Annotated in this window: 42 protein-coding genes (1 of these 42 running past the window's edge); 15 read left to right on the top strand and 27 right to left on the bottom strand. The window is 41.3% G+C overall.

All coding sequences use genetic code 11. The annotated features are described in order from the left end of the window. Positions 1-321 precede the first annotated feature (321 nt). Genes C9J42_RS17415 through C9J42_RS17390 form a run of 6 tightly spaced genes read right to left on the bottom strand, consistent with a single transcriptional unit; the run spans position 322 to position 7902 of the window. Positions 322-2148, bottom strand: coding sequence for an extracellular solute-binding protein (locus C9J42_RS17415; protein ID WP_107207689.1), 1827 nt, complete (start codon positions 2146-2148; stop codon positions 322-324). A gap of 52 nt (positions 2149-2200) precedes the next feature. Then, entirely contained in the window at positions 2201-3037 is an 837-nt protein-coding gene (locus tag C9J42_RS17410) for an ABC transporter ATP-binding protein (RefSeq protein ID WP_107207690.1), read from the bottom strand. Positions 3038-3071: 34 nt separating this feature from the next. Beyond that, positions 3072-3938: an ABC transporter ATP-binding protein gene (locus C9J42_RS17405; protein ID WP_107207691.1), complete on the bottom strand. Its 867-nt coding sequence runs from the start codon at positions 3936-3938 to the stop codon at positions 3072-3074. Between the two features lie 14 nt (positions 3939-3952). Further along, positions 3953-5806 (bottom strand): extracellular solute-binding protein, encoded by a 1854-nt coding sequence (locus C9J42_RS17400; protein WP_107207692.1) that lies wholly within the window; start codon positions 5804-5806, stop codon positions 3953-3955. 25 nt (positions 5807-5831) lie between these two features. Continuing rightward, positions 5832-6875, bottom strand: coding sequence for an ABC transporter permease (locus tag C9J42_RS17395; RefSeq protein WP_107207693.1), 1044 nt, complete (start codon positions 6873-6875; stop codon positions 5832-5834). 1 nt (position 6876) lies between these two features. Beyond that, positions 6877-7902, bottom strand: coding sequence for an ABC transporter permease subunit (locus tag C9J42_RS17390; protein WP_107207694.1), 1026 nt, complete (start codon positions 7900-7902; stop codon positions 6877-6879). Positions 7903-8695: 793 nt separating this feature from the next. Here C9J42_RS17390 and C9J42_RS17385 point away from each other — a divergent pair. From C9J42_RS17385 to C9J42_RS17355, 7 genes are all read left to right on the top strand, one after another. Further along, positions 8696-11326, top strand: a complete 2631-nt coding sequence (locus tag C9J42_RS17385) for a TonB-dependent receptor (protein ID WP_107207695.1) — start codon at positions 8696-8698, stop codon at positions 11324-11326. A 103-nt stretch (positions 11327-11429) separates the two neighbouring features. After that, positions 11430-12197 carry a DUF3450 domain-containing protein gene (locus C9J42_RS17380; protein ID WP_107207696.1) on the top strand — a complete coding sequence of 256 codons (768 nt, stop codon included), beginning with the start codon at positions 11430-11432 and terminating at the stop codon, positions 12195-12197. Continuing rightward, entirely contained in the window at positions 12197-13558 is a 1362-nt protein-coding gene (locus tag C9J42_RS17375; RefSeq protein WP_107207697.1) for a MotA/TolQ/ExbB proton channel family protein, read from the top strand. The genes C9J42_RS17380 and C9J42_RS17375 overlap by 1 nt, the downstream gene beginning before the upstream one ends. Positions 13559-13567: 9 nt before the next feature. Then, positions 13568-14095, top strand: coding sequence for a MotA/TolQ/ExbB proton channel family protein (locus tag C9J42_RS17370; protein ID WP_107207698.1), 528 nt, complete (start codon positions 13568-13570; stop codon positions 14093-14095). A gap of 26 nt (positions 14096-14121) precedes the next feature. Then, positions 14122-14529 (top strand): biopolymer transporter ExbD, encoded by a 408-nt coding sequence (locus tag C9J42_RS17365; protein WP_107207699.1) that lies wholly within the window; start codon positions 14122-14124, stop codon positions 14527-14529. Positions 14530-14533: 4 nt separating this feature from the next. Continuing rightward, positions 14534-15172 carry an energy transducer TonB gene (locus C9J42_RS17360; RefSeq protein ID WP_107207700.1) on the top strand — a complete coding sequence of 213 codons (639 nt, stop codon included), beginning with the start codon at positions 14534-14536 and terminating at the stop codon, positions 15170-15172. A 13-nt stretch (positions 15173-15185) separates the two neighbouring features. After that, positions 15186-16400, top strand: coding sequence for a lipopolysaccharide assembly protein LapB (locus tag C9J42_RS17355; RefSeq protein WP_107261076.1), 1215 nt, complete (start codon positions 15186-15188; stop codon positions 16398-16400). 66 nt (positions 16401-16466) lie between these two features. On the opposite strand, the gene C9J42_RS17350 is transcribed toward C9J42_RS17355, so the two are convergent. Both C9J42_RS17350 and gmhB read right to left on the bottom strand, forming a co-directional pair. Beyond that, positions 16467-16715, bottom strand: a complete 249-nt coding sequence (locus tag C9J42_RS17350; protein WP_107261070.1) for a hypothetical protein — start codon at positions 16713-16715, stop codon at positions 16467-16469. A 215-nt stretch (positions 16716-16930) separates the two neighbouring features. Then, complete coding sequence (gene gmhB / locus C9J42_RS17345; RefSeq protein WP_107207702.1) at positions 16931-17485, bottom strand: D-glycero-beta-D-manno-heptose 1,7-bisphosphate 7-phosphatase; 555 nt, start codon at positions 17483-17485, stop codon at positions 16931-16933. A 261-nt stretch (positions 17486-17746) separates the two neighbouring features. Between gmhB and metN the strand changes: the two genes are divergently transcribed. From metN to C9J42_RS17305, 8 genes are all read left to right on the top strand, one after another. After that, a complete protein-coding gene (metN, locus tag C9J42_RS17340; RefSeq protein ID WP_107247526.1) occupies positions 17747-18781 on the top strand; it encodes a methionine ABC transporter ATP-binding protein MetN in 1035 nt (344 codons plus the stop codon). Continuing rightward, positions 18771-19457, top strand: a complete 687-nt coding sequence (locus C9J42_RS17335; protein ID WP_107207704.1) for a methionine ABC transporter permease — start codon at positions 18771-18773, stop codon at positions 19455-19457. Before metN ends, C9J42_RS17335 begins: the two co-directional genes overlap by 11 nt. 42 nt (positions 19458-19499) lie before the next feature. Next, the gene (locus C9J42_RS17330) at positions 19500-20315 is read left to right on the top strand and encodes a MetQ/NlpA family lipoprotein (protein ID WP_107207705.1); all 816 of its coding nucleotides are present in this window, start codon (positions 19500-19502) and stop codon (positions 20313-20315) included. A 103-nt stretch (positions 20316-20418) separates the two neighbouring features. Further along, the gene (gene tsaA, locus C9J42_RS17325; RefSeq protein WP_107302212.1) at positions 20419-21120 is read left to right on the top strand and encodes a tRNA (N6-threonylcarbamoyladenosine(37)-N6)-methyltransferase TrmO; all 702 of its coding nucleotides are present in this window, start codon (positions 20419-20421) and stop codon (positions 21118-21120) included. 127 nt (positions 21121-21247) lie between these two features. Further along, positions 21248-22963: a proline--tRNA ligase gene (locus C9J42_RS17320; RefSeq protein WP_107287847.1), complete on the top strand. Its 1716-nt coding sequence runs from the start codon at positions 21248-21250 to the stop codon at positions 22961-22963. 194 nt (positions 22964-23157) lie between these two features. Then, on the top strand, positions 23158-24015 hold the full coding sequence (locus C9J42_RS17315; protein ID WP_107207708.1) for a GGDEF domain-containing protein: 858 nt from the start codon (positions 23158-23160) through the stop codon (positions 24013-24015). A gap of 133 nt (positions 24016-24148) precedes the next feature. Beyond that, positions 24149-24355 (top strand): YaeP family protein, encoded by a 207-nt coding sequence (locus C9J42_RS17310; protein ID WP_107207709.1) that lies wholly within the window; start codon positions 24149-24151, stop codon positions 24353-24355. Next, positions 24355-24543 (top strand): DUF4250 domain-containing protein, encoded by a 189-nt coding sequence (locus C9J42_RS17305; protein ID WP_107207710.1) that lies wholly within the window; start codon positions 24355-24357, stop codon positions 24541-24543. Before C9J42_RS17310 ends, C9J42_RS17305 begins: the two co-directional genes overlap by 1 nt. Before the next feature lie 51 nt (positions 24544-24594). Here C9J42_RS17305 and C9J42_RS17300 read toward each other — a convergent pair whose 3' ends face one another. From C9J42_RS17300 to rpsB, 19 genes are all read right to left on the bottom strand, one after another. Next, positions 24595-25806 (bottom strand): aromatic amino acid transport family protein, encoded by a 1212-nt coding sequence (locus C9J42_RS17300; protein ID WP_107261063.1) that lies wholly within the window; start codon positions 25804-25806, stop codon positions 24595-24597. Positions 25807-26061: 255 nt separating this feature from the next. Further along, complete coding sequence (gene tilS, locus C9J42_RS17295; RefSeq protein WP_107302211.1) at positions 26062-27378, bottom strand: tRNA lysidine(34) synthetase TilS; 1317 nt, start codon at positions 27376-27378, stop codon at positions 26062-26064. A gap of 104 nt (positions 27379-27482) precedes the next feature. After that, positions 27483-28442, bottom strand: coding sequence for an acetyl-CoA carboxylase carboxyl transferase subunit alpha (accA, locus tag C9J42_RS17290; RefSeq protein ID WP_006647122.1), 960 nt, complete (start codon positions 28440-28442; stop codon positions 27483-27485). Positions 28443-28512: 70 nt separating this feature from the next. Further along, positions 28513-31992 carry a DNA polymerase III subunit alpha gene (gene dnaE, locus C9J42_RS17285; RefSeq protein WP_107207713.1) on the bottom strand — a complete coding sequence of 1160 codons (3480 nt, stop codon included), beginning with the start codon at positions 31990-31992 and terminating at the stop codon, positions 28513-28515. 128 nt (positions 31993-32120) lie between these two features. Then, the gene (gene rnhB, locus C9J42_RS17280; protein WP_107302210.1) at positions 32121-32732 is read right to left on the bottom strand and encodes a ribonuclease HII; all 612 of its coding nucleotides are present in this window, start codon (positions 32730-32732) and stop codon (positions 32121-32123) included. 1 nt (position 32733) lies between these two features. Beyond that, positions 32734-33876: a lipid-A-disaccharide synthase gene (gene lpxB / locus C9J42_RS17275; RefSeq protein WP_107294792.1), complete on the bottom strand. Its 1143-nt coding sequence runs from the start codon at positions 33874-33876 to the stop codon at positions 32734-32736. Then, the gene (lpxA, locus tag C9J42_RS17270; RefSeq protein ID WP_107207715.1) at positions 33876-34664 is read right to left on the bottom strand and encodes an acyl-ACP--UDP-N-acetylglucosamine O-acyltransferase; all 789 of its coding nucleotides are present in this window, start codon (positions 34662-34664) and stop codon (positions 33876-33878) included. The genes lpxB and lpxA overlap by 1 nt, the downstream gene beginning before the upstream one ends. Beyond that, positions 34661-35116 carry a 3-hydroxyacyl-ACP dehydratase FabZ gene (gene fabZ / locus C9J42_RS17265; protein WP_005371673.1) on the bottom strand — a complete coding sequence of 152 codons (456 nt, stop codon included), beginning with the start codon at positions 35114-35116 and terminating at the stop codon, positions 34661-34663. The genes lpxA and fabZ overlap by 4 nt, the downstream gene beginning before the upstream one ends. Positions 35117-35209: 93 nt before the next feature. Next, positions 35210-36238 (bottom strand): UDP-3-O-(3-hydroxymyristoyl)glucosamine N-acyltransferase, encoded by a 1029-nt coding sequence (gene lpxD / locus C9J42_RS17260; RefSeq protein WP_107207716.1) that lies wholly within the window; start codon positions 36236-36238, stop codon positions 35210-35212. Positions 36239-36351: 113 nt separating this feature from the next. Then, positions 36352-36861: an OmpH family outer membrane protein gene (locus C9J42_RS17255; RefSeq protein ID WP_107207717.1), complete on the bottom strand. Its 510-nt coding sequence runs from the start codon at positions 36859-36861 to the stop codon at positions 36352-36354. 17 nt (positions 36862-36878) lie between these two features. Then, positions 36879-39305 carry an outer membrane protein assembly factor BamA gene (gene bamA, locus C9J42_RS17250; RefSeq protein WP_107207718.1) on the bottom strand — a complete coding sequence of 809 codons (2427 nt, stop codon included), beginning with the start codon at positions 39303-39305 and terminating at the stop codon, positions 36879-36881. A 35-nt stretch (positions 39306-39340) separates the two neighbouring features. Next, positions 39341-40696, bottom strand: coding sequence for a sigma E protease regulator RseP (gene rseP / locus C9J42_RS17245; protein ID WP_107207719.1), 1356 nt, complete (start codon positions 40694-40696; stop codon positions 39341-39343). Next, complete coding sequence (gene ispC / locus C9J42_RS17240) at positions 40693-41889, bottom strand: 1-deoxy-D-xylulose-5-phosphate reductoisomerase (protein ID WP_107207720.1); 1197 nt, start codon at positions 41887-41889, stop codon at positions 40693-40695. The genes rseP and ispC overlap by 4 nt, the downstream gene beginning before the upstream one ends. Before the next feature lie 58 nt (positions 41890-41947). Continuing rightward, positions 41948-42796 (bottom strand): phosphatidate cytidylyltransferase, encoded by an 849-nt coding sequence (locus C9J42_RS17235; RefSeq protein ID WP_107207721.1) that lies wholly within the window; start codon positions 42794-42796, stop codon positions 41948-41950. A gap of 100 nt (positions 42797-42896) precedes the next feature. Beyond that, complete coding sequence (locus C9J42_RS17230) at positions 42897-43658, bottom strand: isoprenyl transferase (protein WP_107207722.1); 762 nt, start codon at positions 43656-43658, stop codon at positions 42897-42899. A 75-nt stretch (positions 43659-43733) separates the two neighbouring features. After that, complete coding sequence (gene frr / locus C9J42_RS17225) at positions 43734-44291, bottom strand: ribosome recycling factor (RefSeq protein WP_107207723.1); 558 nt, start codon at positions 44289-44291, stop codon at positions 43734-43736. Between the two features lie 77 nt (positions 44292-44368). Further along, positions 44369-45097: a UMP kinase gene (gene pyrH / locus C9J42_RS17220; protein ID WP_005371658.1), complete on the bottom strand. Its 729-nt coding sequence runs from the start codon at positions 45095-45097 to the stop codon at positions 44369-44371. Between the two features lie 89 nt (positions 45098-45186). Next, complete coding sequence (tsf, locus tag C9J42_RS17215) at positions 45187-46032, bottom strand: translation elongation factor Ts (protein WP_107207724.1); 846 nt, start codon at positions 46030-46032, stop codon at positions 45187-45189. 117 nt (positions 46033-46149) lie between these two features. Next, a protein-coding gene (gene rpsB, locus C9J42_RS17210) for a 30S ribosomal protein S2 (protein WP_005371655.1) crosses the window boundary here: on the bottom strand, positions 46150-46324 show its end. It continues 554 nt past the right edge of the window; 175 of the gene's 729 nt are visible here — the last part of the coding sequence; its start codon lies off the right edge, out of view; its stop codon occupies positions 46150-46152.

The raw sequence follows: 46324 nt of genomic DNA, 5'->3' as shown, positions 1-46324 counted from the left end.
GAATTGACTGTGCTGATACTTACGTATCAATTGGTCACTAGTATCATTGATAAATCTTTCGACTTAACTTTTCAACGAGTGCCCACACAGATTGCATGGTCAAATTGTTAAAGAACAATACTGATTTGGTTGCTAGCCAATGGCTTGCTCCGTGTCAGTGAGGTCGCATTATAGGGAGATTTTATGTCCTGACAAGCCCCTGAAATAAAAAAAATACGCGAGTGGTCAACATTCAACCAAAAAAATATTAATTCGTATAAAAAACAAAAAAGCACGTAGTGTAATACGTGCTTTTATTTATCCTACGAACCTTAAATACGTTTAATTTGGCTTATATTTGTCATCGATTACGGTTTTAGAACCGAAACTATGATCTTTTTTAACTGCTGATTTCGTTTCTTTTTTTACGTCATTGTCGATCCAATACACGCCTAAATCGCGTAGGCCACCATGCGTAAATAACATTTGTGTTTTTTTCTGCATTGGCTGTTCTGGATATTTCATCCAACGCCAGTACGCTTCGCGTGTATAGGGAGCCATTAATCCAGGTATTACTACTGTTGCATCGTGAACAACGGCTTGTATCTGACGGGAGTACCTTTCTTTATCTTGAGTTGATAGCGCATTACGAAAGTTCATAATTAACTGATCCAATTCAGGAGTACTAAAATTAGTAAAGTTATTATTTTGGACTTTCCCTGCATTAGCACTATGAAAATACTCCCAATATTGAGGTTGCGGTGCTGTTCCCATTGAATGGAAAGACACATCATGTTTTTTCTCTAACGCATACTTAAATGCAGAAGAGCCATCAATTAAATTCATTTTAATTTCTAGCCCAGCTAATTTTGCTTGTTCTTTCAAATAAGCCAAACGAGGGGTTACCACTTGGTGGCTATAGGTAAAAGCAAAACTCAACCTTTGCTTTTGGTCATTGAGACGAATGCCATCAGAGCCAATAGTTGTAAACCCAGCTTTTTCAAATTCTGCGATCGCTTTGTTTGGTTCAAAAGGTAATGGTTTTAGCTCTTGATTACTAAAGTTACCCTGCCCGACCCCTAATCCATGAGGTTTACGTACAAAATCACCACGCAATACGTTTTTATTTAATCCATCAATATCTAAAGCATATGCAATACCAGTACGAACGTGGATATTATCAAGCATGGGTTTATCGGTATTTAACCAAAAACTTCCAGCCCCAAGTTCAGGCTCGCTGTATCCCCAAAATTTATGAATATAGCCATTTTTAAAAGGCTTGGTATCTGACTTTTCATGCCATAGCTCAGGACGTCCTAAATAAAATATATCTAGGTCACCTTTTTGAAAGTGCTTAAAGGCAATATCGCTATCACGAATGACTTTGATCCTGATTTTTTCTACATTATATCGGCCTTTATAATAGCGATTACCGTATCCCCACCAGTCTTCACCAACATGCTCCATGGTAATGGATTTACCTTTTTTGATCTTACCTACATGATAAGCACCCAGTGTCGGTTCCGCTTTAAAGTTAAAACGGCGCACGAAGTTATCATCAACACCATCGTTATTTTCATCTTTGGTTGGCGTATAAAAATGTTCAGGTCGAGGCTTTAAGCGATGAATACCATATAGCAGATCGGCTTCATCCTTCTCAGTAGCGAAAACAATCTCCAAAGTATGCTCATCCAGCGCAGTGATACGTTCAAAATATTCAGAATAAAATGTGTTGTACCAAGGATCGACAATATCTTTTGAAAGATAAAACGTTAGCATGTAAATATAATCAGATGCTTTGAGAGGCTTCCCATCTGACCATTTGGCTGCTGGATTTAACTTTACATAAATAGTCTTTTTGTCTTCACCAAAGGCCCAATGCGTTGCAAGATCAGGAATATATTTTTGTGTGTCAGGGTGGCGCTGAAGTAATTGCGGTTGTCCATCTAATAGCCAAACACGAAACTCACCGTTACCATCAGGTCCTACGGTTCGAAATGTTTGCGGAAAACTAGAGATATGGGTGCGCAACGTCCCTCCGAATTTTGCATCAGATGACGCAAAAAGAGGCTCGTTATTATTTGTAATCCACTCAACGTTTGAAGGTAACTCCGCCCACGATAAAGTAGGTAATAAGACTGCTGTGGCAGTTAAAATCTGTCTAATCATCGTTCATCCTTGAGCATTGCTTTCAATCACACTTTATTCGACATCATAACGATTAAGCGACGTCAGCTTTTTTTTCGTTATGCCTTTTTCTTTTCCTGTATTTTGGATGGGTGATTGGAATCGCTGATAGTAACGTTTTGGTGTAATCAGCCTGAGGATTCGCATAAATATCTTTTGCTTTCCCCATTTCAACAACTTTTCCGAAATACATCACGACAAGGTTATCTGATATATGTTTAACAACGGATAAATCGTGAGAGATAAAGATCATGGCTAGATTCATCTCTTTTTGTAACTGCAACAATAAGTTTAAAATCTGCGCCTGTACTGATACATCAAGAGCTGACACGGATTCATCACAAATGAGTAATTTAGGTTTGAGTGCTATCGCCCGTGCAATACCAATTCGTTGACGCTGACCACCAGAAAATTCATGAGGATAGCGATTAACTGAAGATTCCGGTAACCCCACTTTAATCAGCAATTCTTTAACCCACTTTTTTCGCTCTTCAGGTGTTCCTATTTTATGGATAACAAAAGGCTCTTCTAAGATCATGCCAATGGTATGGCGCTGGTTTAGTGATTCCATTGGATCTTGAAAGACAATCTGCATGTCTTTTCGAAGCGGTCTCATTGCCTTAGTAGATAGATCAGTAATGTCTTTACCTTCAAAAAAAATTCGTCCTTCTGTCGGTTCAAACAACTTGAGGATAGTTCGACCTAATGTACTTTTCCCACAACCTGACTCCCCTACAAGGCCAAGTGTTTCACCCTGTGAAACTGAAAAGGAAACGCCATCTACCGCTTTTATAGTGTAGCCTTTTTTGAAAATCCCTTTACCTGAAACAAAGTGCTGCTTGAGGTTTTCAATCCTTAAAATCTCTGACATAACATCACCTTAATATTAGACTATGAACGCTGGCTTAACCCTTAAACTCTGGAAACAAGGTGATATCAATCGGTTTGATTTCTATCGGTTGTTTGGGCTCACTATCCAGACTTGGCATCAATCCCATTAAGCGTTCGGTATAAGGGTGTTGAGGGTTATCAAATAGATCAAATATCTCGGCATATTCGACAACCTTTCCCCCATACATAACAGCAACTTCATCACAAATCTCAGCCACAACACCTAAGTCATGCGTAATAAAAATCATGGCCATACCCGTTTCTTCTTGAAGTTCATTCATTAATTCAAGAATAGACGCTTGTACCGTTACATCGAGTGCGGTTGTCGGCTCATCACAAATAAGTATGTCAGGTTTACAGGCCAGCGCCATGGCTATCATGACTCGCTGGCGCATCCCTCCAGATAAATTATGTGGATACTCGTTAAAACGTTTTTCTGGATAAGGGATCTTTACCTTATTTAGCATTTCAACTGAATAGGCAGTCCGCTGCGATTTATCGAGATCAGGACGATGCAGTTCCAACACTTCATTGAGCTGTCGTCCAATGGTATGAACAGGGTTTAACGCCGTCATTGGATCTTGAAAGATGATCGAGATTTTATTGCCACGCATGGCATACATTTCTTCTGCCGGCAAAGTGACCAAATCAGTACCACGGTACAAGATCTGGCCGTTGGTTATTTGCCCATACGGTTTGGGTAATAAACCCATTATGGACATAGAAGTGACACTTTTACCGCAACCAGATTCTCCAACTAACCCTAGCGTTCGGCCTTTATAAACATCAAAATTCACGCCATGAAGAATTTTTACCACGCCATCATCTGTCGAGAACTCAGTCTCTAAATCACGTACGCTTAAAATGATCTCATCTTGCATCATTCACTCCTACGTTATGGCTTATAGCTATCATCGATAATGACTACAGGATCAAAAGATTCCCCTTTTTTCATTGCTGTTTTGGTTTCTTTTTTCACATCAGAATTAATCCAGAATGTTCCCAATGTTAGATACCCACCATTAGAGAAAACATAATCCGTATCTTTCGTCATGACTGGCGAAGGGAATTGCATCCAACGCCAATAAGCTTCACGTGTGAAAGGAGCCATGTAGCCCGGTACTATTACATAGGCATCTGAAACCATTTTCTGAATATCATGGGAAATACTTTGTTTTTTCTTAGTATCAAATTCGGCAATAAAGGCAGCGATCTTTTTATCCATTTCAGGAGAACGATAATTAGTATGGTTATTGGTTTGAGGCTTTGCGTTTACCGAGTGTAAATATTCCCAGTAAGCAGGAATTTTACCGCCCCCCATCGTCAGATAAGCCAATTCATGTTTCTTTTCTAAGATATATTTGAATGCAGATGAACCATCAATTAGATTCAGTGTTAACTCTAACCCTGCCTGTTTTGCCTGCTCTTTTAAATATGCGAGACGAGGCGTTCGTGCTGGGCGACTATAAGTAACAGCAAACGACAAACGTTGACCTTCATCATTCATACGAATGCCATCAGCACCTACTGTTGAAAAACCGGCCTTTTCAAAGTAAATAATGGCTTTTTCTGGTTCAAACGTCGGTGGAGTTCGGGTAGGACTGTCGAAACCACCATGCCCCGTACCTAGACCATGCGGCTTACGAAGGTAATCACCACGTAATACATTTTTGATCAAACCATCATAGTCGGTTGCATAGGTAATTCCCTTACGGATATTCAAATCATCCAGTAAAGGCTTCGCAGTATTCATCCACAACCCACCAGCGCCCTGAACCGCTTCGTTGTAACCCCATAACTTATGGACGTAACCATTTTGATAAGCTTTTGTATTAGACTTTTCATGCCATAATTCAGGCTGAGCAAGAATGAATGAGTCTAAATCCCCTTTTTCGAAGTGTTTTTTAGCAATATCTTGATCGCGGATCACTTTAATACGGATCTTATCGACGTTATAACGATTTTTATAATAGCGATTGTTGTATCCCCACCACTCATCACCGACATGTTTAAAGGTAATGCTTTTCCCTTTTTTAACTTTATCAACGTAATAAGGCCCGGTTGTTGGTTCTGTCTTAAAGTTGTATTTACGAACAAAGTTATCGTCCATGCCATCATTATTTTCATCTTTTACTGATGCAAAATAATGTGCCGGACGAGGCTGTACACCATTACTTGGAAGAGACAACATGTAAAGTAATTCATCATCACTCTTCGCAACTTTTGAGGTAATAACAATGGTGTAATCATCAATTTTTTCAACATTTTCTATATGGTTGATAAAAAAATCATTATACCAAGGGTCAATGATATCTTTCGAACGGTAGTACTTAAGCATGAAGAGGTAATCCTCTGCTGTTACTTTTTTTCCGTCACTCCAACGTGCATTAGGATCTAGTTTGAAATACACCGATTTATGATCATCACCAAATGCCCATTCAGTTGCTAATTGCGGGATCCACTCACCAGTGGTCGGGTGAAGTTGGACTAACTTTGGTGCTTCATCCATAAAATATTGGCGAAGTCCTGAGTTAGCATCAGGCCCAACACTACGTAAAGTTTGAGGGAAGCTACGCATAAACGTACGGTATGTACCGCCACGCTGAGCATCTGGAGAGGCAAATAAAGGCTCATCAAGATTAGTTACCCATGTCATATCCGACGGTAACTGAGCCGCAAATGTATTGGGACTGATTGCTGCCATTGAAAGCGCTATCAAAGTAAGCGCACTGTATTTATTATTTTTCATATAACATCCTTGTTTCGCTATGCGACTAAACGTAACGAGTAAATCGTTTTGGGTCAAAAGCGGCACGAATGGCTTCGCCAATAAAGGTAACCATCACTAACACCAACACGATTGATGTTACAACTGAGGTCACAATCCATGGAGAGTCAAGGTTAGATTTTCCTTGCTGTAGTAACTCTCCCCAGCTTGGGGTTGGGGGCATTAAACCTAACCCTAAATAATCTAATGCCGTTAACGCGGTGATGTTTGCCGCAATGGTAAACGGAGCTAATGTCACGATCATTACCATCGTATTAGGTAGTATGTGGTTAAATAAAATCCTACCCGTTGAAGCGCCTAAAGCTTTAGCTGCCATAACATATTCACGTGCAGACTCTTTATAAGTCATGGTACGCATATACCAGGTCATCCCCATCCAACCAAATAAAACGTTGATGGCAACAAACAAAGTAAAGGTTGGCTGAGTGATCGAAACTAAAATCATAATCACATAAAGGAAAGGCACCATTGACCAGATTTCAATTAAACGTTGGACGAATAAATCGAACTTTCCACCAAAAAAACCCATCGCGCATCCTACTGCAGTGCCAATCGCATAAGAAATGGCCATGGTTAATAATGCAAATCCCATAGCGATACGAAAGCCGTATACCAAACGCGCTAAGATATCTCGACCAATAATGTCAGTACCTAAATAGTGTTTATTCTCGAAGTTTGGTGGGTTTGGCGGATAGTCGCCGGAAAAGTCCTGCTCATAGGCATTCCATGGTACTAAAGGCATAATGACAAAATTGTCTCCGCCCTCTTCTTCAAACGTTTTTTGAAGTAAACGGTAATCCGCCTCACTTGCTGTACCTTGACCAAAGTCCTGACCCAGTCGTACATCGGAAAACACAGGGAAACTATAATTCCCATTGTATTTCACGATCAGCGCTTTATTGTTAATGAGTAGCTCGGCAAATAATGACAGCGTGAGTAATACTGCTAAAATAATGAATGACCAATAACCTCGTTTAATCTCTTTAAAACGTTTGATCTTCTTTTGTGTTAATGGATTAATTTTCAACATATTAGGCTCCAAACTTCACGCGAGGGTCGACCAAAGCAACACAGATATCTGACAAGATATTTCCAACCAATAACATTGCAGCATTAACAGCAACAATCCCCATAACGACGGGGTAATCACGCTCCATGATCGACTCGTAGCCTAATAAACCAATACCATCAATATTGAAAATAACTTCAATAAGAAAAGATCCCGTCATAAAAAATAATAAGGAATTACCAAAGTGACTCGCAATCGGAATTAAACTGTTGCGTAAAGCATGCTTTCTTACCGCACGCTTAAAAGGTAATCCTTTCGCGATCGCTGTTCGGATATAATCTGACGACAAATTCTCCATTAGATTATTTTTCATCGTCATCGTTAACGTTGCAAAATCACCAATCAAATAACAAATTAATGGTAGAATCGCGTGCCACATGATGTCTTTAAAACGCTCGAAAAAGGTTTCATAATCTTCATAGTCATCACTAACAAAGCCCCCCATTGGTGTCCATTCCAAGTGATAACTAAATAAAGTGATGAGTAGTACACCAACAACATAACCGGGTAAGGCATAGCCGACGAAGATGAGAATAGAAGAGGAGGAATCAAACACCGAACCATGTTTCAGTGCTTTGTAGTAGCCAAGAGGAATAGAAATAAAGTAACTAATAAAGAACGTCATACCGCCATAAAATAATGAAACAGGTAATCGCTCTGCAATCATTTCAGAAACTGGTTCGTAATATCGGGTAGACTCACCTAAGTCTAACTGCACGAGGCGAAACAACCATTCTGAATACGCTTCCATCACGGGTTTATCTAGCCCATAAAACGCATTAAGTTCAGCCATTTGCTCTTCCGATAAAGCAGAATTTCCGCCAGCAGAAGACATAGCTGCACCACCATCACCTTGTGCTTGCATATTTGCCAACATACGCTCGACAGGACCTCCTGGCACAAAGCGAGTAATAGCAAAAATTAAAACCGTAATACCAAGAAAAGTAGGGATCACAAGCGCCATTCGGCGTAAAAAGTACGAAAACATGTCTTAACTGACTCCCTGTTAATTCATGCTGGTGATGATATACCAGCGATAATAATTTACATTTTAGTAACTTCACATTTAATGCACTGGTTCATCCTGAACAAGCAACATCACTCACCAACAGCATGTCTTACTATAAATATCCAACATAAATACAATGAATTACGAATAGCTTCAACCCAACGCTATAATCTTGTGCCATAAATGCCCCGAAAAGCACAAAACACAAAATGGAAACAAAAAAACAACATTTATCTGCTATTTAATCCATTTACATTCAGGATTAGGCACTTCTTCCCTTGTGAATATTACAAAAATATTGCATTTTTATGCATTTATTCTTATTCCTTAATCGGTCACATAGAGCATTAACCTAAAGAGTGGTCTAACCACAGCCCTATTATTCCGGCAACAACAGATCCTCTCGCTAAGAATCAACTAACTAACAAATGCATAAATAATCATTTAGCCAATATTGGTAACTTGTGCTACCTAAAAAATAAAAAGCAGTTCATTTAACTGGCTTTACTTGATATAGAAGGATATTGAGTCAATATTAAAATAACCACAATCAGGCAAATAAAATAGCACTAAAAGCCAGCTACTGATCTAATAATTAGAATTAAACACCAAATAAAATAAAAAATATGGATTTTATACCGTTTTGGGGTTTGGTGAATAATTCATCCTACTGGTTTGACTTCATATTTTCGCTTCGGTTATACCATTAATAACGTTAACAACCAGTTAACAGAAAAATAATTTATACCTAGGAAGATAATGGAGCGCATGGATGTATAAAAAAAATACAGCGTTGTCGGTTGCCGTCAGCCTAGCGCTAGGCTCATTGAGCGTAGCCCCTATGGTCGCCTATGCCGAAGAAGAAGTTGAAAAGCTTCAAAAAATGAAAGTAACGGGTTCACGTATTTCTCGTGTTGATATGGAAGAAGCGGAACCGGTTCAAGTACTTTCCTCTGATTATATTGAAAATACGGGATTAGTTTCACTTGGCGATGTCTTAAACCAAATACCAGGAGTTGGTGGCACAGTTCAGAGCTCTTCTGTCAACAATGGTAGTAATGGTGCAGCAACAGTTAACCTAAGAGGACTAGAAGCTAAACGTACTTTAGTTCTTGTTAACGGTCGTCGTATGGTAAATGGTGGTACAGGTGCAAATGCTTCTGTTGACCTTAATATGATCCCAACCGCGATGGTTGAACGTATCGAAGTGCTAAAAAATGGTGCATCGTCTGTTTACGGTTCTGATGCTGTTGCTGGTGTTGTTAACATTATCACTAAGCAAGACTACGAAGGCTTTGAAGTTAATGTAAAGCAAGGGGCAACCTCAAAAGGTGATGGTCAAGTCACTGATGTTAGTTTACTTGCAGGTTCTTCAAGTGATCGCGGTAATATCACTTTCTCTGCTGGCTACTCTGAAGAAAAGAAAATCATGGCGGGTGACCGAGGGTTTTCTAATACAGACATCATGCATGACGGTCTAGGTGGTACATACGTAGGTGGTAGTTCTGCTACACCATGGGGTTACTACGATGGAAAAACATTTGGTCCAGAAGGTGGCAGTTCGCTGCGTGATTTTTCTGCACCCGATGATTTATACAACTACGCGCCAGATAACTACTTAAAACGCCCATCGGAACGTATGTACCTAGCAACACAAGGAAATTACTTGGTTGCTGAAAATGACATTTTAGGTCCAGTGACGGCAAGTTTTGAAGCGCTTTATTCAAATTCAAAGTCAAACTACCTTCTTGCTGCTGAACCTATTTTTGGTGCATTCCAAGGGTATGGCCCAATCTCTGCTGACAATGAGTTTAATCCAACAGGTGCTGATATTACTGACTGGCGTCGACGTATGGTTGAAACCGGTGGTCGAAATCGCTCATTTGAATCAGATACAGCGCGCTTTGTATTCGCTTTAGACGGTGAATTTTCTAACGGTTGGATGTGGGATACTAGCTTTAACTGGGGTAAAACCAAAACTAACCAGCTTGAAAGCAACGTATTCATGAAAGATCGCGTTTCTAACGCTGTCGGCGCATCAGCAAACGGTCAATGTTTAGACAGCGATGGCACTGTTATTGCCGGCTGTGTACCGATGAATGTATTCGGTGAAGTTAGCCAAGCCGCTTTAGACTATGCGACATTCACTCGCCAAGATTCAGGGTATAACCAGCAACAAATTTTCGACTTTAATGTTACTGGCGATCTTTTTGAACACGAAATGGGTACCGTCGCCTTTGCGGCAGGTTATCAAACGCGTACTGAAAAAGGTGGCTCTCAACCAGATGCATTGGTCGTGCTTGGTAATGCTAGTGGTAACGCAGAATCGCCAACTGAAGGTTCATACAGTGTCGACTCTTTCTACGGTGAATTACTGATCCCTATCCTTTCAGATGTCACATTAGCTGATTACCTTGAAGCAAAAGTATCGGCTCGACATGATAAGTACTCATCGTTTGGTGGGGAAACAACGATGGGTTATAGCTTCTTGTACCAGCCAGTTGAAGATGTCCTGTTCCGAGGCACGTACAGTGAAGTATTTAAAGCACCGTCAATCGCTGAACTTTATGGTGGTTCAGCAGAAAGTGCGGATGTCTTAACGGATCCTACCGGTCAAGACTCAAGTGGACGATCTCAGTTCCCTGTATTCTATGGTTCTAATGAAGAGCTTAAACCAGAAGAGGGCCACACAGCTTCTCTTGGTTTAGTGTATTCACCATCATTTGTTGATGGACTATCAACCACTGTCGACTACTGGCAAATTGAGTTAGAAAACTTAATCGATAATATCGATCCTCAATTAATGCTTGATGAGTGTGCAACGTCAGGAAAGTACTGTGACAAGATCACTCGTTTTGCTAATGGTGATATTAAAGCTATCGATGCGCGTTTAACTAACGTCGGTAATTTGAAAACTGACGGTCTAGATGTAAATGTCCGTTACGCCTATGACTTTGACCCTATGGTACTGAGTCTAAACTGGGAAAATACATACGTTTTAAACTACGAACTGACTCAGTCTGATGGCACAGTTGAAGATTACAACGGTAAATTCATCAGTGATTCGATAGGTCTATTCTCAAAATTCCGTTCAACACTAAATGTTGGTCTAGCACAAGATGCATGGCGTGCTAACTGGACGACGCGTCTGATTGATGGTGTTGATTACGAACTACCAGGTACTGATAAAGAAACATATGACTTTAGCGTTCCAACCGTTGTTTACCACGATATAAGCGCTGCATATGCCTTTGATAATGGTATTACGCTATCTGGTGGTGTGAATAACTTATTTGATAAAGAGCCACCACTCATTCTAGATACCATCTCTGCTAACACAGATACAACAACCTATGATGTTGGCGGTCGATACTTCTACGCTAACCTAAACTTCAAATTTTAAAGTAACTAACTGATTAAGTTACTAATAAATTATAAATTTCCGGCACGATATATCGTGCCGGCCTTCCCCCTGACTGACAAGCCACACAAACAAGGATGTATCAATGAAATTAAAAACATTCGGTGTGAATGCCATCACCGCAGCCTTGCTCACTTTTAGTGGTGCAACTTTGGCATCAAATGCAGATGCTGTTATTTCAGCTCAAGCGAAAGCCGATAAATCAGCCCAAGTCTCGCAAAATAAAATCGATAAATATGCTGATAGTGCAGATGCGATGTTAGCCGAATACAAAGGCCTGCTTCGTCAAATTGACAGTATGACGGTCTATAACAAGCAAATTGAACGCATGGTGCTATCTCAACAAGAAGAGCTTAATTCACTCAACAATCAAATTGCTCAGATAGATCAAACAGCAACAGAGGTTGTGCCGTTGACGCTAAAAATGGTGACGGCTCTCGATGAATTTATCGCTCTAGACCTTCCATTCCAGCAAGAAAACCGTGAAAAACGCATTAATGAATTGAAGCGAATGATGGACCGCGCAGATGTCACTACATCTGAAAAGTTCCGTAAAGTGATGGAAGCATACCAAATTGAAGAAGGCTTCTCGCGCTCGATTGAGTCTTACAAAGCAAGCTTAGATCGCGATGGTGAAACCGTTACTTATGACTTTTTACGCATCGGTCGTACCGCCCTTCTTTATCAATCACCAGATGGTGGAGAAACAGGGATGTGGAATCAACAATCGGGCAAATGGGAAACTCTGCCAGAGAGTTACCGCATTGCTGTTCAACAAGGTATTCGAATTGCTAAGAAACAAGCACCACCAGCACTGATTAAGCTACCTGTATTCACTGGGGAGGATAAATAATGAAAGGATTCAAATCATTAGCAGCAGTTTTACTCGCCAGCCTTTTTATGGTCTCAAGCGCACAAGCTGAAGCACCTAAAAATCTTAATGAGCTTCTAAAAAGTGTTAAGTCTGAAAGTATTGTTGAGTCAAAAGAAAACAAAGCCCGTGAAGCTGAGTTTCTTTCAGATAAAAATAAACAGGCCGCATTATTACAACAAGCAAAAGCAAAATTACAAGCAGCAACCGAGCAAGGTGATCAATTAAAAGCCACTTTTGATGACAACGACAAACAATTAACAGAGTTAACAGAAACCCTGCGCGTGCGCTCTGGTACCTTAGGTGAAATGTTTGGTGTTGTTCGCCAATATGCGGGTGAATTTAAAGGACTCTTTCACGCGTCACAAAATGCAGTTCAGTTTCCTGAGCGCGATGCTTTACTGACAAAATTAGCTGAGAGTAAAGAGCTACCTTCAACTGAAGAGCTAGAGTCTTTTTGGCACACTATTTTACAGCAAATCATTGTATCAGGCGAAACGTCTACGACACCGGCAACCGTAGTGTATGGCGAAGGTAAAGAAGCAACGACTGACGTAACACTGCTTGGTGAGTTCAATGCTATTGCTGACGGTAAGTATGTTACATACGTACCTGAAACACAGAAATTTGAAGAGCTATCGCGCCAACCTGCTAACAATATTACGACATTAGTATCAGGTTTCGAGGCCAATAAAGACACTTACCAACCACTTTTCATTGACCCATCTCGTGGTGTCATTCTTTCACTACTGGTACAAAGCCCAACTGTTAAAGAACGAGTAGAGCAAGGTGGAATTGTTGGTTATGTCATCCTTGGTATGGGTGCGATTGGTGCATTAATTGCGCTAGTTTGTTACCTACGACTACTGATTATTGGCAACAAAATGCGTAAACAAGAAAAATCAGACACGCCGCTGAAAAATAACCCATTAGGTGAGGTGATTGAAGCCTACCAAGATCACAAAGGTGACAACCTTGAAGATCTTGAAGCCAAGTTGGATGAAATCATTCTACGAAACGCACCTCGTATCGAACGCTTTGTTGGCTCAATTAAATTGTTCGCCTCTGTCGCCCCACTACTTGGCCTACTGGGTACCGTAATGGGTATGATTGGTACTTTCCAAGCTATCACGCTATTTGGTACAGGCGATCCAAAACTGATGGCTGGCGGTATTTCTGAAGCCCTAGTAACCACAATGTTAGGTCTGGTTGTCGCAATCCCACTCCTGTTCCTATACACCTTGGTACACAGTAAGAGCCGTCGCTTGATCCAAACACTTGAAGAGCAGAGTGCAGGCTTTATCGCTCGTTACCAGGAAAAGCTACACAAAGCCCAAGATTAAGGAGGCGTTATGTGGTGGTTAATTGAAGAACTGGAGTCAATAAGACGCTTTCTAGGTATGGGTGGTGATGTCCTCATCGCCATCTTTATACTCAGTTTTATGCTTTGGATTGTTCTCCTTGAACGTTGGTTTTACTTCATCGCTGTTGCACCCAAAGCCGCGAAAAGTGCACTTAACAATTGGATGACAAGAAAAGATCACAACAGTTGGAATGCAAAAGCTATTCGTCAAGAAATTATATCGAAACAAGATATTGAAAATAAACGTGGCTTACCCGTTATCAAAGTATTGATAGCACTCTGCCCACTACTCGGTTTACTCGGGACGGTAGTTGGTATGATCCAAGTTTTTGATATTTTGGCCGTCGTTGGAACCGGGAGTCCTCGTGCTATGGCATCGGGTATTTCAAAAGCAACAATCCCAACACTTGCTGGCATGGTGGCATCGTTATCTGGACTATTTTTTAGTACCCGCCTTGATCATCAAGCAAAAATGACGACACAGAAGCTAGAAGACCAACTTAAGCATATTGCCTAAATTCAAAGGATTGAGAGGTATAGGTCATGAAAAGACGCTATAGCAGTGATAGCAGCGATGAAGCAGCTATCGATATGACACCCATGCTCGACATCGTATTTATCATGTTGATTTTCTTTATCGTTACAACATCGTTTGTAAAAGAAGCGGGTATCGAAGTCAGTCGACCAAGTGCAAATTCCGCGCAAGTGGTTAAGAAAGGTAACATCATGGTTGCCGTTGGTGCCGCAGGTGATGTTTGGGTCGATAAACGCCGTATTGAAGTTGATGCAGTGCGAGCCAATATTGAACGTCTACGTGCTGAAAGCCCTGATGGAGCGGTAGTCATTCAAGCCGATCAAGAAGCCAATGCTGGCGTGGTTGTAAAAGTCATGGATCAAATAAAAATGGCAGGTGTTGAAAATATCTCCATTGCCGCAACGAATAAGGATTAAGCCTATGCGGTATTTGGTCTCTATTGCACTGGCGCTCGTTGTCTCCCTCGGGTTGTTCTGGGGGATGGACAAGCTAGTAAATAAAGAGCGCCACGAGCTGACGTCGGATGAAGATCTTCGTATGGTTGACTTCATCCACGTTAAACAAAATGAAAAAATACAGGAGAAGAAACGCGAATTGCCAAAACCTCCGCCACCACCAAAACGCCCGCCACCGCCACCAGAAATGAAGGTAACGGCAACGGTAAAACCGGTGATGGAACAAATGCCAATGGACACGCCGCAGTTAAATTTACCCGTTAATGTAACTGGTGGTTCCGTGCTAGGGCATTACTCTCAAGGCGGTGGTGCACAAGCGGTTGGTGGTAACAATGGTCCAATTCCACTAGCAACATTTCAGCCTCAAATGCCTCGAAAGGCTGCACGTTCAGGGCTTGAAAAAGGGGTCGTGTTACTCGAGTTTGTGGTTAATGAGCGCGGCGCGGTTGAAAACGTAAAAGTTCTCAAAGAAACACCTCGTAAGCTTGGCTTAGGCAAAGCTGCGAAAAAAACTGTTTCTAAATGGACCTTTAAGCCCAAAATGGTTGATGGTAAACCAGCGAGTGCGAAGATGTCTCAAGAGATCGAGTTCTCAACCAATTAAGGAGTCAAACATGATGAAATCAATAAAACACATGCTGGCTTCTCTCACGCTTGCTGCGGGTGTGCTCTCTGCACCCGCAGTAGCCAATGAGAACCCGCAACTTTCAGATCGTACTTTTCGTACTGTGAACAAAGTTCAAGAACTCATTGCAGAGGAAAAGTACAACGAGGCCATTAGCAAACTAAATAAATCGTTAAGTAGTTCAAATAAGAAGAAGTATGACCGTGCCGTGTTATTGCAACAAATGGGATTTCTTTACTCTTTAAAAGATAATTACCCGAAGGCTGCCAAATATTTTGCTGACGCATTGAAAATGGATGCGCTACCAGTACCGGTGGCACAACAAGTTCGTTATAGCTTGGCACAGTTATATTTAGCAGAAGAGCAATACAAAAACTCGGTCAACACCATGAATACATGGTTTAAAGTTGCTAAAACGACCAAAGAAAAACCACCCGCGCATGCTTACATCACACTGGCAAGTGCTTATGTTCAAATGGGAAATTATAGAAACGCAATTGCACCTACAAAAAAAGCGATCTCAATGACGAAATCGCCGAATGAATCGTGGTACTTATTGCTAGTTTCATCCCATTACGAATTAAAGCAATACAAAAGTGTTGCGAGTGTCCTGAAAACCTTAACGAATAAGTATCCAACGAAAAAACGTTATTGGATGCAACTATCTGGGGTTTATATGGAGCTCAACCAGAATAAAAATGCGCTAGCGACTCTTGAAGCTGCTTACAAATTAGGTTTGTTAGAGGGAGAAAAAGAACACCTTCGCTTAGTAAACTTTATGGCATACCAAGGTATTCCCCACAGAGCAGCGAAGATAATGGCGCAAGAAATGGCAAATAATAACATTGCTCGTACTCATGCAAATATTGAGAAGCAAGCCAGTTTTTATCATCAGGCAAAAGAGCTAGATGAAGCCATCAGTACCTATAAGCAAGCTTTTAAAATTGCACCTTCAGGTAAACAACAAATCCGTATCGTTAAATTAATGATACAGGATAAGCAATTTAAGCAAGCAACTGCTTTTGCTAACAGTTCATCCAACGCTAAACGCGATGAAAAGGCTGAACTCGCTTACCTTAGGGGCATGGCTTACTTTGAATTAGATCAGCATCAAAATGCTTTAAAGGCGATGAAAACAGCTGCGCAGTCATCTTCGATGAAAAGCAGTGCTGAGCCATGGATTGCATTTTTAGAAGACCAAAGCTAAAGGTACCATCACCTTTCACTGTCGTGATCTTGTGTGAGTCAGTCACACTGTTTGGGGAAGTATTTATTACTTCCCCTTTTTTATCTCGTTAAGCACCGCATTTTGTGTGTCTGATAATGTTTGTTTCAACGTCTCAGCATTTTCTTGCTCAATGACAGCAACGACATTTACTTGCTGATCTGCAATTTGATGAAATTGAGAGAGATACCAATCACCACTTTCATCTGGTTCATTCGCATTAGTACTAAACGAGCTCACAACACTTATTGAAATTACAGCCGTTTTTATAGCATTAATAAGTACACGCCACATCATGAATAAATCCCCCTAAGAGCATTACTAATCAATTCATTCTGTAATCTGCAGAAATTGTACCAATCTTAAAAATGTTATTATTTCTAATGTTTTTGACAAAAAACGGGCTCAGTTAGTCTAACTCACTAAGCTAAATCGTTAACTTTTCGTTAAAACGACCAGTTATAGAGACAAAAAAGGCCGTTTAATAACGACCTTTATATAAGCACTCATTTCTATTGAATTGCTAACCACTCTGGTACATCAGCAATACTGTCTAACACCACGTTTGCTAACGCTTCACCTTCATCCGTGATCGGCTTACCTGTACGTACGAGCACTTTTAAAGCAACATCAGCAGCTGTGGCTGCTTTCATGTCATCCGCTTTATCACCAATCATCACAGATTGCGACATATCGATTTTCAAGAAATCGCGAGCTGAAATAAACATACCTGGTTTGGGTTTACGGCAATCACAATCTTGCAAGTAATCACCCTGCCCTTTTGTTGCATGGTGCGGGCAGTAGTAAATACCATCAAACTCAACGCCATTATCAACAAAATTCCAGTCCATCCACTCTGTTAATGAAGTAAATTCATCTTCACTAAACATACCGCGAGCGATACCTGATTGGTTAGTCACCAATACGAGTAGATAACCCATTTCTTTGAATTTTTTACATGCTTCAAATACCCCGTCAATGTATTCGAAATCATCAACGGTATGGACATAGCCGTGATCAACATTAATCACGCCATCACGGTCAATAAAGACTGCAGGTTTGGCCAAAAGGATAGCCCTCTTAAATCATAAATTTTTTAGATTATGGCACGAGTTAATAATGAAGAGTACTCGTTATTGATTAACGCTCACTACATAGCCGTTTGGACGTCTAGATGTAAAAATAGCTATTGACAGCTTTTATAATAGAACATAGCATCACAATTTCAGGTTAGTTACTTATTTAACCCTAATAAAACAAATAACCATAAATTTATACAATAGTTTTTCAAGATCATACAATAGTTTTATCTAGGAGCAGGACGTTCAATGATAGAAATAAAGCAACTCAATAAAGTCTTCTATCAAGGCGATAAGGCTATAAACGCATTAAGCGATATAAACCTTACAATTAAGCAAGGTACTATCTTTGGGGTTATTGGCTCATCCGGTGCAGGGAAAAGTACCCTCATTCGTTGTGTTAATTTGTTAGAGCGCCCTTCTAATGGTCAAGTGATTGTCGATGGTATCGATCTTACTACTCTATCGAACCAAAAACTCACTTTGGCTCGTCGTAAAATAGGCATGATTTTCCAACATTTTAATCTCCTTTCATCTCGCACAGTTTTTGATAATGTTGCTTTGCCTCTTGAATTAGCCAATACCAATAAAGCGATAATAAAAACAAAAGTGACAGAGTTACTGGCTTTAGTCGGTCTTGAAGATAAACACCAAAGCTACCCAGCAAATTTAAGTGGTGGACAAAAGCAACGTGTCGCGATTGCTCGTGCGTTAGCCTCTGATCCCAAAGTGTTACTCTGTGATGAAGCCACCAGTGCATTAGATCCTGCCACCACGCATTCGATTCTGGAGCTACTGCAAGAAATTAACCGAAAGCTAAACCTAACTATTTTGCTTATTACCCATGAAATGGATGTCGTGAAGCGTATCTGTAGTGAGGTCGCAATTATTGGTGACGGTAAATTAGTTGAACAGGGATCAGTCGGTGATATTTTCTCACACCCCAACACTGAATTAGCCAAAGACTTTATTCGTTCAACATTGGATTTGTCGATTCCAGCTGATTACCAAGCTCGTATGACGCCAACACAAGTTGAAAACTCATACCCTCTTATTCGTTTAGAGTTCACCGGTGCTTCTGTTGATGCGCCACTGATCAGCCAAGTAACACGTAAGTTTGGTTTAGATATCAGTATTCTCAGCTCGGATATGGATTATGCGGGAGGAGTAAAATTTGGACTGATGTTAGCAGAGTTTTTTGGTGATCAAGACTCTGTTGAGAATGCGGTCAATTTTCTACGTCAAAATAAAGTAAATGTTGAGGTGCTTGGCTATGTCGCTTAATGATTTAACCCTGTGGTGGCAACAAAATACCCGCCTGATTGATTTACTGATTGAAGCATTAGGACAAACATTAACCATGGTGTTTGTATCAGGGCTAATTGGTTTTGTTATTGGTATTCCTTTGGGTGTCACCCTTCACTTAACGAAGAAAAATGGCTTATTAGAAAATACCGTTGTTAATAACATCCTTGGCATTATCGTTAATATTGGCCGCTCTATTCCTTTTATTATTCTGCTGGTTGCGATCATTCCATTTACCCGCTTTGTCGTAGGTAGCTCAATTGGTACTGCTGCGGCGATAGTTCCTCTTGCTGTAGGAGCAATTCCTTTTATTGCTCGTTTAGTTGAAGGGGCATTGTTAGAAATTCCATCAGGCCTTGTGGAAGCAGCACAATCTATGGGAGCAACACCACTACAGATCATTAAGAAAGTGCTATTACCAGAAGCATTACCAGGCATCATCAATGCGGTAACGATCACCCTTGTTACCTTAGTCAGTTATTCCGCGATGGCGGGTACGGTTGGCGGTGGCGGTTTAGGTGATGTCGGTATTCGTTATGGCTACCAACGTTTCGATGGCACCGTGATGGCTATCACAGTCGTCGTTCTAATAGTACTGGTCCAAATTATTCAATCTGTCGGTGATTACCTCGTAAAACGTGTTGATCATCGATAATCAAAACACTTTAAGGAAAACCCCATTTTAAGGAGAAGTTGTATGGCGTTTAATCTAAAACATGTTTTTGCTCTTGCAGGTGTTGCTGCAGCCCTATCACTAACAGGCTGTAGTGAAAAAGAAGCCGTAGTTGATAATAGCAAGGTAAAAATTGGCGTCATGGCAGGAGCCGAAGAGCAAGTTGCTGAAGTTGCTGCAAAACAAGCAAAAGAAAAATATGGCTTGGATGTAGAATTAGTTTCTTTTACTGATTACGTATCACCGAATGCGGCATTAGAAGAAGGCTCTATTGATGCTAATGCTTTCCAACACAAACCATATCTTGATCAGCAAATTAAAGATCGCGGTTACAAGTTTGCGGTAGCGGGGAATACTTTTGTTTACCCAATCGCAGGTTACTCAAACTCAATCAAATCTGTTGATGAGCTAAAAGACGGCGATAAAGTGGCAGTACCAAACGATCCTACCAACCTTGGTCGTTCACTCTTACTTCTTCAACAGCAAGGCCTAATTAAACTAAAAGACGGTTCAGGTTTAACTGCTACAGTATTAGATATTGTTGAAAACCCGAAAAACTTAAAGATTGTTGAGCTAGAAGCAGCACAATTACCACGCTCTTTAGATGATGTGGCACTGGCTGTTATTAATACCACTTACGCAAGTAGCATTAACTTAACGCCTGAGCGCGACGGTGTGTTTGTAGAAGATAAAGAATCACCATATGTCAACCTGATTGTGTCTCGTGCAGATAATGTGAATGCGGAAAACGTGAAGAAATTTGTTCAAGCGTACCAATCTGAAGATGTATATAACTCTGCAAAAAATATCTTTAATGGTGGTGTGGTAAAAGGTTGGTAATCCCTCCTTTCCTGTAACCATATACTTATCGGGTAGGTCTCAGCACCTACCCTTTTTTATGCTATATTCTTAGCTCTTTTGGCTTCTTAATTGGCTTCATTCCATGTCTTATAACATCGAACCTATCGGCATTATCCACTCTCCCTATAAAGAAAAATTTGCTGTTCCTCGGCAGCCTGGGTTAGTGCCAAGTGCGCGTTCTGAAATTGTTTTACAAGGTGCTGCAAATTCATTAGAAGCGATAAGAGGCATAGAGCAATTTAGTCATTTGTGGTTATTATTTTTGTTTGATCAGAATTTAGATGCCGGATGGCGCCCAACCGTTAGACCGCCTCGATTGGGTGGTAATGAACGTATTGGTGTGTTTGCCAGCCGTGCCACATTCCGCCCCAATGGCATTGGCATGTCTGCGGTCGAATTAAAAGGCATTCGCCATGAAAACGGTAATGTGATCATTGAACTCGGTGGTGTTGATCTCGTTGATGGTACGCCTATTATCGATATTAAGCCTTATATCCCTTATTCAGACAGCTTGCCACAAGCACAAGGTGGATTTGCTTCTAACACACCGGATCTAATGCCCGTGTGTTTTAGTGAAACAGCGCTCAATCAACTACCAGCAAAAAACAAAAGCTATTATCAAACCGTGATCTGTGAAATTTTAGCGCAAGATCCACGTCCTGCTTATAAGAAAGGTAAGCCCGATCCAAAACAATATGCGGTGCATTTATTTGATTTTAATGTTCACTTCTCAGTAACAGAACAACAAATAACCGTTAATCAGATCGAGAAAGTTAATCAATAGCAGATCTTATACAGTTCTCTTTGGCGAATAACGTGTAGGCTGGTAATATATTCGGCTATCGTCAGATCACTGACGGGCGGGATTTATTCCTTCTTTTTTTAATTTAATTAATCAACGGATACCATCAATGCGTACCAGTAACTATCTTCTTTCTACTCTGAAGGAGACTCCAAACGACGCAGAAGTTATTAGCCACCAGCTAATGCTACGTGCAGGTATGATCCGTAAGCTGGCTTCAGGTCTATACACCTGGCTACCTACAGGTCTGCGTGTTCTGCGTAAGGTCGAAAACATCGTTCGCCAAGAGATCGACAATGCAGGCGCAATCGAAACCTTGATGCCCGTTGTTCAGCCGTTTGAACTATGGGAAGAAACAGGCCGCTCAGAAAAAATGGGCCCTGAACTACTTCGCTTTACTGACCGCCATACTCGTCCGTTTGTGCTTAGCCCAACAGCAGAAGAAGTGATCACAAGCCTAGTACGCAACGAAGTAAGCTCTTACAAGCAACTTCCGTTGAACCTGTACCAAATCCAAACTAAATTCCGTGACGAGCGTCGTCCACGTTTCGGCGTAATGCGTGCACGTGAATTCTGCATGATGGATGCTTACAGCTTTGACATTGACAAAGAAGGTCTACAAAAGTCTTACGATGCAATGCACGACGCTTACTGTAAAGCGTTCGATCGCATGGGTCTTGAGTACCGTCCAGTATGGGCCGACTCTGGCGCAATCGGTGGTAATGGCTCTCAGGAGTTCCACGTATTAGCAGAAAGCGGCGAAGACTTAATTGCATTCTCAACTGAATCTGACTACGCAGCAAACATCGAAAAAGCAGAAGCACTAGCCCCTGCTCACGAACGTGCAGCACCAACAGTGGAACTGTCTGTTATCGATACACCTAATGCGAAAACTATCGATGAGTTAGTTGAGCAACACGGTATTGCTATCGAGAAAACGATCAAGACCTTATTTGTTAAAGCTTCTGATGAAATCGATGCGCCTATCGTAGCGCTATTGGTTCGTGGTGATCACGAATTAAACGAAATTAAAGCTGAAAACCTAGACTGGGTTGCTTCTCCACTTGAAATGGCAACTGAAGAAGAAATTCGCCAGTTCGTTAACGCAGGTCCTGGCTCACTTGGTCCTGTCGGTCTTGAGCTTCCATTTATCGTTGACCGTACTGTTGCTGTAATGAGCGATTTTGCTGCAGGCGCAAACATCGATGGTAAACACCATGTTGGTATCAACTGGGGCCGTGACGTTGAGCTAGATCGCGTTGAAGATCTACGTAATGTAGTTGAAGGTGATCCAAGCCCATGTGGCCAAGGTACATTGATGCTAAAACGTGGTATCGAAGTGGGTCACATCTTCCAGCTAGGTAATACATACTCTGAGAAGATGAACTGTGGCGTGCTAGATGCTAACGGTAAAAACACCATTCTAGAAATGGGTTGTTACGGTATTGGTGTATCACGTGTTGTGGCATCAGCTATCGAACAGAACCATGACGAAAACGGCATTATCTGGCCAGATGCGCTTGCACCATTCCACGTTTCTATTGTTCCTATGAACATGGCGAAATCAGAAGAAGTAAAAGAAGCGGCAGAGAAGCTATATGCCGATCTAACTGCTGCTGGTATTGAAGTACTGTTTGATGATCGTAAAGAACGCCCAGGAGTCATGTTTGCAGATCACGAACTACTAGGTATTCCACATACTATCGTTATTGGTAACCGTAGCCTTGAAAACGGTGAGATGGAATATAAAAACCGTCGCACAGGTATCAAAGAAGCCGTTGCTGTAAATGATGTTGTTGCGTTTATTAAGCAAAAAATGGCTTAAGTAAAAAGCTAATAACATATTGAAAAAGCTGTCGTTATGGCAGCTTTTTTTCTATTCTTTATTTTAAAAAAACATTTTACTCACTCCCATTTTTTTATGTAACAGTAAATATCCGTTACAATCTTGCCGTTATCATTGATCTGCTCAAAATATGCCCTATAGTGACAAATCAAATAGTTATTGATCTTGTCGTAATGGAACAGGCTTTATTTAATCGATCTCATTCCTCACCTTCCCCTAAGCTAAAGCAAAAACCTTTAGCTGCGGATCAACGTCTGTTGATCCTGCAAAAACTTCAAGGGAAGCTGGAGATCCAAGCGTTATTTCAACCTCTCTGCAGAGAGCTAGATAAACAAATTGATATCGCTCGTTTAGTCTGGACCCTTGATGAAACTACAACATTGATCCGCCAAGGAAAACCGACACCTCATCAAAACAGCTTTGCTTTACGCTTTGGTGATAACTCTTTAGGCTCACTTCATTACTCCACTCTTTATCCGTTAGATAACGACGAAATAAGCCTATTACATACCTACCACCGTTTATTTGCAGGCCCTCTATTTAATGCGATTGAATATCAAAAAGTAAAACATATGGCACTGAAAGATAAACTTTCAGGGCTATGTAATAGAATGTGTTTTGAGCAAGATATTCATCATGCTATTGCGATGAGCGAAAAACGAGATGTGGAGTTGGTACTGTTTATTTGTGACTTAGATAATTTTAAACAAGTGAATGATAACTTTGGTCATCTTGATGGCGACAAAGTCATTAAAGATTTTGCTAATGCACTGAAGTTTGCAACGCGCACTTCAGATCGTTGTTATCGCATTGGAGGTGATGAATTTATTATTTTACTTCAACCTGCCAGTGCTCGCTCTGAAATAAAAGTGGTATCACGGATCAACCAATATATTCAACAAAGCCCAATCTTGGGTATCTTAAATATTGGATTTTCTTATGGCACAGCGACCTTTAATAAAGGTGATTCTATGCTGTCTTTGATTGAACGTGCCGATCGTAAACTTTATCATCACAAGCGTAATAAATAATCATCTCGTTGCGCTAAGCACCATAAATCCTACGTTTTTATTTTATTTAACGCTATGATGATCACGTTAATAGTGAGTATATTCGAAGTGAGCCCCTACATTCTCTTCGAATACTTTCTAGAAAGGATGAATGATGCAAATTTATCAATGCTGTGAGCTTATCCGAGCAACTTACGCGCAAATTGGTAGTGGTGATCAAGGTTATATTCCTGCGGCTATTAGCTGTGCAATTAAAACCTTCAATGATATTGCCGAAGATACCAATTTACCGCTTGAAGTCCGTGAGCGTGCAGCGTTTGCTGCAGCAAACTTATTAATCAGTGATCATGAGGACAAATAATGGATTTAGCTAAATTTGAAAGCATGGATCCCATCATGTTAATGAGTATTGTCAACATGAAGATCCGTGATGACTTTCAAGATCTCGATGAACTCGTTAAATTCTACGAGATTGATCGCCAAAAGCTGATCGATAAACTTGCAAGTGCTGGCTTTGAATACTTGCCTGAAGTTAAACAATTTCGCTAAACAAAAAACGGAAGCTTAAAGCTTCCGTTTTATTTTTAGGTTAAACCCGTATTAGCCTTTAAAGATCGGCAGTAAATTTGCCATCGCCATAATGTGGAAGATTGCGGTCACCACACCAAAGCCAATCACAACATATACCGTCACATTACCGCCAGGCACAACAAACCCATCTTTCTTTTCTTTGCATTGACGAGTCTTTTTCGCTAATAAAGCAGGAATAATACACGCCCAAATCGTTGCAGCAGCACCGGCTAAACCAATCGCAGACAAGAAACCCAGTGGTGCAAATAATGAAAGGATCAGCGGTGGTAAGAAAGTGATAGCCCACGTCTTCAAGCGTCCTTGTTTTGAATCTTCAAAGCCAAATAAATCGGCCAAATAATCAAAAACCCCCAAACCAACTCCGATAAACGAAGAAACAACAGCGGCAATCGAAAAAATACGGATTGCTTGTTTAATGCTGTTTGAGTCAATAACGCTATCAAGTGCTTGCGTTAAAGCATCAATACCACCACCAGCCGAAACCACAGGACCAAATGCATCACGAGGTAAGTTGCCAAAAATACAAATCACCCACACTAAATAGAAACCTAACGCGATAAATGTGCCACCTAGAATCGCATTTTTAGCTTGGTATTCATCGCGGTAATAGTCGCGCATTGTGCTCACCGAATGGTGGTAACCAAAAGAAGTTAATGCTATAGGTAATAGTGCTAACGCATAAGGAGAATAGCTGGCATGTAAGTGAGTTGTATCCAGTAAAACAGGAACTTTGATATGCGTCGCTAGTCCTGAAATTCCAATTAAGAAACTCACCAACATAAAAACAATCAGTAAAATAGAAATACGATCAACCGCACGCGTTGAGTGCAGAACAAAGGTTGAACTGATTGCGACAAATAAAATAGAAGCTAACTTACTATCAATCCCTAATATATTACTAAAAATCATACCTGATGATGAAATATAGGCATAAAGCAAAATACCACCAACAAAGTATAATGACAGATTATTAATAATATTAATTTTAGTATTAAGTACATCTTTTGTGATGGTATTAAAAGACACTTTAAAATCATAATGCTTAAGCGCTTCTAATAATAACCAGCCTGATAATGTCATCATAACCATGGTTAAAGATATTGCAATAACGCTCCAGAATGTCCATGCACCCGCCCCAGCACTCGGTAAACCTAACATGCCCGCGCCTACACAAACGCTTGCAATAATACACGCTCCGCCAAGTGTCGATGGTTTGCTCATTTCTTTCCCTTCCAACTATCGTATCAGTAGACTAGTACACTAATACCTTTTGTATTTTATCGCAATAAAAAGTTACTAAGCAGGCTAAAAAAACAACATAATAAAAATTAGCTATATATCCTTCTTCACAAAACATGATTTAAAAGCATAAAAAACACCGTAATAAATAATATATTACGGTGCAAAGTAAATAATATTTCGATGAAAGATAGGGTGCTTGAACTTACTAGGAAAATAATGCCCTATTTGTCTTTTTTAAGAATTAAGAGCAATCGTAATATCATGACCAGAAAACTCAGAGACGACAAAATACCCCGCTACAGCAGCAAGTTTATCGCCATAAAAGATAAGAGGCGTACGGCTGCGTAACCAACTTGGCACATTATATTCTTGATAAAGTTTTTTTAATTTTCTGCTGCCACATCGCCCTACAGGTTTTATAGCATCACCTTGATAGTGAAAGCGCACGGTTATAGACTCATCAGATTTAGGCTGTCTTAATAAAGGATAATCACCCTCTTGGCTTAAAACCAGCGTCCCTAAGTTTTGCGGTAGCTGGCAAGGAGAATCTAAATCAATATTGTTTTTCCACTGGCTAATATCATCCCACTGCCGCAGTAAATATAACTTCTTTTGATAGCGACGCACTTCAACATTTGCCCAACACAGTTTAGGATTCGCATCTTCTTTTGCCTGAACTACGTTAAACCAAATCTGTTCAAGCTGTGCTAACGATGGCATTAAGACTGATTGTTTTTTTAACCATTGACGAATTAACGCCATACCGACACGTTGAGTCACATCAGAAGCAAGCAGTAAGCTACCATCAGCTTGGATCGCTTGAGCAAGTTGGGTGGCTAATAACTCAGCTAGTAATGCTTCTTGCTCACCGCACAATGCGCTACTTCGTGCGACTGATTTATGAATACTTGGCCAACGTTCAACTAGACGAGGCGTTATTTGGTGGCGAATAAAATTGCGATCATAACGCTCATCTTGGTTGCTTTCATCTTCAACCCAAGAGAGTTTGTGCTTCAATCCGTATTGCTCAATATCAGCACGAGTAATATTGAGTAATGGTCTTAAATGCATCCCTTTAGCAAAAGGGAGTATCATCGGCATCGCTGCTAATCCAGCAGGGCCACTCCCGCGCTTTAATGCCAATAGAAAAGTTTCAATCTGATCGTCACTGTGTTGAGCAGTTAATAGCATGTCCCCGATGTTGACGTGTTGCGCTAAAATGTTATACCGCGCTTCTCGTGCAGCTTGCTCAAGGCTAATTCGGTTTCCTGTTAGCACTTTTACACGTTCAACATCACAACTAATGCCGGCACTTTTAGCCCAAACCACACACTTATCAGCCCATATATCAGCATTCGTGCTTAATCCATGATGTACATAAACGGCATGACAGCTATATTCTGGATTTTGTGTAATAAATCGCGCCATTAAATCAAGCAATACACGAGAATCGAGCCCACCACTAAAGGCAAGAACAAACCGTTTACTTGCAGGGAGATGAGTCAATAATTGACGACAAAAAGCAGAATACAACATAAGATCTTTCAACATTAAGAGAAAACTATAGTCTATCGCAGCCTATCAAAGCACTAAATGGGAAAAACAAAAAAGGCCAGCTTAATTGCTGACCTTTTACTAAACGTTACACCAACTTTTTAGCAGTAACCATAACTCATTAGACGCTGATAACGACGTTCAAGTAACGTCTCAGTATCTAATTCATCCAGTTCAGCCAATGTTGCCTTAAGTTGTGCTTTTAATGTATTTGCCATTAGTAAAACATTACGGTGAGCGCCACCCAGTGGCTCTTCAATGATGTTATCAATCAGCTCCAACTCTTTTAAGCGAGGAGCTGTCATACCCATTGCTTCAGCCGCTTGCGGTGCTTTGTCTGAATCACGCCATAAGATTGATGCACAACCTTCAGGTGAAATAACAGAGTAGGTTGAGTATTGCAGCATATTAACGCAATCACCCACACCGATCGCTAATGCGCCGCCAGAGCCGCCTTCACCCACCACATTACAGATAACAGGCACTTTCAAGCCAGACATAACTTTTAGGTTCATCGCGATAGCTTCTGATTGACCACGCTCTTCAGCGCCGACACCAGGATATGCACCAGCTGTATCAATGAAGGTAATCACAGGCATATTAAAGCGCTCTGCCATTTTCATTAAACGTAATGCTTTACGGTAACCTTCTGGCTTAGGCATGCCAAAGTTACGCTTCACCTTCTCAGTCGTACCACGGCCTTTTTGATGACCAATCACCATAACAGGACGGCCATCAATACGGGCAATACCACCGACTAACGCTTTATCATCAGCAAACGCGCGATCGCCTGCCAATTCATCAAACTCTTCGAACATGTGCTCGACATAATCAAAAGTATATGGGCGCTGAGGATGGCGTGCGAGTTGCGCAACCTGCCATGCACCAAGATCACCAAAGATTTTCTTGGTAAGCTCTAGGCTTTTCTTTTCTAGTTGCTCAATTTCTTTTTCTAGATCAACCGAATTAGACTCATCACGACGAGATACATCACGTAATGCTTCAATTTTTGCTTCTAGCTCTGCAATCGGTTGTTCAAACTCGAGGAAGTTCAGGCTCATACCACTTAAAATCCTTTTGCTTATGATGATGATAGGGACTTAACTACCCTATCATAAACATTAAGCGCATTTAATTAAACTCAAGCTCGACCTGCTTATCACCTAGGAGTGTTTTTAGATCCGATATTAATTGATCGGCTGGCGTTATTCGCCATTCTGTTCCTAAAGTGAGTTTGGCACGGGCATTCGAGCGCTGATAGTACACATTAACAGGCACAGTACCTGCTCTGTGTGGTTCCAACACTTGGCTGAAACGGGCAAAAAACTGCTCATCAATCTGCTGTTCTGTTACAGATATAGCAAGACCACGGAGATGCTTTTCTCTCGCTTCTGATATATCGAGCACTTCACGTGCAGACATTCTAAGGCCACCATTGAAATCATCAAAGCTGACCTGTCCTGATATCACCACAATTTTATCTTTTTCAAGCAGATCAATATAACGATCTAAGGCATCAGAGAATAGCATGACTTCCATTCGACCTGAACGATCATCAAGCGTCATTAAACCAATTCTGGTCCCACGTTTGGTTGTCATTACACGGGCGGCAATAACAAGCCCAGCAACAGACGCTACCTTATCACGTCCTGTTTGCTGCGCATCTTTTAAACGCCATGTGGTGTAATGTTTTAATTCTGAGAGATACGCATTTATAGGGTGACCTGTTAGGTATAAGCCTAATGTTTCACGCTCCCCTTCCAACCAGACTTTATCTGGTGCTTCAGGGATATTAGCATACTTATTCTCAACTTCTTCAGGGGCGGCCGTTAATACGCCAAACATGTCGGCTTGACCAAAGGCTTCGGCTTGGTGGTGCTGACTCGCGGCTTTTATCGCATCATCTAAAGTTGCCAGCATCGCTGCACGATTAGGCCCTAAACGATCCATCGCACCCGACTTAATCAGTTTCTCTAAGACACGTTTATTGACTTTTTTAGTATCAATACGGGCACAGAAATCAAATAAATCTTTAAAGTGGCCACCTTTTTCACGGGCACTAATAATATTTTCAATCGGGCCTTCACCGACCCCTTTTACCGCACCGATACCGTAAACAACGGCACCGTCTTCATCAACATTAAAACGATATAGACCTTTATTAACATCCGGCGGCAGCAGCTTTAGCTTCATACGGTGACATTCGTCAACCAAGCTAATGATCTTGTCCGTATTATCCATGTCGGCTGTCATTACCGCAGCCATAAATTCGGCAGGGTAATGTGCTTTTAACCATAAGGTTTGATAAGACACCAATGCATAGGCGGCTGAGTGCGATTTGTTAAATCCGTAACCGGCAAATTTCTCTACCAAGTCAAAGATTTTCATTGATAGCTCGCCATCGACGCCATTTTTTATCGAGCCCTCTTCGAACACCGCTCGCTGTTTCGCCATTTCTTCAGGCTTTTTCTTACCCATCGCACGACGCAGCATATCCGCGCCGCCAAGGGTATAACCCGCCAGCACCTGCGCGATCTGCATTACCTGCTCTTGGTACAAGATAATGCCGTAAGTCGGATCGAGAATTTCTTTTAATGACTCGTGCTGCCATTTTTCATCAGGATAAGACACCGCTTCTCGGCCGTGCTTACGGTCAATAAAGTTATCTACCATGCCTGATTGGAGCGGACCGGGACGAAATAGTGCCACCAGAGCGATCATATCTTCAAAACAGTCGGGTTGAAGACGTTTGATCAGATCTTTCATACCACGGGATTCGAGCTGGAATACCGCGGTTGATTCTGAACGCTGCAACATCGCAAAGGATTTAGGATCATCCATTGGAATCGCTGCGATATTTATAGGCTCTTTGCCTTGTTCAACCAAACGTGGATTAATTAGCGCTAATGCCCAATCAATAATGGTTAATGTACGTAAACCTAAGAAGTCGAATTTAACTAAACCCGCAGTTTCAACATCATTTTTATCAAACTGAGTAACGGGGTTATTACCCTCTGCATCACAATATAAGGGAGCAAAGTCGGTGATGGTTGTTGGCGAGATAACCACACCACCAGCGTGTTTACCTGCGTTACGCGTTACCCCTTCAAGAATGCGACACATATCAATCAAGTCGCGAACTTCTTCATCCGCATCATAGGCTTGACCTAATTGAGGTTCGGCATCAAACGCTTTGGCGAGTGTCATCCCAGGCTCTGCTGGCACTAACTTTGAAATGCGATCAACAAAACCATATGGGTGACCTAGCACACGACCAACATCGCGGATAACCGCTTTGGCTGCCATAGTACCGAACGTAATAATCTGTGATACCGCATCACGACCATACATTTCAGCCACGTGATCGATAACCAAATCACGCTTATCCATACAGAAATCGATATCGAAATCGGGCATGGAAACACGTTCAGGGTTCAAGAATCGCTCGAAAAGTAAGTCAAACTCCAGCGGATCTAGATCGGTGATTTTCAGCGCGTAAGCAACCAATGAGCCCGCACCTGAACCACGGCCTGGGCCTACTGGTACATCGTTATCTTTCGACCACTGAATGAATTCCATTACGATCAAGAAGTAACCAGGGAATCCCATTTGGTTAACAACTTTTAATTCGATATCTAAACGCTCATCATATTCAGGACGACGAGCAGCACGCACTTCTGGATCGGGAAATAAAAATTCTAAACGTTCTTCGAGTCCTTCTTTGGATTTAACAATCAAGAAGTCCTCAATTGTCATATCACCCGTTGGAAAATTAGGTAAGAAATACTCACCTAATCGAACGGTTACGTTACAACGCTTTGCGATTTCAACTGAGTTTTGTAGTGCTTCTGGGATATCAGCAAATAACTCGCACATTTCTTCTTCACTACGAAGATACTGCTGTGCGCTATAAAGTTTCGGACGGTTGGGATCGACAAGGGTATAGCCATCATGAATAGCAACGCGAATTTCATGTGCGTCAAACTGATCGGCAGTGAGTAAACGAACATCATTGGTAGCGACAACAGGTAAATCGGCTTTTTCTGCCAGCTCAATCGCAAAGTGAAGGTAGGCTTCTTCATCAGCACGCCCTGTACGTACTAATTCCAAATAATAACTATCTGGGAAATGGGTTTGATAAAAAGCAACCAAGCTATCAACCATGTTCTGGTTGCCTTTTAATAAAGCTTTACCCACGTCACCATTTTTACCACCGGATAGGATAATAAGCCCTTCACGGTGATTCACGAGCCACTCTTTATCAATAACAGGCTGATGCTGTACATGACCTCGTTGGTAGGCTTCAGAAATCAATAACGTAAGATTTTTATAACCTTCATTATTGGCAGCAAGAATGGTGAGTTCAAATAGTTCATCGCCCATCTCTGCTGACTGTACTTTGAAATCAGCACCGATAATTGGCTTTATTCCGGCATCATGAGCAGCAAAGTAAAACTTCACTAAACCACATAGGTTAGTAAAGTCTGTCATTGCGAGTGCAGGCATACCAAGTTCTGATGCCTTTTTAACGATTGGCTTTACTTTCGCCAAACCGTCAATCATCGAATAATCACTATGAACACGAAGGTGGATAAAACGTGGTTCTGCCATGACAACCTAATTTATTACGTAACTTAATTATGAAAATTATACCTGAAACAAGGTATGAGAGGTATTGAGCAAACAAAAAAATGGCATAGCGAATAGCTATGCCATTAGTCTGTAAAAAGAAAAATCGTTTAGTCTAAACCCAATACTCGCTTTACGGGTTTAAAGCTCTTACGATGCTGATCTATTGCGCCGTATTGCTCTAATGCTTCAAAGTGTGCTTTGGTTGGATAACCTTTATGTTTAGCAAAACCGTACTGCGGAAACTCAGCATCTAATATTTCCATTTCACGATCACGGGTCACTTTAGCAAGAATGGACGCGGCACTGATCTCTGCAACACGTAAATCCCCTTTCACCACAGCCTGTGCCGCCATCGGTAATTCAGGTACTTTGTTACCATCAATAAGTACGTAATCTGGCTGTACACTTAAGCCTGCTACTGCGCGCTGCATCGCAACCATCGTTGCTTGCAAGATATTCAACTTATCAATTTCGTCCGCTTCACAACGACCTAATGACCAAGACAACGCTTTTTCTTTGATTTCATCAAACAACAAATTGCGTTTTTTTTCGGTCAATTTTTTAGAATCCGTTAAACCTTCAATGGGATTATTCGGATCTAAAATCACAGCCGCAGTCACCACTGCGCCAACTAATGGCCCACGACCGACTTCATCCACCCCAGCAATACAATTTGCTTGCGGGTAAACAAAAGGTTCAAACTCTTTTTTCTCAGCCATTTTACGCTCTATCAATCAAGGCAAGGACGGCATTTGCTGCTTGCTCATCAGCATTACAACGAATGGTTTTATGCATCTGCTCAAATTTCAACATCAGCTCAGAAGTGTCACCATATAGCATTTTATCCACTTCATGATAGAGCTTCTCTGGCGTGCAATCTTCTTGTAAAAGCTCGGTGACCAACTCTTCATCTGCGAGAATATTTGGCAATGAAACATACTTAGTTTTAAGCATTTTCTTAGCCAGCCACGCCGTTAATGGTTTCACTTTATAGCCCACCACCATCGGACGCTTCACTAACATACATTCTAATGCAACTGTACCCGATGCGAGCAATACAGCATCTGAAGCAATCATTACATTACGAGCAGTATCATCCACCAGCACGAAATCAAGATCCGGTGCCGTTTGTTGCCACGCTTGCTCAAATTGTGCTCGACGTTTTTGATTAACCAGTGCAACGACAAAACCTAAATCAGGATGTTTAGCCTTAAGCTTTTTACACGTTTCGATAAACGGTGGCGCGAGCATTTCCATTTCGCTACCTCGGCTACCGGGTAATACCGCAAGCCATCGTTTATCAGGATCTAGGCCTAATAATCTTTGTGCAGCACCTTGGTCGGTTTGCAATGGAATAGCATCTGCCATGGTGTGCCCGACGAACTCACAAGGCACATTAAACTTATCGTAAAACGCTTTTTCGAATGGCAAGAAAGCAAGCACAAGGTTGGTGGCAGCTTCGATTTTAAAGATACGCTTTTGGCGCCATGCCCATACCGATGGGCTGACATAATGCACGGTTTTAATACCGCTTTCTTTTAAATCTTTTTCTAGGCGTAAGTTAAAATCAGGGGCATCTATACCAACAAAAACGTCTGGCGGGTTATCGCTAAAGTATTTAACAAGCTCTGCTTTGACCTTAAATAAGCGAGGTAAGCGACCTAATACTTCAACAATCCCCATCACCGCGAGCTCTTCCATATCAAACAGCGCTTCACAGCCTTCTGCCTGCATACGAGGACCTGCAACACCAACAAATTCAGCATCTGGGTATTTGGCTTTAACAGCTTTAATAAAACCTGCACCTAAAATATCGCCGGAGATTTCTCCGGCGACAATTCCTATTCGAAGTGGCTTCGTCATTAGCGAATAATACCGCGTGTCGAGTTTTCAAATAGTTTCAGGAATAAGCCAATTGAAGGATAATCTTTACTCATTTCTTCAAGTACAGGTTTTACTTCAGCTAGCGTTTTACCTGAACGGTAAATTTCTTTATATGCACGACGAATAGCATGTAATTCTGGTTTTTCAAAACCACGACGCTTTAAGCCTTCGATATTAATACCGAACGGTTTCGCGTGGTTACCTTGCGCCATTACAAATGGTGGCACATCTTGAACAACAATAGAGCCGCCGCCGATAAAACTATGTGCGCCGACAGTACAGAATTGGTGTACTGGCGATAGTGCAGAAATAATCGCGTAATCTTCAACTGTTACGTGACCTGCTAATGTCGCGTTATTGCCCATGATAATGTTATCGCCCACAACACAATCATGCGCAATATGTACATTGACACAGAAAAGGTTATCACTACCTACGATAGTCACACCTTTATCTTGTACTGTACCGCGATGCATTTGAACACTTTCACGGATCACATTGCGATCACCAATCACAAGACGTGTTGCTTCGCCTTGATATTTCTTATCTTGGCACTCTTCACCGATCACGGCGAATGGGAATATACGGTTGTCTTTACCGATCACCGTTGGACCTTTAATCACAACGTGTGACATCACTTCAGTGCCTTCACCAATTTCAACATCAGTGGCAATATAAGTGAAGGGACCAACTTTGACATTAGCGCCAATCTTTACACCGTCTTCAATCACTGCTGACGGATGAATTTGTGCGGTTTCATGGATCATGAGAATACTCGTCGTGCACATTTAAGTTCAGCTGAACATACCACTTCGCCGTCAACTGTTGCTACGCCATTAAATAGCGCAATACCGCGACGCTCTTTGATAAATTCAACATCTAAAATAAGCTGATCACCAGGACCTACAGGCTTACGAAACTTTGCTTTATCGATACTTGCAAAGTAGTACAGTTCATTTTCAGCAGGTGCACCAAAGGTTTTAAATGCAAGTAGACCTGTTGCTTGTGCCATCGCTTCTAAAATCATTACACCTGGAAATACCGGCATATTAGGGAAATGACCAGTAAATTGAGGCTCATTGACAGAAACATTTTTGATTGCTGTTAACGTTTTGCCTTCATCATAATTAGTAACACGGTCAATCATTAAGAAAGGATAACGATGAGGAAGCAGTTCCTGAATTTCTGTGATGTTTAGCGTCTTATTTTCGCTGGTCAAAACTAAATACCTGTATTAGAAAGAATAAAATAATATTCAATATCAATGCAAAACGGCCTACACAAGGTAGGCACATCAATTAAACGTAAAAACTTACTTACCTTTCGCTGCGAGTTCTTTTTCAACAGCTTTTAAACGTTTGTTCATATCATCAATACGATGAACACGCGTTGCAGTTTTACGCCATTCGCGGTTTGTTTGTAATGGAATACCTGAAGAGTACATGCCTTTTTCTTCAATACTTCGCATTACCATGCCCATACCAGTGATGGTTACACCATCAGCAATGTTGATATGGCCATTTAATACTGATGCACCACCAATAATACAATATTTACCAATTTTGGTGCTACCAGCGATAATTGTACCACCCGCCATCGCTGTACCATATCCGATCTGCACGTTATGGGCGATTTGCATTTGGTTATCAATGATCACATTGTCTTCAATAATGGTGTCATCGAGTGCACCACGGTCAATCGTCGTACATGAACCAATTTCAACACGATTACCAATACGCACAGAGCCCAATTGAGGGATTTTTACCCACTCACCTTTATCATTAGCGTAACCGAAGCCATCAGCACCAATAACCGTGCTTGATTGCACTAAACAATCGCTACCTAACTTTACATTGTGGTAGATAGTGACATTGGCCCATAATTTAGTGTTATCACCAATGACCACATTTTTACCGATAAAACAACCTGCACCAATTTGCACGTTATTACCTAAGGTAACACCCGCTTCAATCACTGCGTTATGGCCAATAGCAACGTTATGACCAAGCGTAGCCGTTGGATCTACAAATGCAGATGCCGCTATCTCGGTTGCTGCTGCTGGCGTTGTATCTAATAGTTGTGCAACTAATGCGTAGCTTAAGTAAGGATCTTTTACAACCAGTGCATTACCTTGGAAGAATTCGACATCCGCTTCTCGTAGCATTACTGCATCAGCCTTGCAATCAGTAAGTTGCTTACGGTATTTGCTATCAGAAAGGAACGTTATTTGACCTTCCACTGCCTTGCTCATCCCAGCAATAGAATGAATTTCCACCGAGCCGTCGCCTTGAAGCTCTGCACCTAATTTTTCAGCTAGTTTAGCAAGTGTGATTGCAGCCATATTTACCTTATACCTATTGTAACAACAGCCACAAAAGTGGCTGTTAGATACACTAAAAACTGGTATATCGTGAAAATAACGATATACCAATCATTATTGCTTCATATTACTGATTATTTTACCGCAGCAATCACTTTAGAAGAAAGATCATCTTTCTTATTTGCGAATAAAACAGCTTGTGCATCTAGCACGATGTTATAACCGTTTTTCTCTGCTACTGTATCAATCGCTGTACGGATTTTCTTAACAAGCTTCTGCTCTTCTTCCATACCACGACGGCGTTGATCTTCAGCAAGTGCTTGTGCTTTTAGTTTGTAATCAGAATCAAGTTGAGCAAGCTCACGTTGAAGCTTTTGACGTTGATCTGAACTCATTAGTTCACCATCACGCTTCAATTTATCAATCTTGGTCTTCATCTTAGTTTCGATAGAACGTAGAGCCGCAACACGACCACTGAATTCTTTCTTTAACTTCTCTTGAACCTTGTAACGCTGAGCTAACTCAGACATTGCTTGACCAGTAGATACGTAACCAATTTTTTGAGCAGCTTCCGCTGCATTTGCGTACATAGACGAAGATAGAATTACCAAGCCAAGACTTGCTGCTTTAATCCATTGTTTCAAAAGTTCTCTCCTCAAAATTAGAATGTCTGACCAATAGTGAATGTGAAGAATTCCTCATCATCCCCTTCATATTTCTTGATTGGTTTCGCAATCGAGAATACAAGTGGACCCATTGGCGACATCCACTGTAAAGCTGCACCGGCAGAAGCGCGGATCATACCTGGATCTGAGTAATTTGCCAGTTTTTGACCATCGCTGCTCTTATAATTCAGGTTATATTCTGTATCCCAAACAGAACCAGCATCAACAAAGAAACTGGTACGGATTTGGTTTTTCAACTCACCAGAAGCAAATGGCGTTGGAACAATTAGCTCCATACTTGCAAGCGCAATGGCATTACCACCTGCTGCATCATCAGTACCTGTCGCACAGTTGTTATTACCTTGACCATTAACGCCACAACCACCAACAAATACCGCTTTTGGACCTACAGTATTTGAACGGAAACCACGAATTGAACTAAAGCCACCGGCATAGAAGTTTTCATAGAATGGCATTAGCTGATCGCTACCATTATCCGTTTTACCGTAGCCATTACCGTAACCCAACTTACCACGTAGTAATAAGCTAAAGTCTTGGCTCTCTGTTAATGGTATGTATTGACGAACGTTGTACTGCGCTTTGAAGTACTGTGAGTCAGAACCAGGAATTGTCATCTTAAATGAGAAGTCTTGGCGGTTACCAGAGGTTGGGAAGTAACCTCGGTTTAAGTTGTTGCGTGTCCAGCCAAATGTCCAACTAAAATCATCAAGGGTGATCGCACTATCGCTATCGAGATCAAAGCCATGAATCTTTTTAAACTGCTGAATTTGGTAATAATCTTGAGTGTTCGAAATCTTATTGTGATCGTAACCCAAACTAAAGTTAAAGTAGTTCAACTCATTAAATGGGAAGCCCCACGTTAAGCTTGTACCGTAGCTTTGGTTGGTGTAATCCGAGATATTGGCATCAGAAGCTTTAAACTCGTTATAGTAAATCTTACCACCCAAGCTTACGTTATTTATCGTGAAGTAAGGATCATTGTACTCAAGACTGATATTTTTCGAATAATCGTTCGTCATCGCATTGATACCAAAACGATTACCCGTACCTAAGAAGTTATCTTGAGTTAAACCGGCTTGGAAACTAATACCTGATTCAGTACCGTAACCAACACCAAAGTTAACACTACCAGAATTGGCTTCTTTCACGTTGTACTTAATGTCAACCTGATCATCAGAACCAGGTACTCGTACCGTTTGTACATCAACATTTTCAAAGAAGCCCGTTCGGTTTAAACGTGCTTTACCTGTTTCAATCTTCTTCGCATTTAACCAAGTACCTTCCATTTGACGCATTTCACGGCGTAAAACTTCATCTTTAGTATTGGTATTACCACGGAACTCGATATTACGAACGTAAATACGTTTGCCTTGTTCAACATTAACAACCAATGATACTTCATTGGTCTTATCATCAAACTCAGGGTATGTCGTTACTTTCGGGTAAGCGTAACCTTCTTCACCAAGCTTACGCTTAATCGCTTCTTCTAGCGATGTAACTGCAGCGCCGTTATATACAGAGCCATTCTTAAATGTTACCAGCTTATCGAACTCAGCAACGCGACCTGCAACATCACCACGGAACTGTACATTCTTAACTTTATATTGATGCCCTTCATGGATTTTAAGAGTGATATACACGCCTTTTTTATCCGGAGAAATAGACACTTGTGTATCATCAAGTCGATATTTCAAATAACCATTATTCAAGTATTGAGAGCGCAGTGTTTCTAAATCACCTTGTAATACTTGTTTCTGATATTTTTCATTCGCCATGAAGTTCCACCAAGGCACATCGTCCTTTAGTTTAAACTTGCTGCGTAATTCGTCATCACTGAAAACATGGTTACCTAAAATGTTAATCTGCTTAATTTTTGCAGACACACCTTCAGTGAAAACAAATTTAATATCAGCACGATTACGAGGCAGAGGCGTAACAACAGCTTCTACCGTTGCGTTGTATTTACCAACACTGTAATAGAAATCCTCTAGCCCTTTTTCAATTTTTCGTAACGTCGTACGATCAAGTGCTTCACCCACTCGCAAACCTGATGCTTCTAAATTTTCTTTTAGCTGCTCAGCTTTGATTGCTTTGTTACCTGAGAAAGTAATATCAGCAATAGTAGGACGCTCTGTTACATCGATCTGAAGCGTATTGCCGTCACGATATACTCGAATATTTTCAAAGTTGCCTGAAGAATAAAGTGATTTTATTAGTTCTGAAATATCCTGTTGATCAACAGTATCTCCAACGCGGACAGGCATTTTTAACAATGCCGCACCTAACGTAACACGCTGAAGTCCTTCAAAACGAATGTTATCAACTACAAATTTATCTTCCGCACTATGCGCAACGCTACTGGTTAAAAGCAGCGATGCGACCAACAGTTTTTTAATCGCCATTACTGTTCTGATTATTCCTTGCTAAAAACGCATTATTAAAGACGGGTAAAATCATTGAATAGCGCAACGGCCATTAACGCAACCAAAACGGCTGATCCCACTCTATAGCCAATATCCTGAATTCGTTCTGACACAGGACGACGGGTTACAGCTTCAATGGCGAAAAACATTAAATGTCCTCCATCCAACACCGGAAGCGGTAACAAATTAACTATACCTAAATTGACACTTATCAGTGCTAAAAATCCAAGAAAGTAGACCAGACCAAAGTCGGCGGTCATTCCTGCACCTTTTGCAATGGATATCGGTCCACTGAGGTTTTTAATTGCAACATCACCTGTAAACAGTTTAGTGACCATATCAAAAGTTAGCGTCACTAATTGCTTAGTTTTTTCTGTTGCTTTAACCGCAGCTTCAATTGGACCAAACTGCAAGTTTACTTTATAAGATTCAGGCCACGGTTCAATCGCAGGTGCTAATCCTACATAGCCAACTTGATTACCATCTGGTTCAACCTTGCTACGAGGAACTAATGATAACATCACTGGTTCATCATCTCGCAACACTTCAACTGAAAGCGGTTGCTCAGGGTGCGTACGCACCGCATCAACAAACTGCTGCCATTCAGTTACAGGTTTTTTATCAATTGCTACAATCTTATCATTTAATTTAAATCCTGCATCTACTGCAGCACTATTATCAACCAATTGCGCGACATTTAACGTAATTTTAGGCCGATAAGGCGTAATACCTAATGTTTTTAGTACTTGCTGAGACTCAGGATCATAAGACCAATGAGATAGATCTAAAGTGCGCGTCACGATGACATTACTGTCAGGCTCTGTCGCTGTGATCACCATGCTCTTATCACCAATATGAGAAACCATTGCCATATTGGCTGATTCCCAATCTGATGTTTCGATTCCTGAAATAGATTTAAGTTCCATTCCAGGTGTAATTCCTGCTTGTGCCGCGATCGATTGTGGAGCCACTTCACCAATAAACGGCTTTAATGCAGGAACCCCAATAAGATACACAACCCAATATGCAAAAATAGCAAAAATAAAGTTAGCAAAAGGACCCGCAGCAACAATTGCACTTCGTTGCCAAAGTTTTTTGTTATTAAACGCCATATGACGCTTTTCTGCAGGCACTTCTTCTACCCGCTCATCAAGCATTTTTACATAGCCGCCCAGCGGGATCATTGCCAATGTATATTCTGTTCCGTCTTTTCCTTTACGACGAAAAAGTGCCTTACCGAAACCAATCGAAAAGCGTTCAACATATACACCACAACGGCGAGCAACCCAAAAGTGACCAAATTCATGGACAGCAATCAATATTCCTAGAGCAACTAAAAAAGCACTTAAATTGCGGATAAATTCAATCATGCAAATTCCTTGGTGATGACATCTGAAGCAAGTTGACGAGCTTGTTTATCTATTTCCATTACCTCTGCAATATTGTGAGGTTCAACAAGCACGGCTATTTCTAGCACTTTTTGGTTCACTTTAGCAATATCTGTGAAGCAAATTTCACCTGCTAAAAATGCCGCAACAGCCATTTCATTAGCAGCATTCAAAGTCGTTGTTGCCGCTTGCCCTTGATAGCACGCATCAATAGCGAGCTTTAAACATGGATAACGATCAAAGTCTGGTTTCATAAAAGTAAATTCACCAATTTGACTAAAATCAAGCGGAGCAACGCCTGCATCGACACGCTCTGGGTATGCCATTGCACAAGCAATCGGCGTACACATATCGGGTAACCCCATTTGTGCAATAACAGAACCATCTTTATATTGCACCATTGAGTGAATAACAGACTGCGGATGAATAATGACATCCATTTGCTCACGACTGGCATTAAATAACCAGCGTGCTTCAATATACTCTAGACCTTTATTCATCATTGTGGCTGAATCCACAGAGATTTTTGGTCCCATTGACCAATTAGGATGAGCAATCGCCATCGCTGGTGTCACATTATCTAACTCTGCAATATCAGTGTATCGAAACGGACCACCAGACCCCGTCAATAGCACTTTACTCACGCCTGATGCTGATAAATCACAACGTCCCATACACTGCTGAATATTGGTCGGCAACGATTGAAAAATTGCATTATGCTCACTATCAACAGGTAATAATTCAGCGCCATACTGTTCACAAGCATCAATGAACATTTGCCCAGTCATCACCAGCGCTTCTTTATTAGCAAGTAAAATACGTTTACCTTTTTTCACTGCAGCCATTGTTGGTAATAAACCCGCTGCGCCAACAATCGCCGCCATTACAGTGTCGGCATCATCAAGTGCTGCGACTTCACAAACACCTTGCTCACCACTAAGCACTGTTGTAGCAATTTCTTGCTGCTTTAATAAGGTCGCCAATTCTGCTGCAGCCTTACTATCAAACATTGCGACAAATTTCGGTTGCCATTGCTGACAAAGCGCAAACATTTTTTCAACATTTGAACCAGCAGCAAGTGCTACTACTTCAAATAGCTCAGGGTTTTTAGCAACGACATTTAAAGTACTGCTACCTATTGAGCCCGTCGCTCCTAGGATCGTTAACTTACGCATAAAATCACTTACATTTACAAAAAAGGCAGCGTAATGGCTGCCTTAGAAAAGAGGTGGCTTACATTAACCAAAGATAAAGTAATGCAAAAACAGGTATTGCTGCGGTTAAGCTATCAATACGATCTAATATGCCACCATGTCCGGGTAATATGTTACCGCTATCTTTAACGCCAGAAGCACGTTTAAACATGCTTTCAACTAAATCACCAAGCACAGAGATGACAACAGTAATAATAGCTATCGATAACAAGCTTGAAATTGAGACAAACGGGATAGAAAGAAGTTGGGCCATTAGCCAAGTAATAATAACAGCTAAAATTACCCCACCGACTAAACCTTCAATCGTTTTATTTGGGCTAACGGCTGGCGCCATTTTATGCTTACCAAAACGCTTACCTGAAAAGTATGCGCCAGTATCTGCAGACCAAACTAAGAAACAAACCAATAGAACAAGTTTAGCACCATGATACGAATCGATGCTGTAATCTACAGCACGTAACATTAAAATACTCCAAAAAAACGGGAGCAGTGTTAACAAGCCAAAAATCTGTTTAACAAAAGAATTAGATGCCCATAACTTATCAGTTTTAGGATATGTAATGGCTAATATAGATGCAATTAGCCACCATATTCCGCCTACTAATAACATGCCATGTAACCCATTACTCATCGCCGAAAGAGACGCTGTATCTACTGGTAATAACACTAGGCTAGCACCTAATGCAATCACAGGTAGAATCATTGCACGGATGCGAGATGATGTATTAATAAACTGTGTCCATTCCCAAAAACCCAATAATGTTATTGCCGCAATGGCTGCCACAAAGGCTGGAAATGGTAAGAAAAAGATCCCCGCAATAACAAGTGGTGCGAGGATTAATGCGGTAATAATTCGTTGCTTTAGCAAACTGCGTCCTCTATATAATTATTGTATAGGCAAAGGCCATATTTACTGTAAATAATAACGCCAACACACATCACTGTGCATTGGCGAAAAGTAATAACTCTTATTTTAACAATGCTTGTATTTGTTCGCCAGTACAGCCAAAACGGCGTTCACGAGTCACGAACCAAGCAACAGCATTCAATAAACTTGATTCATCAAAATCAGGCCAGTGCTCTTCTGTGAAAAATAACTCCGCATAAGCTACCTGCCATAACATAAAGTTACTAATTCGGCACTCACCACTGGTACGGATCAATAGATCAACCTCTGGTAACCCATACGTTGAGAGCCCTGACTCTAAATCTTGTTCCGTTACGGTTGCGAGATCAAGTTCATTATCAATCGCCTGCTGAGCTAGCTTTTTAGCCGCTTCTAAAATATCCCATTGCCCGCCGTAATTTGCTGCAATGTTCAATACCATACCGGTATTGTCAGCGGTTAATTCCTCTGCCGCTGAAATTTTATCTTGTAAGCGCTGACTAAAACGACGCTTATCACCAATAATACGTAATTGAATATTATTCTTATGTAATCTTTTTACTTCACGACTTAATACCGTCATGAAGAGCTCCATCAATAGTGAAACCTCCGCCTCGGGACGACGCCAGTTTTCACTACTAAAAGCAAATAGTGTCAAAGCTTTTATACCAAGACGATTAGCAGTAGAGACTGTTTTTCGCACGGCTTCTACGCCAGCCTTGTGACCAAACACCCGAGCTTTGCCTTTGGCTTTTGCCCAACGACCATTACCATCCATAATCACAGCAATGTGTTTAGGAAGACAATCTGCCGAAAGCCCAGCCTCGATTGAATGCTCTGCCATCTCTATCCCTCAAAAAAAAGGCGCTGTGCTGCACGCACAGCGCCTCTAGCCATTTAAAACCTAACGAATATAGTTTTAAACTTCCATTAACTCTTTTTCTTTTACTTCAAGAACTGCATCGATATTCTTAATAGCATCGTCGGTTAATTTCTGAATTTCATCTTGTGCACGACGATCATCGTCTTCAGAAATTTCTTTATCTTTTAGTAGACCTTTAACCGTTGCATTTGCATCGCGACGAATGTTACGAACAGCAACACGGCCTTGCTCTGCTTCTGCACGTACAATCTTAACAAGATCGCGACGACGCTCTTCTGTAAGTGGTGGAAGAGGAACACGGATCACAGTACCTGCAGACATTGGGTTTAGACCCAAATCCGACATCATGATCGCTTTTTCTACTTTTGGTGCTAGTTCACGGTCAAATACAGTGATAGCAAGAGTACGAGCATCTTCAGCAACCACGTTTGCCACTTGGTTTAACGGAGTGTTCGCACCGTAGTACTCAACATGAATCGTATCAAGTAGGCTTGGGTGAGCACGACCTGTACGGATTTTTACTAGTTGATTTCGTAGTGCATCAACACTTTTTTCCATGCGCACTTGCGCGTCTTGTTTGATTTCGTTAATCACGATAAATACCCTTGATAATTCGGTCACAGTAAAAAAGTAATCGTACTTTTTTCAATTAATCAGTTGCCCACTTTTGCTTAAGCGCTAGTGATTAGCGTACCTTCTTGCTCACCCATCACTACGCGACGTAGTGCGCCTGGTTTATTCATATTAAAGACACGAATTGGCATATTGTGGTCACGAGCAAGTGTAAAGGCCGCTAAATCCATTACCTTTAATTCTTTTTCAAGTACATCTTGGTAGCTTAGCTTATCACAAAGTACTGCATCTGGGTTCTTAACTGGATCATCTGTGTAAACACCATCCACTTTGGTCGCTTTTAGTACAACATCAGCTTCAATTTCGATACCACGTAAACATGCTGCAGAATCAGTAGTAAAGAATGGGTTACCAGTACCTGCAGAGAAAATCACGACACGGCCCTGGCGTAACTGGCTAATTGCATCAGCCCAGTTGTAGTTATCACAAACACCATTGAGAGGAATAGCAGACATCACTCGAGCGTTCACATAGGCACGATGCAAAGAATCACGCATTGCTAAGCCGTTCATTACAGTTGCTAGCATACCCATGTGGTCGCCCACAACTCGGTTCATACCTGCTTCTGCAAGGCCAGCACCACGGAATAAGTTACCACCACCAATAACTAGGCCTACTTGAACACCCAGTTCAACGAGTTCTTTGATTTCTTGAGCCATACGGTCAAGAACTTGTGCGTCAATGCCGAAACCTTCTTCGCCTTGTAGTGCTTCACCACTTAGCTTAAGCAAAATTCGTTGATAAGTTGGTTTTGGGTTTGTGGTCATGTGTTTTACCTTCCAGGCTAACTTGAGATATGGAGTTGTAAAAAGACCGCAGCCTTGGCTACGGTCTTTGGCATTCTTATAAAGAAGGATTAACCCTTCTGAACAGCTGCTACTTCTTCTGCAAAGCTCATTTCTTGAGCTTTCTCGATACCTTCACCAACTTCTAGACGAATGAAGTTAGTTACTGTAGCACCAGTTTCTTTCAGTACTTCACCAACAGTTTTCTTTGGTTCCATGATGAAAGCTTGACCAGTTAGAGAAACTTCGCCAGTGAACTTCTTCATGCGGCCTTCAACCATCTTTTCAGCGATTTCTTTAGGCTTGCCTTCGTTCATTGCGATTTCAACTTGAACTTCACGCTCTTTAGCAACTACGTCTGCTGGTACGTCAGATGGGTTAACGTATTCAGGCTTAGATGCAGCAACGTGCATTGCGATGTGCTTTAATGTTTCTTCGTCGCCGTTACCAGCAACAACAACAGCGATACGAGCACCGTGAGTGTAAGCAGAAACTTTCTCGCCTTCGATGTAATCTACACGACGGATAGAGATGTTCTCACCAATCTTAGCAACTAACGCGATACGTGCTTCTTCAAATTGTGCTTGAAGCTCTTCGATAGACGCATGGTTCGCAAGTGCTGCATCAGCAACTTCGTTAGCGAATGCTAGGAAGCTACCGTCTTTAGCAACGAAGTCAGTTTGGCAGTTAACTTCAACAAGAGCAGCTTTACCAGCAGCTTCTTTGATGATGATAGTACCTTCAGCTGCTACGTTACCTGCTTTCTTAGCAGCTTTTGCAGCACCGCTCTTACGCATGTTTTCGATCGCTAGCTCGATATCAGCATTAGCTTCTACAAGCGCTTTTTTACAATCCATCATACCTGCGCCAGTACGCTCGCGCAGTTCTTTAACTAGGGCAGCTGTAACTGTTGCCATTGTCATAATCCTCAGATTTAATTCTTCGAGTAAAAATCAGGGGCCCTATCGGCCCCTGGTAACCATTCTTAGTTTACACAAGGTAACTTAAGAGGCTCGGTAAGTAACAAGTACTTATTAAGCTTCAGCTACGAAACCGTCTTCTTCAGCTTGAACAGCGATATCTTGGTTACGAGCTTCTTTAACAGTTTGAGCTACAGCACCAGTGTAAAGCTGGATCGCACGGATTGCGTCATCGTTACCTGGGATAACGAAGTCAACGCCGTCTGGATCAGAGTTAGTATCAACAACA

It is taken from the genome of Photobacterium sp. GB-56 (assembly GCF_003026105.1).
In the GTDB taxonomy this organism is placed as follows: Bacteria; Pseudomonadota; Gammaproteobacteria; order Enterobacterales; family Vibrionaceae; genus Photobacterium.
This window is presented reverse-complemented; position numbering and strand designations above follow the sequence as displayed.

What these genes read in the sequence shown, in the direction of transcription:
- C9J42_RS17335 (WP_107207704.1), top strand. Translation starts at nt 18,771, where the DNA reads ATGTCGCTTAATGATTTAACCCTGTGGTGGCAACAAAATACCCGCCTG.
- tsf (WP_107207724.1), bottom strand. Translation starts at nt 46,032, where the DNA reads ATGGCAACAGTTACAGCTGCCCTAGTTAAAGAACTGCGCGAGCGTACT.
- C9J42_RS17310 (WP_107207709.1), top strand. Translation starts at nt 24,149, where the DNA reads ATGCAAATTTATCAATGCTGTGAGCTTATCCGAGCAACTTACGCGCAA.
- lpxB (WP_107294792.1), bottom strand. Translation starts at nt 33,876, where the DNA reads ATGACGAAGCCACTTCGAATAGGAATTGTCGCCGGAGAAATCTCCGGC.
- tsaA (WP_107302212.1), top strand. Translation starts at nt 20,419, where the DNA reads ATGTCTTATAACATCGAACCTATCGGCATTATCCACTCTCCCTATAAA.
- C9J42_RS17330 (WP_107207705.1), top strand. Translation starts at nt 19,500, where the DNA reads ATGGCGTTTAATCTAAAACATGTTTTTGCTCTTGCAGGTGTTGCTGCA.
- lpxD (WP_107207716.1), bottom strand. Translation starts at nt 36,238, where the DNA reads ATGGCTGCAATCACACTTGCTAAACTAGCTGAAAAATTAGGTGCAGAG.
- C9J42_RS17315 (WP_107207708.1), top strand. Translation starts at nt 23,158, where the DNA reads ATGGAACAGGCTTTATTTAATCGATCTCATTCCTCACCTTCCCCTAAG.
- rnhB (WP_107302210.1), bottom strand. Translation starts at nt 32,732, where the DNA reads ATGGCTGAGAAAAAAGAGTTTGAACCTTTTGTTTACCCGCAAGCAAAT.
- C9J42_RS17390 (WP_107207694.1), bottom strand. Translation starts at nt 7,902, where the DNA reads ATGTTTTCGTACTTTTTACGCCGAATGGCGCTTGTGATCCCTACTTTT.
- C9J42_RS17320 (WP_107287847.1), top strand. Translation starts at nt 21,248, where the DNA reads ATGCGTACCAGTAACTATCTTCTTTCTACTCTGAAGGAGACTCCAAAC.
- C9J42_RS17400 (WP_107207692.1), bottom strand. Translation starts at nt 5,806, where the DNA reads ATGAAAAATAATAAATACAGTGCGCTTACTTTGATAGCGCTTTCAATG.
- C9J42_RS17300 (WP_107261063.1), bottom strand. Translation starts at nt 25,806, where the DNA reads ATGAGCAAACCATCGACACTTGGCGGAGCGTGTATTATTGCAAGCGTT.
- C9J42_RS17415 (WP_107207689.1), bottom strand. Translation starts at nt 2,148, where the DNA reads ATGATTAGACAGATTTTAACTGCCACAGCAGTCTTATTACCTACTTTA.
- C9J42_RS17305 (WP_107207710.1), top strand. Translation starts at nt 24,355, where the DNA reads ATGGATTTAGCTAAATTTGAAAGCATGGATCCCATCATGTTAATGAGT.
- metN (WP_107247526.1), top strand. Translation starts at nt 17,747, where the DNA reads ATGATAGAAATAAAGCAACTCAATAAAGTCTTCTATCAAGGCGATAAG.
- dnaE (WP_107207713.1), bottom strand. Translation starts at nt 31,992, where the DNA reads ATGGCAGAACCACGTTTTATCCACCTTCGTGTTCATAGTGATTATTCG.
- C9J42_RS17410 (WP_107207690.1), bottom strand. Translation starts at nt 3,037, where the DNA reads ATGTCAGAGATTTTAAGGATTGAAAACCTCAAGCAGCACTTTGTTTCA.
- C9J42_RS17385 (WP_107207695.1), top strand. Translation starts at nt 8,696, where the DNA reads ATGTATAAAAAAAATACAGCGTTGTCGGTTGCCGTCAGCCTAGCGCTA.
- rseP (WP_107207719.1), bottom strand. Translation starts at nt 40,696, where the DNA reads ATGATTGAATTTATCCGCAATTTAAGTGCTTTTTTAGTTGCTCTAGGA.
- ispC (WP_107207720.1), bottom strand. Translation starts at nt 41,889, where the DNA reads ATGCGTAAGTTAACGATCCTAGGAGCGACGGGCTCAATAGGTAGCAGT.
- C9J42_RS17230 (WP_107207722.1), bottom strand. Translation starts at nt 43,658, where the DNA reads ATGGCAGAGCATTCAATCGAGGCTGGGCTTTCGGCAGATTGTCTTCCT.
- C9J42_RS17355 (WP_107261076.1), top strand. Translation starts at nt 15,186, where the DNA reads ATGAAATCAATAAAACACATGCTGGCTTCTCTCACGCTTGCTGCGGGT.
- C9J42_RS17375 (WP_107207697.1), top strand. Translation starts at nt 12,197, where the DNA reads ATGAAAGGATTCAAATCATTAGCAGCAGTTTTACTCGCCAGCCTTTTT.
- pyrH (WP_005371658.1), bottom strand. Translation starts at nt 45,097, where the DNA reads ATGACCACAAACCCAAAACCAACTTATCAACGAATTTTGCTTAAGCTA.
- bamA (WP_107207718.1), bottom strand. Translation starts at nt 39,305, where the DNA reads ATGGCGATTAAAAAACTGTTGGTCGCATCGCTGCTTTTAACCAGTAGC.
- C9J42_RS17350 (WP_107261070.1), bottom strand. Translation starts at nt 16,715, where the DNA reads ATGATGTGGCGTGTACTTATTAATGCTATAAAAACGGCTGTAATTTCA.
- C9J42_RS17395 (WP_107207693.1), bottom strand. Translation starts at nt 6,875, where the DNA reads ATGTTGAAAATTAATCCATTAACACAAAAGAAGATCAAACGTTTTAAA.
- C9J42_RS17365 (WP_107207699.1), top strand. Translation starts at nt 14,122, where the DNA reads ATGAAAAGACGCTATAGCAGTGATAGCAGCGATGAAGCAGCTATCGAT.
- C9J42_RS17360 (WP_107207700.1), top strand. Translation starts at nt 14,534, where the DNA reads ATGCGGTATTTGGTCTCTATTGCACTGGCGCTCGTTGTCTCCCTCGGG.
- C9J42_RS17380 (WP_107207696.1), top strand. Translation starts at nt 11,430, where the DNA reads ATGAAATTAAAAACATTCGGTGTGAATGCCATCACCGCAGCCTTGCTC.
- C9J42_RS17405 (WP_107207691.1), bottom strand. Translation starts at nt 3,938, where the DNA reads ATGCAAGATGAGATCATTTTAAGCGTACGTGATTTAGAGACTGAGTTC.
- tilS (WP_107302211.1), bottom strand. Translation starts at nt 27,378, where the DNA reads ATGTTGAAAGATCTTATGTTGTATTCTGCTTTTTGTCGTCAATTATTG.
- lpxA (WP_107207715.1), bottom strand. Translation starts at nt 34,664, where the DNA reads ATGATCCATGAAACCGCACAAATTCATCCGTCAGCAGTGATTGAAGAC.
- accA (WP_006647122.1), bottom strand. Translation starts at nt 28,442, where the DNA reads ATGAGCCTGAACTTCCTCGAGTTTGAACAACCGATTGCAGAGCTAGAA.
- C9J42_RS17370 (WP_107207698.1), top strand. Translation starts at nt 13,568, where the DNA reads ATGTGGTGGTTAATTGAAGAACTGGAGTCAATAAGACGCTTTCTAGGT.